The organism is Microbacterium sp. CH1 (assembly GCF_001595495.1).
Classification (GTDB): Bacteria; Actinomycetota; Actinomycetes; order Actinomycetales; family Microbacteriaceae; genus Microbacterium.
Genome location: NZ_LOSO01000024.1, coordinates 57,283 through 112,751, shown reverse-complemented (window position 1 = coordinate 112,751; position 55,469 = coordinate 57,283). Strand labels below are relative to the sequence as shown.

Sequence of the window (55,469 nt, the reverse complement as noted above, 5' to 3'; positions counted from 1 at the left end):
CCTGAAGGAGGTAGCGGGCCTGGGCGCCGATGTTCCGTTCGGCCTTGTCGACGGTCGGACCCGCCAGCACGACTCCGGCCACGAGGGACGGATGCCGGGCGGCGAGCTCCGCGGCGATCTGACTGCCCATGGAGTGCCCGATCACCACGACGGGGTCGGCGTCGACGTGCCGGAGGTAGGCGGCCACGAGGTCGGCGTGCCGCTGCATCGTCAGCGTCCGTGTGGGCTCCGGGGCCTCGCCGAAGCCGGGGAGGTCGAGCGCGATCACCCGCCCCTGCAGCCGCTGGGTGAGGTCGAGGTAGACGCTGCGCCCCATGCCGATGCCGTGGAGCAGAAGGAAGGTGGGCGGCCCGTCGCCGAAGGTCTCGGCGATGAGGGTCGCTCCTCCGTGCTCGAACTCGAGGAGGGTGGCCGGCGTCCCCTTCGGGGCGAGGTAGCTGGTGGGCACCCGACCACGCTAGCCGAGCAACCTCAGCCCCTTTCTCAGCCGGCAGGGGTGAGCGTCAGGGTGTCGACCGCGGCCGCCTTCACGGCCTTCGGCGTGAACGCCCAGTGACGCTGGACCCCCGTCGACCAGTCCTTCGTCTGATCGACGTAGTGCGCGTGGAAGGCGTGACCGGAGGCTCCGGTGAGGTGGATCCAGGTCGAGTCGTCGAAATCGGCGAGGTCGACGACCATGCGCATGGAGGGGACGGTGGTGGTGGCGTACGAGACGCCGAGCTGCCACCCCGTCGCATCGACCACGGAGGCCCCACCACCCACCGGATAGGGCCCACGGTTGAAGAGGGCCTCGATCGGGGCGATGCCGGAGGAGCCGAACGTGTCGCTGGTGAGGGTGAGGGCGTGCAGGTCGCCCCAGTTCCAGCGCGCCACGTCCGTGCCCTGGATCCCCGACAGCTCGTCGTACGCCTCCTCGGCCGACAGCGCGAGCATCTCGTCCCTGCTCTCGACATCGAGGTCGGGGTTGCTCCACAGCGGGTCATCGGGGTCCTCGAGCATCGCACCGACGACGGTGAACAGGCGACCCTGGCCGTCGATCGGCAGGGGCTGCTCGCCCTCGGCGAAGATGTTCTGCACGAGGTTCGACCACAGCACGTTCGCGTATGCGGCCCCGGCGGACGACGCGCTGTTCTGCGCGTCCCACCCGCGCAGCAGCTCGACCGCCCGCTGGGGCCCCGCTCCCTCGACCTCGACGTCGTCCATCGCGGCCACGAGCTGCGTGCCGATCCACATCTCGCCGTCCATCTGGATCTCGCGCATGTCGTCGGCCGTCAGTGGTCCGGCGGCGGCCCGGCGCTCGATGAGGTGCGCGATGCGGGCGGCGCGGTAGCCCTGGTCCCAGTCCCGCGAGAGGAAGTGCTCGTAGTCGTCGGTGACGATGGCATTGTTGGCCGTGACGATGTACCCGGAGCGGGGGTTGTAGGACACCGGCAGCTCCTCGAACGGGATGTACCCGGTCCAGTCGTAGCTGCTGTCCCATCCGGGCTGCGGCATCCAGCCGTCGCCGGCCCCGCGGATCGGCAGGCGGCCGGGGGTCTGGTAGCCGATGTTGCCGTCGACGTCGGCGTAGATGAGGTTCTGCGCCGGCACGTCGAACAGGGAGGCCGCGCGGCGGAAGTCCTCGAAGTCCTGGGCGGTCGACAGCGCGAAGATCGCCGTCGCGGTGGTGCCGGGATCGAGCGCCGTCCACCGCAGGCTCACGGCGTACTCGGCATCGTCGGACCCGGGGGCATCGGGCACGGTGCCCTCCGCCGTGAGCCCGGGCGTCGGATCGTCCGCGATCGCGGTGAAGTCGTCCGTGAGGCCGGAGATGATCGGTCCGTGCACGGTGGACCGGATGGTGAGCTCGATGTCGTCCCCGCCGGCGACCTCGATGGTCTCCGTGCTCTCCTCCAGCGGCACGAGCTCGCCGTCGCGCCAGTAGGAGTCGCCCTCGATGCGCTCGACGTACAGGTCGGTGACATCGGTGGTGAGGTTGGTGAAGCCCCACGCCACGCGCTGGTTGTGGCCGATGACGATGCCGGGCAGTCCGGAGAAGGAGAAGCCGCCCACGTCGAACGGGCAGTCCTCGTCCACCGTCGAGCACTTGAGCTGCACCTGGTACCAGACCGACGGGAGCGAGGCGCCGAGGTGTGGGTCGTTGGCGAGCAGCGGCATCCCGGACTCGGTGAGGTCGCCGGAGACGACCCAGGAGTTGGAGCCGATGCCCTCGCCGACGTCGCCGACGAGCATGCTCGCCGCCTCGATGATGGAGGACGTCTCCTCCCACTCCACCGTGGTGAGCGCCTGCTGCGCCTCGCCGTCTCCCTGAGGCGTGGGGAAGGCCGCAGGCTCGGCGCCGGGCTCCAGCGGCGGGACGGTGGAGATGGTGGGCACGATCACCGGGTTCCGGTCGAAGGGGTAGTCCGGGTAGAGCGTGCCGAGCAGGGCCTCCACGTCGGCGTCCGGGTCGTCGGCGAGCTGCCCCGCGAGCAGTGCGCGTTCGGTCTCGTCCTCGACGTTGGTGCGGAGATCCCAGGCCATCGCCTTCAGCCACGCCACCGAGTCCGCCGGCTCCCACGGCTCCGGCTCGTAGTCGGGGTTCTGCAGTCCGAGGACCGCGTACTCGAGCGACAGCTCCGCGCCCGAACGCGAGGACAGATAGGCGTTGACGCCGTCCGCGTAGGCCTCGTAGTAGCCGCGGGTGACGTCGTCCATCGCCTCGACCTCGGCCTCGGCGGTGGTGCGCCAGCCCAGGGTGCGCAGGAACGCGTCGGTGCCGGCCTGGGAGGCGCCGAACAGCTCGGCGACCCGCCCGGAGGTGACGTGGCGGCGGAAGTCCATCTCGAAGAACCGGTCCTGCGCGTGCACGAAGCCCTCGGCGAAGAAGAGGTCGTCCGAGGAGTCGGCGGTGATCGTGGGCACCCCGCTGGCGTCGCGCTGCACCGTGACCTCCGCCTTCAGGCCGTCGAGCGTCGTGGTGCCCGAGGTCTGCGGGAAGGAGCGCTGGATCGTCCACGTCACGAAGAACGCGGCGGCGACGGCCACGATCACGACAGCGGCGACCACGAGGAACGCGATGCGTCCGATGCGGGCACCCAGGGAGGGGCGCGGGGGAACGGCGGACGCCGGCGAATCGGTCATCATCGTCGAGAACTCTTTCGGGTAGCCAGGTGGGACTCAGTCCCACCGAGCCCCAGTACGCGTTTCACGGGTACGCGCTCTCGCATCATAGCCCTCCCGCGCTCGCCGCGGGACGGCCCGCGGCGAGCGGGAGGCTCAGCCGATGAGGCTGGGCTGCAGATCGCGTAGCGTGCGGCGATGCGTCATGCGGGTCACCCCGATCATCGCCAGCAGCAGGGCCCCCGCCAGCCAGGCGCCCAGCACCGCCAGATCCCAGCCGGCCCGGGCGTAGTCGCCGCCGTACATGAGCTGGCGCATGGCATCGACGACGTAGCCGAGCGGCAGCACATGGTGCAGCGCCGCCAGGGGAGCGGGCAGGGTCTGCCACGGGAACGTCCCGCCGGCCGTGACGAGCTGGAGCACCATGAGGACGAGCCCGAGGAACTGCCCCACGGAGCCGAGCCAGACGTTGAGGGCGAGGATGATCGCGGCGAACGTGGCCGAGGCGAACATCATCACCCCGAGGGTGCCCAGCGGATGATCGAACGTGAAGCCGAGCGTGAGCGCCAGGATGCCCATCAGCCCGAGCATCTGCACCGCGCCGAGCATCGCCGGCGTCAGCCAGCCTGCGAGCGTGATCCGGATCGGGGAGTGCAGCGCCGTGACGGCGCGGCGGGAGATCGGCTTCACGATGAGGAACAGCGCATAGATGCCGATCCATGCGGAGAGGGCGGCGAAGAACGGGGCGAGGCCCGCGCCGTAGTCCTCGGCGGAGGCGACCTTGTCGCTGGAGACCTTCACCGGATCGGCGATCGTGTCGGCCTGCAGTGAGCGCAGGTCGGGGGTGGAGGCGGGGATGGCCTGCACGCCGTCGGCGAGGCCGTCCCGCAGCTCCGCGGTCCCGGAGGACAGCGTCTGCAGACCGTCGCGGAGCTGGGCCGCGCCCGCGTTCGCCGCGGCCGCGCCCGTCGCGAGGGTGCCGGCACCGCCGGCGAGATCGCGCGCCCCCGCGGCCAGGGAGGCGGAACCGGCGGCGAGCTGGTCGACCTTGCCGACCGCGTCCTGCACCTGGGCGTTGCCCTCCTCGATCCGGGTGCCGAGAGGATCCAGGCGCGCGAGCACCGCGTCGATCTCCTCGGGCGCGAGTCCCTGCTCGGTGAGGACGTCGGTGATGTCCGCGCGCACCTGCGGCAGGGCATTCGTCGCCTCCTGCACTGCGGCCCCGGCCCGGTCGGCGACGTCGGCGAGCTGGCGGTTGCCTGCACTCACCTGCTGGGCGCCGTCGGCGAGGGTCTGCGCCCCGGAGGCGAGCTGCGCGGAGCCCTCGGCGAGCTGCGCTGTGCCGTCGGCGAGGGACGTGCTGCCGGAGGCCGCGGTGCTCGCGCCGTCGGCGAGCTGTGTGGCGCCGTCGGTCGCGGAGATCAGGTTGTCGCGCACGTCGCTGAGGCCGGTCAGCAGTCTCTCCGCGGCCTCGCTGCCGACCATCTCGGCGACGGAGCTGCGGATCTTCTCGACGGCCTGCGATCCCATCGACGAGGCGAGGTAGTTGTTCGCGTCGTTCGTCTCCAGCTCGATCCGGGCCTGGTGCGGGTCGTCGCCCGCCGCGGAGGTGAGGGCGGCGGAGAAGTCGGCCGGGATCGTCACAGTGAAGTCGACCACGCCATGGCGCAGGGCGTCGGCGGCCTCCTCCTCGGTCATGCGCTGCCAGTCGAAGGCGTTGCCCTCGATGAGGTTCTCCGCCACGTCCTCGCCGTAGTTGACGGTCTCGTCGGTCGCCGGTTCGGTACCGGTCGTGGGGGCGGGAGCGCCCTCGTCGTCGACCACGAGGGCCACGGGGACCTCGGAGAACTTGGCATACGGGTCCTGGTTCGCCCAGAGATAGAGGCCGCCGTAGAGGATCGGCACGCAGATGAGGGCCACGAGGGCCAGGATGCCCATCCGGCTCGCGGTCAGGCGGCGGAGCTCGGCGGCGATCATGGCGGGAACCTTCATCGCGCTTCTCCTTCCTCGTCGGTCGTGGGTTCGCCCTGGTCTGGGGCGTCATCGTCGGTCGCGGATCCGTCCGCCGCCCCGCTCTCCTCCGGCGTGTCCGCCGTGGGTTCCGGACGTTCGAGCACCAGGGGCTCGATCGGTCCGGACGCATTGATCGCGTCGAACTCGTGCATCCGCTCGAGGGCGACGGCGGCGGAACCGCCGACGATCACGAGCATCGCGTATCCGCGGTCCGCGAACTCTGCCGCGATGCGCCACCATCCGTCCGGGCTGCCGCCGTGACGGTCCGGCGCGACGAGGACGATGCCCTCGACGCCCTCGCGGAGCACCGCGAGCTCGCACAGGATGCGCACGCGCGCGGCCGGATCGACCGAGCCGATGGGGACGGAGGCGAGCTCCTGGTACCCCACCCGGCCGAGCCAGCGGCGGGCGTGGAGCGGAGTCGCGCCGCGTCCGGCGAACATCAGCTCCTCGCCCACCACCCCGGCGAGGGTGATGTCCGGGTGCGGGTCGCTCACGTCGGGGGCGTCCACGAGGGCAACCCGGCGGCGCAGCTCCTTCGGACTCGCCGCCGCATCGATGGTGACGCGGCCCGTGTCCGGACGCATCCGCCCGCTCGCGATGAGGCCGAGCACAGTCGGCCGCTGCTCGGTCTCCGCGAGGGCGTAGCGGACGGCGCCGGAGTGGAACTCGAGACTCATGGACGGAAGCGCCTGGCCGGCGCGACCCTTGCTGACCTCGTGCAACGTGATCCTCATGCACCGACCTCCTGGTCCTCGGCGGTGATGTCCTGGTGAGTGGAGAGCAGCTCGTCGGCCTCGCGCCAGGAGAGCCCGGCGATGCTGAGCACGGCCCGGACGGCGACGTCTCCCGCGCCGCGGCTCTGCGCGTCGGTGCGGGAGACGACCGTGCGCGCCATCTCCTCGATCAGTCGGGCGAGCGTCGGGGCGGCGAGGTCCGTGCGGAAGCTGCCGTCCTCCTGTCCCCGTCGTACGAGGGCGGCGACGCTCCGGCGCAACGGCGCGAGGGCTGCCGCGGTGTGCCCGACGTGCGCCTCGTCGAGGGCGAGCGCGGCGGCGACCTGGATGTGCCCCGCCTCCTCCCAGAGCCGGGCGGCCAGTCGGGCGAGAGCGAGGCGGGCGTCGGGGTCGTGGATCGAGGCGGCGATGGCGTTGAAACGCTGAGCGCCCGTGGAGACGAGTTCGCGGATCAGGGCGTCCCGGTCCTCGAAGTGCCCGTAGAGGGTGCGGCGGGACAGGCCGGCGGTGCGGGCGATCGCGTCGAGGGAGGCGTGCGGGTCGGTGGCAAGGGCGCTGCGAGCCGCGGACAGGATGCCGGCGCGGTTTTCCGCAGCGTCGCGACGAAGGGCGCGAGTGGTCATCCCTTCATGGTAATAACGTGCACAGCTCTGTGCAAGATAACTCAGCAACCTCGCAGCGTTCCGGTCCTGCGCCAGGACGCGGAGGTTCCTCCGGGGTGAGCTGTGTTATGTTACGCGTCGCGCTTCGGCGCATTTCTCAGCGGAGAGACCGGTCCGGACCGGCACTCCGGCGGGATCGGTCCAGGGAACGGCGGGGGGACGCCATGATCGAGAAGAAGGACGATGTGCGCGCGGGGAGTGCGACATCGGTGGCAGGGGATCGGCACCGCGGTCTGCAGGGCAGGCTAACGGACGCGATCGTCTCGGGGGCGCTCGCGCCGGGGACACGGCTGGACGAGCGCGACCTCGCTGTCGCACTCGACGCCCGGGCGGCAGAGGTGCTCCGCGCCCTCGACCGCCTCGCCACGGTCGGGCTCGTCGCGGTGCGCCGCGACGGTACGCGGTGGGTGACCGCGCTCGACGGCGACCGGGCGCGTGATGTGGTGGCCCTGTTCGGCGACGTCTGGATCGGCTCCGTCCGGCGCACGATGACGGTGCTCCACGCCGACGACCTCGCCTACCTGGACGAGCTCGTCGACGATGTGGCCCTGGCGGTCCGGTGGCGGGACGGAGCCGCGTTCGGCGGGGGCCTGCGTGCTCTCGCCGTCGCCTTCGCCCGGATCGAGGGCAACGCGGAGCGTGCCGAGCTGGTCCGGAATCTGGGCACGCTTCTCGCGTGCGTCGCCCGTCGCGCGGGAAGTGTCTTCGACTGGTCGGATGTGCGCGCCGCGGTCGCAGGGATCGCCGTCGTGCTCCCCGGTCGCGACGCCGCGGCGATGCGCGCCGCTCTCATGACGCTGTTCGATGACGTGCTGCCGGGGATCGTCGACCGCGCGGTGGCGCCGACGCGTCCGCTCGCCGCCGCGTCCTGATCGCGGCCCGAGGGGCGCCCGGTGACCCGCAGCGCCCCGTGCGCTCAGTCGGTGCCGGAGTCGAAGGCCGCGCGCTCGGAGGCGGTGTCGACCGCGTCCGCGAGGTTCTCGTCCGCCTCCGAGATCGAGCCGTGCACCGACTCGGTGATCTCCGCCGACTCGCCGGCGGTCACGCGTCCGACGAGCTCGCCCGTCGCGCCGCCGACGAGGCCGAGGCCCGCGTACTGCTCCAGGCGGGCGCGGGAGTCGGCGATGTCGAGGTTGCGCATCGTGAGCTGACCGATCCGGTCCACGGGGCCGAACGCGGCGTCGCCGACGCGCTCCATCGACAGCTTCTCCGGCCCGTACGACAGGTTCGGGGAGACGGTGTCGAGGATCGTCCAGTCGTCGCCGCGGCGCAGGCGGATCGTCACGGTGCCCGAGATCGTCGAGCCGACCCAGCGCTGGATGGACTCGCGGAGCATGAGCGACTGCGGCTCGAGCCAGCGGCCCTCGTACATGAGGCGGCCGAGGCGGCGACCCTGCTCGTGGTACGTGGCGAGGGTGTCCTCGTTGAGGATGCCGTTGACGAGGCGCTCGTACGCGATGAAGAGCAGCGCCATGGCCGGAGCCTCGTAGATGCCGCGTGACTTCGCCTCGATGATGCGGTTCTCGATCTGGTCGCTCATGCCGAGGCCGTGGCGCCCGCCGATCGCGTTCGCCTCCTGCACCAGGGCCACCGGGTCGCTGAACTCGACGCCGTTGATCGCGACGGGACGGCCGCCCTCGAACGTCACCGAGACGTCCTCGGTCTCGATGGCGACGGACGGGTCCCAGAACTTCACGCCCATGATCGGGTCGACGGTCTCCAGCGACACGTCGAGGTGCTCGAGCGTCTTCGCCTCGTGGGTCGCGCCCCAGATGTTCGCGTCCGTCGAGTACGCCTTCTCGGCCGAGTCGCGGTACGGGAAGCCGTGCGCGACGAGCCATTCGCTCATCTCCTGGCGACCGCCGAGCTCCGTGACGAAGTCCGCGTCGAGCCAGGGCTTGTAGATGCGCAGGCGGGGGTTGGCGAGCAGGCCGTAGCGGTAGAACCGCTCGATGTCGTTGCCCTTGTAGGTCGAGCCGTCGCCCCAGATGTCGACGCCGTCCTCGCGCATCGCGCGCACGAGCAGGGTGCCGGTGACCGCGCGGCCGAGCGGCGTGGTGTTGAAGTAGGTCTTCCCGCCGGAGCGGATGTGGAAGGCGCCGCAGGAGAGCGCGACGAAGCCCTCCTCGACGAGCGCCGTCTTGCAGTCGATCAGGCGCGAGGCCTCGGCGCCGTACTCCAGCGCGCGCCCGGGGATCGAGGCGATGTCGTCCTCGTCGTACTGTCCGAGGTCACCCGTGTAGGTGAAGGGGACGGCGCCCTTGTCGCGCATCCAGGCGACGGCGACGGAGGTGTCGAGTCCTCCGGAGAAGGCGATGCCGACGCGCTCGCCGACGGGCAGGGACTGGAGGACCTTGGACATGGCTCCCAGTCTATCGGCGGCGGCGTGTCGCCCCGTCTCGCCTCAGACGAGCCGCGTCATGACGCCCAGCGCCGCATAGGTGCCCAGCGCGCGGCGATCGCACGTGACGAGCGGGGCGCCGGCATCCCGTGCGGCGAGGCCCACGAGGCCGTCATAGACCGCCCCGCCGGAGATCCCCGCATCGGCGAGAACATCGACGGCGGTGCGAGCGGTGTGCTCCGAGAGTGACACCGAACGGGGAAAGGCGGTGCGGATGGCGAGCGCGGCGGCCGACGGGGTCAGCCGATCGGGGGGCGGCAGGCGGGTCAGGACGGAGTACGTCTCTGCCGAGGCGTGTCCGGCGAGGCCGAGGGTCGCGCCGGCGCAGAAGGTCTGCACCGCGCCGTGCGCCGTGTGGTCTTCCACGAGAAGAGCGACCGCCGCACTCGTGTCGAGCACGAAGTCAGCGCTGGTCGGCAAGGCGGAGCTCGCGAACGTCATCAGCTGTGAGGGTGGTGCCGGAAGAGCGGACGACCAGGCGGCCGTCCTTCTCGACGAGGTTGTCGGGGGCCTCGATCTCGATCCGGATGCCGTTGCCGTCGAGGACGAGGTCCACCGGCCCGGGAACCAATCCGACACGCTCGCGGAGTGCGGCGGGGATGACGATTCGTCCTGCCTTGTCCATGGTTGCCTTCATGCCGGGAGAATACCATTCGGATGGGTGGCACGGGTGTCGGCTGCGTGAAGTGAGAGAGTGGACGCACGGAGGTCGGACATGGGTGGAGCGATTCTGTGGGGAGCCGTCGCGGCGGCTCCGCTGTTCGTCGGCGCGGTGCTCGCGATGCTGCGCACCTGGCCGCCGCGGTGGCTGGGCATCGTGCTGGGTTTCGGCGCCGGAGCGCTGATGGCCTCCATCGCCTTCGAGCTGTGGGAGGAGGGGCTCGACCGGGGTGGCCCGATCCCGCTCGTCACCGGCGTCGCCCTCGGAGCCCTCAGCTACTACATCGCCGCCCGCATCCTCGACGCCAGGGCCGCGAGGAAGAAGGGCGAGGCCGGGGGAGGCCAGCTCGCGGTGGGCGCCCTCCTCGACGGGATCCCGGAGCAGCTCGTCCTCGGCATCGGTCTCGCCTCGGGGGAGCCGGTGAGCATCGCGCTCGTCGTCGCCATCCTCGTCTCGAACCTTCCGGAGTCCATCGGCTCCGCCGCCGACCTGCTCGACGGCGGCATGCGGCGGTCCAGAGTGCTGCTGCTGTGGGCCGGCGTCGCCGTGGTGTGCGCGCTCGCCACCGTCGCCGGCTTCGCGCTGGCCAGCGTGACCGGCGAGGTCTTCCGTTCGGGGGCGAGCGGTTTCGCCGCGGGCGCCCTGCTCGTCATGCTGGTGGACTCGATGGTCCCGGAGGCGCAGTCGAAGGCGAAGGAGTCCACGGGGCTGGCGACCGTCCTCGGATTCGCGCTCGCCGCCGGTCTCGCCTTCGCGTCCTGAGCCGCAGCCGTGACGCCGCGCGTCAGGCGCTGCCGCGGCGCACGCTGCGCCCGGTGATGCTCTGGATGCGGAATGACAGCGGAAGGTCGCGGTCGTCTCCGGCCCAGGGGTTCACCCGCGCCGCGGCGCCTGCGGCCCGGTCCTCCGGAACCCGCGACAGTGTGCCGTGCATCAGAACGCTCCACCCCATCCCGCCCAGCGGGTCGTGATAGTCCACCTCGAACGACACTTCGGCCGATGCGTCCGACAGCGCGGCCAGACGACCGTCCGGAGATGTCCGCAGGAGCAGCTCATGACCCGAGACAGCGAAGTTCACTGGATGGATCTTCACCCTGCCGTCGTCCAGGTAGCCGATGCGGCCCACCGTGGTGGTCGCCAGCAACTCGTAGGACTGCTGTTCGTCGAGTTCGTGGATCATGCGGACACTTCCTCCCCCTGTGCCGCCAGTGTAGCCACGGCGCGTCGGATCATCGAGGGCGCCCGTCCGGAATCACGACGACTCAGCGCGAGGGGAGCGCCACGACGTCGAACTGCACCTGGACGTCACCGGGGATGTCGGCGACGACGCTTCGGGTGCTGCTCGTCCCGGGAGTCAACAGGTTCGGGGCGAAGGCCGCCGTGATCGTGTACTCGCCCGGGTAGACGAGGTACAGCGACGGTGCGGTAGCCGCGTCGGAGGACAGAGGATCATCGATGCCTCCGATGCGGAACGGTGCCGGCTCGAAGGAGACCTTGCTCTGCACCGCGTCGATGAACAGCGAGAGGGTCAGGGACTGCGTGAGCACCCACTCCGACGACTCGTCGTCCCAGCGGACGTCCAGCGACGACTCGTGCGGTTGGCCGGCGAGCTCGTAGCGGAAGAACACGCGGCGCGCGTCATCATCACCGCTCACCGCGGGTGCCTCCTGCTCCACCGACACGTCCGTGATGCGGCCGTCCGCCGCTTGCAGGACCGCGTCGGAGCGGAGCGTCTCGAAGTCCCCGGTCTCTTCGGCCGTCGTGCCGTCATGCTGAGCGGCAACGGCGGCCTCGTCGAGGGCGGTCGCCGTGGTCGCGTCGCCCTGGGAGATCGCGGTGAGGTATTCGCTCACGATGGTCGATGGATCGGGCCGCTGGCTGCCTCCCGTACAGGCCGTCAGGACGATGGTCGACAGCACGATGAAACCCGTGGCCGCCAGGGCGGAGCGTCTACTCGATCTGCGCAAAGGACGGCTTCCTCCACTCGATGAGGTCAAGCTGAAGCGAATCGAGCTTGTTGGACGTGTTCTGCGTCGCACTCACGAAGAGCTGGACCGCGCCGATGGTCGAGGCGACGGCGCCGAACATTGCCGTGACCAGCGAGAGCGCGGCGGCGATGATGCCGAGGACCGCGCCGACGCCTGAAGGGGACGTCAGCACTGCCGCCGCGAGGCTGAGGATGGCGGACACGACGCCCATGATGGCGATCACGGCCCCGCCGACGAAAGCAGCCAACTCGAGATAGTAGTTCTCGATATCGTCCGCGTGCGTCCGGAGCACGTCCTTGAGCGCGCTTGCGGCGGGCTCGACGCGGGCAAGATCGACGATCTGGTTCTCGATCGCGATTCCGTACCGCTTCGTGGGCTCTCCGTCGTCCCACGTCATGTAGCCGTCGAGCTTGTCCTTGTTGATGTCGAGCTGCACAGCGGCGTCGCCGATGCCGTCGATCTCGGAGGCGACCGCACGCAGCTCATCGGGGCTTCCGAGGTATCCGGCCGCCTCACGGAGGACGGCGATACGCGCGAGGCAGTCGTCCAGTGCCGCCAGCGCGGCATCGGTGATCCGCCGTACCATCCAGTCGATCACCGGCCCGGGGATCGGAATCGCGACGGTTCCCAGGCGCGCGTTCATGCTGGCTTCGACGGCACTCCGGATCAACCCCGGTGCGATGCGGATGGTGTCGCGCACGCTCCGCTCCGCCTCGTCGAGCTGGCTGATGATCTGCCGCCGGAGGGCGTCCACATAGCTGCTCACAGCGATGCCATCTCCTGTTCGACGCGAGCGATCTCGTCCTGCGCGTAGCCTTCCATCTCCATGTACTCGATGGAGGAGTCGAGCAACGCGCGTGCGATGCCCTCGAAGACTTCCTCGCCGTCGCGCAGATAGGTCCGGACGGCGGTCAGCGCGCCGGTGAAGGCGGTGAACAGCTCCGCGGATCCGGGGGCGATGGAGAACGCCTGGCGGTTCAGATCAAGGGCGTCGATCGTCTCGCCCCATCCTCGGAGCGTGAGGCTCCACTGCTGCCACGACTCGTTCGCGTCGGTGCGAAGAGCTTCCTCGTCGTACTCGGACATGGCTTCTCCTACTCGAATCGGTGGAACGTGTCGGACGCCTTGGCCGCCTGCTGGGCGACACGGAGGATCTCCTCTGCGAGCACGCGGTCGGAGCACGAGCGCACCCATTGGTCCTCGAGGTGCACGCTGCGCACGCTCCCGAAGGACGCGGTGACCGCGAGCTGGCCGAAGTCGTCCGAGATCGTGAGGGAGGGTGGCTCCTCCCCGGAGGTGACGGCGGCGATGATCGCCCTGGAGGCTTCGATCGGCAGAGCCGCACCGGTCGCCTGTGTCACCAGGAAGGCGGTATTGACGGCGGCCGTGTATTCGGCGGCGGAGCGGTCCTTCGCGGGGCCGTGGATCTCCAGTTCTGCCGGGAAGCCGGTCTCTGTCAGCGAGACCGTGACCTGCACGGCCTCCGTACCCACGTACGCGGAGATCTCGCGCTCGACCTCCCTTCGGCTGGCGCGCAGCTGCTCCTGCAGAGCCACCCCCTGCTCCTGCAGGAGCTGCATCCTCTCGAGAAGGGTCGCCTGCTCGCCCATCATGCCCACCGTGCATCCAGGGCTTCGGCGATGCTGCGGTTCGCTCCTTCGACCGCCGCTGCCGCCCCCCGTATGCGCCCCGGGTCGTATGACTTCACGGGACTCATGCGCCCCAGTGTAATCAGCGCCCGGGAGAACGCCAGGGATCGGCCCGATCGAGGTGCTCGGTGCGGGTGATCACTCGAAGCCGGGGTACTCCTGCAGCCGCTCCTCGAACTCCGCGCGGTCGGCCTCGCTCAGCACCTTGCCGGCGATGACGACGAGCTGGAGCCCCTCGATCGGCTCTCCGGTGCGCGCACTCTGTGCCTCCCGCGAGGTGCGGAAGCCGCCGTCGGCGTCGTTCGACAGGTCGTAGATGTTCGCGTAGAAGCGCAAGGGGTCGGGGTAGTTCTCCGTGTAGTACTCCCACGTCGTCTGCGTGCGCGGGTCGTCGCTGCCGTAGAGCTTGGCGATCATGGACGGGTCGATGCCGGAGCCCGCGGGGTCGTTGAACGAGTACAGGTTCCACAGGCCGTGCTCCGCCACCACCTCGTCGATCGCGGCCATCACCTCGAGCTTGCGCGGGTAGCCCTGCACGGGCTGCTCGGTCGCCCAGGCCGCCGACGTGTACTCCGACAGCATCGACTCGCCGCCGTAGCCGTTCCGCTCCGGTCGCACGTCTTCCTCGCCGACCTGGACCCAGGTGAACCCGAAGTCCGCGGTGAGCCGCTCGCGGATGTCGGCGAAGAGAGCGTCGGCCTCGGCGCGGACCTCCTCCATGGACTGCTGGGTGAGCGCTTCCTGCGGGGCCGTGCCCTTGATCCCGGGGTAGGCCTCCGCATGCCGCTGCTCCGCGGTCTTCACGCCTTCGTAGTTGCCCGACGCCGAGGTGCGCAGTGCGCTGAGCGCCCCGACCGTTGCGACGTTGAACAGGATGGTGAGGACGAGCGCGATGATCCCGAGACGCCGTCCACCAGGGGTGAAGAGCGCGGCCACGATCACTCCCAGCACCACGAGTTGCAGCGTGATCATCGTCACGCCGTACAGCAGGTCGGTGCCGCCGACCACGAGCGTGCCGAACAGGATCAGGACGAAGAGGGTCGCGGCGACCAGCGCGATCCAGCCCAGGGCATTCGCCGAGGGCTTCTTCTCCTCGGGCGGCAGCGGGGAGAGGGCGGGCGGCGTGGGACCGACCTGCTGCTGCCGCCGGGCGCCGCGATAGCCCCCGGGTGGCGGGACCGGCGGGGCGCCCTCGGTGCCGCCCACATACCGGGCGCGCTGTCGCTCGTGATCGTTCACCATGGCTTGTCCGCCCCGGTGCCGCCGGGCTCATCGCCCTGCTGCTGATCGCGTTCCTGCGTCCCCTGCTCGAGCTTGTCCTGGAGATCCTGAAGCTTGTCCTCCGACGGCTGCGGCTCCTCCTGCTGTTCCTGCTCGTCCTGGGGCTGCTGTTCCTGCTCCTGCTGTTTCTGCTTGAGGCGGTCCTCGGTGCTGTCGAGGGTGTCCGTCATGTCGCGCTCGGGATCGGGAGACTGCTGCTGCGCCTCCTCGCTGTGGCACTCCTCCGGGGTCTCGACGGTGATCGTCAGCGCCTCGCCGTAGAGGGCGGTCGCCCCGGCACCGTCGCCCTCGGCCCTGGCGGCATCGCCCATCCGCTCGACCACGAGGGCGAGGTTGATCCGGACCGGGCAGACCTCGAGCCCGCTGGCGAGACCCAGGGCACGCTCCAGTTCTGCGCGGGAGGCGGGGAGTTCATCGGCCCCGGCCAGTGCGGTGCCGATGTTGTACGGCGCCTTGAACGGCTCGAACCAGTTCAGGACGTCCTGTCCTCGCGCCGAGGACTCGGAACCCGCGAAGTCGTCGACGACGTAAGCGGTGATGGCCTGATGGGCGAACGCGTACATGCTGAGCAGTTTGCCGACGAAGAGCAGCGCGGCGAGGGTGAGCGGGATCGTCCCGATCGCGACCCAGCGGCGGATGAGCCGGCGACGGCGGTTCGAGCGGAGGAGGTCTGTGGCGGCCTCGTCCCGGGCAGGCATCACGACGCACCTCCTCCCCTGTCGTCGCGTCTGAACATCCTATCCGCGGCCAGTGGACGGGAGGCTCCAGACGACGGACGCCGGCCCCGAGGCGATCGAGGCCGGCGTCCGTGCGTGGGCGGTCCGGTTACTCCGCCGCCCTGACGCGGAACGTGTCGAAGGACACGCCGAGCGGTGCGGTCGCGCTCGCCGAGCGGCTGCCGCTCAGGCCCACGCCACCCGCTGGCAGCGGGGCGGCGTCGGTCGCCCGCAGCTGCCAGTCGGCGGGCTCCGCGGTATCGGCCGCCCAGAGCTTCGCGACGAGGGAGGTCTTGTCCGTCCCCGTCACGGCGACCTTGAGCGTGTACGCGGTGCCCGGCGTGACCGCGACGCCGCTCAGAGCCCGGGTCGCGAGGACGGTGCCGTCGCGGTGGGCCACGAGCCAGACCGTGCCGTCCGGGCGGAGCCACGCGCGCACGAGGTACCGACCGGCGGACGAGTCCCGGGCGATGACCCCGATGTAGGAGCCTCCCGTGCTCGACGGCTGATCCACGCGGAAGGTCGTCTCCAGCGTCGGGTTCGGCACCGACGGGGCGTTCAGCGTCGCGTGGCGGGTGTTTCCCGCGGCCAGCTTCAGCTGCCCCGAGCCGTCGGCGACGCTGGCCGCCGCGGCGGATCCGCCGGTGATCTTCCAGGCGCCGCCGGCGAGGGCTTCGCCCCAGCCGGGACCGGCCGTGCGGTCGAACTCGTCGCTCGCGAGCGGCGCGGGCTCCGCCACCACGGCTTCCCGGGTGGTCGTCGCCGAGCCCCCGACGTCGTCCGTCACGGTGAGGGTGACCGTCCGCGTGCCGGCCGTCGCGTACGTGTGCGTCGCCGACGCGCCTTCGCCGGTCGTGCCGTCACCCCAGTCCCAGCGGTAGCTGCGGACGGTGCCGTCGGCGTCCGTCGACGCCGAGGCGTCCGCCGATACTGTCAGTCCCGACACCGAGAGCGTGAACGAGGCGGTGGGCAGCGCGTTCGCGCCCTGAACCACCACCGGCTTCGTGACCGATCCCACGAGGTTCTGACTGTCGGTGACCGTGAGCTTGACCGGGTACGTGCCGGGCTTCGCGTACGTGTGCGTCGGCGTCTTGCCGGTGCCCGTCGAACCGTCGCCGAAGTCCCAGCGATAGTCCGAGATCGTGGTGGACCCCGGGGGCACGGACGTGCTCGCGTCGAACGCGACATCGAGGCCGGTGGCCGTTGCGGTGAACGCGGCGACCGGGGCCGTGGAGCCCTTGCCCACCCAATAGTGCGTCTTGACCTGTGCGGCGCTCAGCCCGTACGGGTACACGGCGAACTCGTCGACGGCGCCCGTCAGCGAGAGCGAGTTCGGGGTGTTCGGCCAGTTGGCGAGCTTCCCTCTGCCGATCTTCCAGAAGCCCTCGTAGTCCTGCCCCTTGGTCACTCCGGTGATCTGATCGTTCAGTTCCCCGTCGACGAAGAGCTTCATCCCTTCGGGACTCACGGAGGCGACGACGTGGTGCCACCGGTTGTCGTTGTAGGCGGCCTTGGTCGTGATGACCTTCGTGCTGCCGTCGTAGACCCCGAAGTTGAGGCGGCCGTCGTTCGACAGGTAGACGTTCCGATCATGGTTCCTCGAGAAGCCCGCGGCGGAGCTCTCGAAGTCGAAGAGCAGCCCGCCGCTGGTCGTCGACGTCTGGAACCACATCTCGGCCGAGTACGACTCCGGCGCCCGCATCTTGGTGGTGGTGTCGACACGTCCCGTCTCGGTGCCGTCGAGCGCCGTGGCCCCCGCGAGCCCCTGCGGGACTCCCGACGACTGCGGCTTCGTTCCGGCCCGGAAGATCGGGCTGTTCGTGCCCGCGACGTCCTGGGCGACGGTTCCCAGCGGATAGTACAGCTGGGGCTCGTCGGCGAGGATGGCCGCGGAGTACGGCGGAGTCGTTCCCGCCGCCGTGACGGTCGCCGATGCACTCGTGACCGTGTTGCCGTCGCCGTCCGTCGCCGTGAACGTGTAGGTCTGCTGCGAGCCGGCCGGGGCTGTCGTGTCTTCGAAGGTGACGGCGGGCAGGTTCCACCACGTGGAGTCCACCTTCGTGGTGAGCAGCGGAGCGGGCGAACCGGCCCGGCGGAGCTCGTAGGTGAGCGTCAGGTCGTCTCGATCCCAGTTGGCCGGGATCGAGACCTTCACGGCGCCCGAGGCGAGCGAAGTCGCCGTCGGCGTCCACTTGTCTCCGGAGAGGCGGGGGCCGTCCTTCGCACCACCGGGCGGAGTCGTCGAGAAGCGCACGAGGCCCTCGAATCGACCGTTGTTGACCGAGCGGAACTCGCCGCCGACGGAGATCATGTTCCCCGTGCCGGTGATGGAGAGACCGGCCTGACCCAGACCGGTCGTCACGCCGACCGCCCAGTCGGGAGACCAGGCATACGGCGACGGCGCGGGGCTTCCGCCCCAGTCCTTGCGGCCCGGGGCGCCGGGCTGCGGGGCCAGCGTGCCGCGGGCGTCGGCGGTGTACGCCTCGGAGTACCTGTGCACGCGCGGCGCTTGCTCGGGGTGCAGACCCAGCGTCTCGCAGGTGTGGGTGTGGCTCGTCGTGTAGACGACCTTGCCGGTGGAGTAGACGCCGTAGTGGTCGCCGATGCAGTCCGCGATCCAGCGGACCTTTCCGGTGCCGGCCTCGGCGGCGAAGGTGCCCTCGAGGCTACCCGTCGCGGCGTCGGCGAAGCCCCACCCGGTGCCGTACACCCCGGTGGCATCGGCTGCGAGACCGAACGTCCCTGCCTTGCCGGCGTAGATGCCGGAGCCGGCGCCGTTCTTGACCGTCTTCGCCAGCTCCCACTCGGTGTTCAGCGCTCCGGTGGTCTTGTCGACGGAGGCGCTGCCGCGCATCTCGGTGTTGCCGTTGACCTGGGAGAAGCGTCCGCCCACGATCGTGTCGTTGCCCGCCGGGTCCATGACCATGGCATCGACCTGCAGGTCGGTCTGCGGAGCCCACGGACGGAGCGCGCCGTTCGTCGTGTCGAAGGCGGCCAGGTTCTTCCGCGGCGTGCCGTTGGCCTGGGTGAACAGGCCGCCCGCGTAGACCGTCGTGCCCGAGGTCGCCAGCGCGTAGACGCCGGATCCGCCGATGGAAGGCACGAAGCCCGGGACGAGCTCGCCGGTCTTCGCGTCGATCGCGGCGATGTTCCAGCGGTCCTTGCCGTTCACCTTGTTGAAGGAGCCGCCGATGTAGATGCGGGTGCCGTCGGGCGAAGCGGCGACGGCCTTGATCACGCCGTTGACCTGCGGAGCGAACGGCAGGAGCGCGCCCGTGTCGATGTCGTAGGCGAGCACGTTCGCGCGCGCCGTCAGCGCGGTCCCCGGTGCCGCCTTCGGCTCCCGGGCGTTGTCGAACTTGCCGACCGCGTACACGGTCGAGCCGATCGTCGTCTGCGCCCAGACGTACCCGTTGTCGATCTGCACGGTCGGGATCGGATCGGATGTCACGACGTTCTCATCCCGCTGCAGCAGCGGAGGCAGTCCGCCCTGATCGTCGGCCGCGGCGGCGGCACCGCCGCCGAGGGCGACCAGCCCCGCTGTGACCATCACCCCCACGATCAGCCCGGCCACGCCCGTGCGTGCGCGCTTCCAGACAGCACTGTTCCCCATGTGTGTTCCCCAGTCATTCGATAGCCGACCCCACGTCGGCACGTCATCGTCGGACGATCGACCGCGAGAGCTCCCCCAGAGATTCTCGGACCGCGGCGGTTCGTTCCGACGAACCCCCGCCGAAGGCATAGAAGCCTCCGGCGGGTAACACAATACCATCACCGGACGCGGAGTACACGCCGTACCCGCACGGATCCACGGGGTCTCGGGGCCTGTCAGGGGGTGTCGAGTGGAGCGGGCCGTGCCGAGCGGGGAGCCCGCAGCCCGCGGAGCCGGGCGACCAGGATCGTCGCGCGCGTGAGCTCCACGCCGAGCGCGGCGAGGACGACCAGCGCGGCGACCCAGTACAGCTCGATCACGCTCCCCACCTCGCCGGCGTCGGCGTAGGCGGTGGTGCTCGACGGTGCGGCGGGGAGGGAGGGAGCCACCCCCGCCTCCCGGTGCTCGTATCCGACGCCCAGCTGCCCGGCGATCGTCTCGAGGTTCCCCTCGTCGATGACGGACAGCGCATCCGCACCCTGGTACTGGATGTACTCGGAGTCGCTCTGATCGAGGCCGCCCGTCGTCACGCGCATGGGTCCGCCCTCCGCCGTCCCGTATCCGAAGACGGCTCCGGCGTCGGTGTAGCGCGCGCTGTCGGCGAAGGACTCCGGGGCGGAGCCCGTGGTCTGCTCGCCGTCGCCGCAGCAGAAGACCATGCGCGAACGGTCCGGCGATGACTCCGCCGCGGACGCGAGGGTCTCGCTCAGCAGCGGAGCGGCCACGCCGATCGAACTGCCGCGCGACTGGCTCGTGACCTCGGGGCGCAGCACGTCGAGGGAGCCGAGCAGGGCCGTGGTGTCGGTGGTCAGCGGGATCCGCAGCTCGGCGGCCGCATCCGAGGTGACGAGGGCGAAGCGGGCGCCGGGGTACTCCTCCACGAGCGCACGGACGTCGGCGCGCACACCGTCGAGCCGGGGGGCGCCGTCGTCCCAGTCCTCGGCGACGATGCTCGCGGTGGTGTCGACGACGAGCACGATGTCGGTGTCGGTCGCCAGGGTCTGCGTGGAGCCTCCGGGGAGCCCCGGCCGCAGCAGCATCACGGCGCAAGCGAGCACCATCACGAGGCGCAGCGCCCAGAGGGACCGATGCACGGCGAGAGCACGTCGGTCGGTCACGACCTCGCCCCCGGCACGCGGAGCGCGCACGAGCATCCAGACGGCCACGCCGGCGACACCGGCGCACAGCAGCAGGATGAGGAACACGGGGAGCACGGGCTGGAAGATCACAGGCGCACCCTCCAGACCAGCACGACGAAGCCGAGCGCGAGGACCGACAGGACGGCGATCCACAGGTTCGGGGTGTCCGTCCAGACCACCTGCGCCTCGCCGCGCAGTGCCGTGGCCTCCTGCTTCTGAACCTCGTCGATGATGTCCGCGACCGTGGTCGTGTCGCGGAGCCCGTAGGCGGCGCCTCCCGTGGCCTCGGCGGCGGCGGCCAGCTCGGCGCTGACGTCGGCGTCCTTGCCCTCGACCGGGTTGATCGCGAACACCCGCACGTCCTTCGAGGCCGCATACGCCGCGGCCTCATCGAGCGTCACGATCGAGGCGCCGTTGATCTCGTTGTCCGTCGCGAAGATCACCGACCGCGACCGGTCGTCGTCCGGGTGATCGAAGCCCATGGTGCAAGCCGCGAGTCCGTCGCCGATGAGCGAGGCGCCGTCGCCGTTGAGCGTGCCCAGCCAGTGCTCCGGAATCTCGTCCACGTAGTCGAAGCTCGACATCATGCTCGCGAGGTGCTCGCGGATGAAGTCGTAGTCGTCGGTGAGGGGGAAGATCTGCACGGGAGAGCTGTTGAAGATCGTCAGGCCGATGCGCTCGCCCTCGAAGCCGTCGAGCAGCTCGTCGAACACGGAGAGCACCTCGACGTCGACCTCCGACATCGACCCCGACACGTCCAGGCAGAGCATGATGTCGCGGCTCGTGTCGACGGGTTGGATCGTCTGGGCGGACATCGGACGCGCGGCCACGACGCCGGCGACCAGCGCGGCCCCCGCACCGAGGGCGAGCAGACCCGTCAGGGCGACGGCGCGACGGGACAGCGCCTGGCGGAAGGACGGCAGCGCTCGCAGCCGCTCCGCCCTGGCCACGCGAGCGGTTTCCGCCGCGCGCCGGTCCCGGTGACGGCGCAGGCCGACGGCGAGACCGATCGCCACCGCGGCGACGACGACCGCCGCGGCGAGGACCAGCATCCAGACGTTCGCTAGTGCCACGCGCGCACCACCGTCCTGGCGGCTTCGGCGCCGGCGACCGGATCGATGGCGGGTCCCTGCCGGAAGATGCTCGGATAGTAGTGGCGGCCCATCGCGTCGATGAGCGCCGGGTGCACGCCGCGGGAGACGAGGTCGTCGAGGGCGAGCACCGGTGCTTCCAGACCGCTGTACTCGTTGACGAACGTGCGCACGACGCGGCTCAATTCCAGGTTCGCCTGCCGCGCGGAGAGACGGCGGTCCCGGTAGTCGTGCTCGACGCGGTCGATGCGGTCGAGGTACTCCGAGCGCAGGGCGGACAGCACGTCGAGCGTGGACGGCTGCCCCGCATCCGCGGCCGCTCCGGAGGCGGCGGTGCGGGGGCGCGTGAGCCGGAACAGCAGCCACGTGCCGACGATCAGCAGGGCCAGGATGCCGAGCGCGAGCAGCATCCATCCCCACCCGTACTGCGCGGGCGGGTAGAGCTCGTCAGAACCGGGCATCGGACCTCCGGTTCAGCAGGTGCAGCAGCTGGGGAACGGCGTCGTCCTGACCGTCGAGCGCGGCGTGGCTGATCTCCATCCGCGTGAGCAGGTCGGCGAGCCGGGCGGCGTCGGCCGCACGCTGCGCACCGAGCTCGTTCACGATCGTGCGGTCGCCCTGGATGAAATCGGGGACCTCCCAGAGGCTGTCGACGTCGGCGCGCAGCCGGGCGGAACGGTGGTCGAGCACCGGTTCGGCGTCGCGCAGGGTGAGCCAGAGCACGTCGTGCTGCACACGCAGGCGGCGCAGCAGGCGCTCGGTCTCGGTGGTGACCGGGGCCTCGTCGGTGAGCACGACGACGATCATGCGCCGCGCGATCGTCCGCGTGACGAAGGACAGCAGGGCGTCGCGATCGCTGGGGGCCGCCGCGTCGTCGACCGCGCGGTCGATCGTCCGCAGCGCGTGTTCGAGGGCGCCCTCGCTGCGCCCCGGGGCCAGACGGCGGACGCGGGAGGCGTCGCCGTAGACGACCGTGAAGTCGTCGCCGTGCCTGAGCGTCAGCACCCCGAGGGCTCCGGTCGCCAGGATCGCCAGGTCCTTCTTCGAGCGCTCGTCCGCGGCGAGAGCGGTCATCGAGCGTCCCGTGTCGACGACGAACATCACCGTGTGCATGCGCGTGGCCCGCGACCGCTTGACCAACGGTGTGCCGAGGCGGGCGGTCGCGCGCCAGTCGATGTCGCGCACCTGGTCGCCGTACTCGTACTTGCGCAGGTCCTCGAAGTCGAGGCTCCGCCCGTGCAGCAACGACGCGTAGGCGCCGTCGAGCGCGTGCAGCGACTTGCGGTTCGAGTGGATGAAGAGCTTGCTCTTCACCTGCGTGATGAGGCTGGGCATCGGGCGCGGGATCCCTGAACGTGTCGGCGGGTCAGGGGGTGGGCACGGCGGCGAAGATCTGGTCGATGATCTCCTCGCTGCGGATGCCCTCGGCGTCGGCCTCGAACGTCAGCAGCACGCGGTGGCGCAGGACGAGGTGGCGCAGGGCGCGGATGTCCTCGGGGAGGACGTGGGTCCGGCCGCTGAGGAGGGCGAGGGCGCGGGAGGCCTGGAGGAACGCGATGCTGGCCCGAGGGCTCGCGCCGTACTTGATGAAGCGGGCGCGCTCCTCCCCGATGTAGGGCGCGGGGTTCCGGGTCACGTACGCGATCGACACGATGTAGTTGCGGATCGCGGGGTCGACGTAGATGCGGCTCGCGACGTCCTGCAGCAGGTGCACGTCGTCGAGCGTGACGGCGCTGTGCACGTGACGGTCGGGGTCGAGCACGCCCGAGTCGATGCGGCTGAGGATCTCGAACTCCTCCGCGGGGCTCGGGTACTCCACGATCTCCTTGAGGAGGAACCGGTCCATCTGCGCCTCGGGCAGCTCGTAGGTGCCCTCCTGCTCGATGGGGTTCTGCGTCGCGATCACGAGGAACGGCTTCGGCAGCGGGTGGATCTCGCCCCCGATGGTGGTCTGGTGCTCCTGCATCGCCTCGAGCATGGCGCTCTGGGTCTTGGCGCTGGAGCGGTTGATCTCGTCGAGCAGCACGAAGTTCGCGTGCACGGGACCGAGGACCGTCCGGAAGCTGCCCGTCGCGGCGTCGTAGATCTGGTTGCCCGTGATGTCGCTCGGCAGGAGGTCGGGCGTGCACTGGATGCGCTTGAACTTCGCCTTCACGGTGTCCGCGAGCGTGCTGGCGGCGGTGGTCTTGGCGAGGCCGGGCACGCTCTCCAGGAGGATGTGGCCGCCGGCGATGAGCGCCACGAGCAGGCTGGTGCGCAGGCGCTCCTGGCCCACCATCTTCGCGGAGTACGCGTCCGAGATCGTCTGCAGCACGGCGCGGGCTCGCGTCATCTCGGCGTCGGTCGGAGCGGCGGCGGGGGCCGCGGCGGCGATCGGCGCGGCGGACGCGGGCGGCGGCGGGGGCGCGGAGATCGTCGGCGGGGTCTGCGCGTCGGCGTCGGTCATCGGTCTTCGTCTCCCTCGGTCACACGCGGGCCCGCACGGCGCGCCCCTCCGCCGACCAGCGTAATCGCATCCGCGCGGACCGACCTCGACCCGCGCGGGGGGCGCGCTCAGCGCGAGCGCCGCCCGCGCATGCGCGTGATGAGCACGCCGAGCAGGCACAGCGCGCCGCCCACGAACATGAGCGGGGTGGGCACCTCCCCGAGGATCAGCCACGACAGCAGGATCGCGAGGGCTGGGACCACGTATGTCGTCGCGGAGGTCTTCCCCGCGGTGCTGCGCTGCAGCACGTACGCCCAGGTGGTGAAGGCGATGGCGGTGGGGAAGATGCCGAGGTAGACCACCCACAGCGTCGCGTCGAGGGGCGCCGTCTGCACGTCGGCGATCAACGCGCCGAGCCAGGGAAGCAGGGCGATCGTGCCGGCGGCCGCCCCGAGCCAGGTCAGCGTGGTGGCGTCGACCCCCGAGGTGAGCAGGTGTTTCTGCAGCAGGGTGCACCCGGCGTACATGACCGCGGCGAGAAGGGCCAGCAGGAGGCCCGTGAGGTCGGGGCCGGTGCTGCTGGTGGAGTTCATGCCGATGAGGACCACCCCGAGGAAGGCGATGGGGGCGCCGATCACGAGGGGGCGGGGGAATCCCTCCCGGAGGAAGAGACCGCTGAAGACGACGACCATGAGCGGCGCCAGGTTCACGACCATCGCGGCCGTCCCGGCGTCGAGGGTCCGTTCGGCACTGTTGAGAGCCAGGTTGTAGATGCAGAACCATCCGACTCCCCACGCGGCGATCATCAGCCAGTGGCGGCGCTCCGGGAGCCGGATGCCGTGCCGCAACGCGATGATCGTCAGCACGAGGGTGCCCACGGCCATGCGCAGCAGCGCCAAGGCCCCGGGGTCGTAGTGCGGCCCTGCGCCACGGATCCCGATGAAGGCCGAGGCCCAGAGCACCACCGTCACCGCTGCCGCGAGCAGGACCAGGGCGCCGCGCGATCGCGCCGGCGAGCCCTGCGGGTCAAGTCGCTCCGATGCCCTGATGTCCTGTCGCACCGTCCGATCCTGGCACCGGCCGCCGACATCGGCGATGCGCGGAAGCGACAGCCGTCGTCGCATTCCCGCCAGCGTCGCCGCGGGGCGCTGCTAACGTCGAAGAGCAGCCACTGTCCGGGCAGGTCGAGCGTTCCGCTCCCACCGGGGAAGAACTGTCCTCCTCTCCCGGATACGGCTGCGCCCGATACATGACGGAAGAGTTTGAGGACGATACGTGACGAACAGTGAACGAGTAGCGATCATCGGCGCCGGCCCCTCGGGGATGGCGCAGCTGCGGGCCTTCGAATCCGCAGCCCGTGCGGGGGCGGAGATCCCCGAACTGGTCTGCTTCGAGAAGCAGGCCGACTGGGGCGGCCAGTGGAACTACACCTGGCGCACCGGGCTGGACGAGTACGGCGAGCCCGTGCACTCCAGCATGTACCGCAACCTGTGGTCGAACGGCCCGAAGGAGGCCCTGGAGTTCGCCGACTACACCTTCGACGAGCACTTCGGACGGCCGATCTCGTCGTACCCGCCGCGTCCGGTGCTGTGGGACTACATCGCCGGGCGCCTCGCGAAGACGCAGGTGCGCGACCTCATCCGCTTCGAGACCGCGGTGCGCTGGGTGGAGTTCGACGAGGACCGCGAGGTGTTCCGTCTTACCAGCGAGCACCTGCCCACCGGGCGCACGACCACGGAGGAGTTCGACCGGGTCGTCGTGGCCAGCGGGCACTTCTCCTTCCCGAACGTGCCGCACTTCGACGGCATCGAGACCTTCCCGGGTTCCGTCGCCCACGCGCACGACTTTCGGGGCGCGGAGGCCCTCGCCGGGCGGGACGTGCTCGTGATCGGGTCGAGCTACTCGGCGGAGGACATCGGCAGCCAGGCCTTCAAGATGGGCGCCCGCTCGGTCACCGCGAGCTACCGGACCGCGCCGATGGGCTACGACTGGCCGGAGGGCTTCGAGGAGCGCCCGTGCGTCGAGCGCTTCGAGGGCCGTACCGTGCACTTCGCCGACGGCACCTCGAAGGAGGTCGACGCGGTCATCCTCTGCACCGGCTACCTGCACAAGTACCCGTTCCTGCCCGCGGAGCTCGCCCTGTCCTCGCCGAACAACGTCTACCCGGACGGGCTGTACCGGGGCGTGCTGTGGCAGGGCAACCCGCGCCTGGCCTACCTCGGCGCGCAGGACCAGTGGTTCACGTTCAACATGTTCGACGCGCAGGCGTGGTTCGTGCGCGACGTCATCCTCGGCCGCATCGCCCTGCCCGACGAGGGTGAGCGTGCCGCGTCCATCGCCACGTGGCGGAAGCGGTTCGCGGAGATCGACTCGGCGGCGACGGAGATCCGCTTCCAGGCGGACTACATCCGCGACCTGCTGGAGTGCACCGACTATCCGGAGTTCGACCTCGATCGCGTCGTGGAGATCTTCCTCGCCTGGAAGCACGACAAGAAGGCCGACATCATGGGCTACCGCGACCGCGTGTACCCCTCGGTCATGACCGGGACGCTCGCCGCCGCACACCATACCTCGTGGCTGGACGAGCTCGACGACTCCCTCGAGCGCTACCTCGAGGCCGACGCGCTCCTCGTCTGATCGCCGACCCACCCCCTTCCGGCCGTCCCACCCCTTTTCGTACGTTCGCAAGGGGGTGGGGCGCACGGGAAGGGGTGGGTCACGGCCCTCTCGGGGGCTGTCCGAGGCCTGCCGATAGGATGGGAGCGCCCGAAGAGGGCCAGCTCATCGGCCGGTGCAAACCCGGCGAAAGCCAAGGGGTTACCCATGCCAGGAATCGTTATCGTCGGCGTGCAGTGGGGCGACGAAGGAAAGGGCAAGGCCACCGATCTGCTCGGTGAGCGCACCGACTGGGTGGTGAAGTTCAACGGCGGCAACAACGCCGGGCACACCGTCGTCGTGGGCGACGAGAAGTACGCCCTGCACCTGCTGCCCTCCGGCATCCTGTCGCCCGGCGTGAATCCGGTCATCGGCAACGGCGTGGTCATCGATCTCGAGGTGCTCTTCTCCGAGCTGGAGGCCCTGTCCGCCCGCGGCATCGACGTCTCGCGGCTCAAGGTCAGCGCCAACGCGCACATCATCACCCAGTACCACCGCACGCTCGACAAGGTCACCGAGCGCTTCCTCGGCAAGCGCAACATCGGCACCACCGGCCGCGGCATCGGTCCGGCCTACGCCGACAAGATCAACCGCGTCGGCATCCGCGTGCAGGACCTCTTCGACGAGAACATCCTGCGCCAGAAGGTCGAGGGCGCCCTCGACCAGAAGAACCACCTCCTGGTGAAGGTCTTCAACCGCCGCGCCGTCACGTGCGATGAGATCGTCGACGACCTGCTCTCCTACGCCGAGCGTCTGCGCCCGATGGTCGCCGACACCGGCTACCTCATCGACCAGGCCCTGAGCCGCGGCGAGGTCGTCGTGTTCGAGGGCGGCCAGGCCACGATGCTCGACATCGACCACGGCACCTACCCGTTCGTCACCTCGTCCTCGGCCACGGCCGGCGGCGCCTCGACCGGCTCCGGGGTCGGCCCCGGCGCCCTCGACCGCATCGTGGGCATCGTCAAGGCCTACACGACCCGCGTCGGCTCCGGTCCGTTCCCGACCGAGCTGTTCGACGAGCAGGGCGAGTGGCTGCGCAAGCAGGGCTTCGAGTTCGGCACCACGACCGGGCGTCCGCGCCGCGTGGGCTGGTACGACGCCCCCATCACCCGGTACGCCACGCGCATCAACGGCATCACCGACCTCGTGCTCACGAAGCTCGACATCCTCACCGGGCTCGAGAAGATCCCGGTGTGCGTGGCCTACGACGTGGACGGGGAGCGGTTCGACGAGGTGCCGGTGAACCAGACCGACTTCCACCACGCGAAGCCGATCCTGGAGTACTTCCCCGGGTGGAGCGAGGACATCTCGACCGCGCGCACCTTCGAGGACCTTCCGCAGACGGCGCAGGACTACGTGCTCGCGCTGGAGGAGATGAGCAACACGCGCATCTCGGTGATCGGCGTCGGTCCGGAGCGCGATCAGGTGATCGTGCGCCACGACCTGCTCGACTGACCGGCATGACGCGGTTCTGGCTCGGGGGCTACGGCCCGGCGATGGAGGGCTCCGCCGAGGGGATCGGCGTGCTGGCAGGCGACGAGGGCCGTGAGGCCACGACGCTCGCCTACCGCGGACCCGTGACGCAGACGCCGTCGCCGTCGTGGCTCGCGGCGCATCCGTCCCTCGACGTCGTGTACGCGGCGTTGGAGGGCGATGCCGCCGTGCAGGCGTTCGCGCGCACCGGGGAGCTGGCGCTGACGCCGCTCGGCGATCCGGTGCCGACGGGGGACGGTGTCTGTCATCTCGCGGTGTCGCCGAACGGCCAGACGCTCGTCGCCAGCTGCTACGGCGACGGGCGGGTCGTCCGCTTCGCGCTCGCCGCGGATGGTCGTCTCGTGCCGGCGAAGGAGGACGCGGCGGCAGCCCTGCGCGCCGCCCTCTTCGGTGAGGGCGATCCGGATGCGGCTCCGGCCACGCCCGCCGGGGACGGCAGCGCGGCGGTCGACCCGTATGGCGACGCGGGCCGCGTATCTCACGCGCACGCCGCCGCCTTCCTGCCGGACGGCCGCGTGGCGACGACCGACCTCGGCTTCGATCTCGTCCGGTTCTGGCGCCTGCAGGGCCCCGGGCTCGTCCTCGACCAGGAGGTCGTGCTTCCGCGCGGCACCGGTCCGCGCCACATGGTCGTGCATCCGAGTGGTCACCTGCACGTCGTGACCGAGTACTCCTGCGAGGTCTTCACGCTCGTGTCCGCCGCCGACGGCACCTGGGGCGTCGTCTCCTCGGCTCCGGCCAGCCCCATCGCGCAGGTCGGCGTGGACTTCCCTGCCGAGCTCACCCGCTCGAAGGACGGCCAGTTCCTCTATACAGCCCTCCGCGGCAGCAACACCATCGCGGCGCTGCGGGTGCGCGGCAGCGGCGAGGCTCTGGAACCGGTCGCGCTCGCCGACTCCGGAGTCGACTGGCCGCGACACCACCTCGTCTACCAGGGCAAACTCCTCGTCGCCGGTCAGCGCTCCGACACCGTCACGCTGCTCGACCTCGATGAGCGGACGGGAGCACCGCTCGGAGTCCGGCACGAGGCGCAGGCTCCCGCGCCGACGAGCATCCTCCCGCTCCGCTGACTCCGTGCCGGACCCGCGTCCATCCGGGACTTGACCTCAACCATTCTTGAGGTTCTAGCGTCGTCCTCATGACGACCGAGACCGGGCCCGCCGCGCCGTCCGCGACCGCCCCGCCCCGCATCCTCGGCGGCGAGTACGTCTGGATCACGATCGGCGCGTGCGCCCTCGTGTTCCTCGGCGCCTTCGAATCGCTGGCCGTCACCACGGTGATGCCGGCGGTCAGCGCCGACCTCGACGGTGAGCGCCTGTACGCGCTGGCCTTCGCCGGCCCGCTCGCGACGAGCGTGATCGGCATGGTGGTCGCCGGCAACTGGTCCGATCGGCGGGGTCCCGTGGTGCCCCTGTACGCGTCCGTCGTCCTGTTCACCGCGGGACTGCTCGTCGCGGGGCTCGCGCCGAGCATGGAGGTCCTCGTCGCGGGACGCTTCGCGCAGGGGCTCGGCAACGGCGGACTCATGGTGGCTCTCTACGTCGTGGTCGCCCGGGTGTACCCGACGTCCCTGCATCCGGCGATCTTCGCGGGGTTCGCCGCCGCGTGGGTCATCCCCTCGCTGATCGGTCCGACGATCGCGGGTGCGGTCACGGAGGTGTGGAGCTGGCACTGGGTCTTCCTCGGGGTCGTGGTGCTCGTCGTGCTCGCGCTGCTGATGGTCGTCCCGGCCCTCCGCGGCCTCGCGCACAGCGGAGGCGCCACCACGCCGTGGGCCCTCGGGCGGCTGGGGTGGTCGGTGCTCGCCGCCTCCGCCGTGCTCGCCCTCGACCTCGTGGGCGAGGTCCCAATCGCCGGGCCGTTCCTGTCGGCAGCCGCGGTGGTGGTCGCGATCGGGGCGGTGCGCCCGCTCCTTCCGCGGGGCGCGCTCGTCGCCCGCCGGGGCCTGCCGTCGGTGATCCTGGTGCGCGGTCTGGGGGCGGCGGCGTTCTTCGGGGCGCAGATCTACCTGCCGTACCTGCTCACCGATCGGTACCTGCTGTCGCCGACCCTCGCCGGGCTCGCGCTGACCGGGGGTGCGCTCGCCTGGTCGGCGGCGGCGACCGTCCAGGGGCGGCTGGGTGAGCGCCTGTCGAGCGTGACCGCGGTGCGGGTGGGGACGGTCTTCGTGGTCATCGGGATCGCGCTGATCCTGGTGATCACGATCACGCAGGCCACCCCGCTGCTCGCCGCCCTCGCCTGGGTCGTCGCGGGTGCGGGCATGGGGTTGATGAGCCCGCGATCCAGTGCGCTCGTCCTCGCGATGTCCTCCCCGGCGGAACAGGGGTTCAACAGCGGGGCGATGACCGTGGCCGACTCCTTCGGAAGCGCGCTCGCCCTCGCCGTCACGGGCTCGCTCTTCGTCGCGCTCGGGGCCGTTGCCGGAGTGGATGCGTTCGCGGGAGTCTTCGCGCTCGCCGCGGCGATCGGTGCGGTGGCGGCCGTCCTCGCCCCGCGGACGAGGAGCGTGGCGCCCGGTGCGGAGTGATTTGCGCGGGCTGCGCGGGCACCTCTACCCTGGTGAACGGTGTTCAGGTGAACACCGTTCAGGAAGGAACACCCGATGGCATCCACCCCTCGCGACACCTCCGCGACCCTCGGCCGCGTCGCCGTCTTCGCCGCGCTCATCATCGTGCTCGGCACGGTCGTCGTCCCGCTGCCCGGCGGGGTGCCCATCACCGGACAGACGCTCGCCGTCATGCTGGCCGGTCTCGTCCTCGGCCCGCGGGTCGCTCCGTGGTCGGTCGCCCTCGTCCTCGTGCTCGCGGCGGTCGGCCTTCCGGTGCTCGCGGGTGGGCGCGGAGGTCTCGGGGTCTTCGTCGGCCCCACGGCCGGGTACCTGCTCGGCTGGATCGCGGGCGTCGTCGTCATCGGACTCCTCATGCGCACCGGCCGCCTGACCTGGTGGCGTACCGCGGTCGCGGCCTTCGTCGGCGGTGTGCTCGTCGTCTACGCCTTCGGCATCCCCGTCCAGGCACTGGTCACCGGCGTTCCCCTCGACCTCACGGCCCTCTCGACCCTGGCCTTCCTCCCGGGCGACCTCATCAAGGTGACCGCGGCGACCCTCATCGTCGTGGCCCTCCGTCGCGCCTATCCCCGGGCCTTCGCCGACCCCCGCCCCGTCCCCTCCGTCGCCTGACCCCCGGGCCGTCCCGGCCGGTCCCGTTCGACTCCGTCCGTCCCGTCGACTCCGTCCGTCCCGTTCGACTCCGTCCGTCCTGGTTCGAATGCACGACCAGGACACGTCTGCCGGCGAGTCGCCCCGTCCCGATCGTGCGGCCGTCCTCGGGTCGTGCATCCGGAACGTCGGACCCGACCCTTCTGACCCGACCTCTCTGACGGGACCTCTCTGACGGGACCACGAAGAACGACTCGGCTGGGATCGAACCACCCCCCGGGCTGGTCCGGGCAGTCCCGGTCGTTCAGGTTTCGGATGCACGACCGGGGCACGGCTGCCGGCGGATCGTCCCATCCGAGTCGTGCGGCCGTCCTCAGGTCGTGCATCCGGAACGTCGGAATCCGGAACGTCGGAACCCGGAACGTCGGAACCCGGAACGTCGGAATCCGGAACGTCGGAACCCGGAACGTCGGAGGAAGGGACGTCGTGCATCTGTCCCCGGGTCGTGCACCGGAACTTCGGGACCCCGAACCGAACTCGGGAAGGACGGGCATATCGGCGGACGGGAACAACTCACCCGTGACTCGACGTTCCTCATGAGCGAGACTGGGCCACGGACCGCCGCGGCCACGAGAGGGGCGAGCATGACTGCTGCCGACAAGACCGACGAATACGACCTCATCGTGCTGGGCGGTGGTCCGGTCGGGGAGAACGTGGCGGACCGTGCCGTGCAGGGCGGTCTCACCGCGATCATCGTGGAGAGCGAGCTCGTCGGCGGAGAGTGCTCGTACTGGGCGTGCATGCCGTCGAAGGCGCTGCTCCGCTCGGCCCAGGCGCTCCGTGCCGCGCAGCACGTCGCCGGCGCCGCGCAGGCCGTGACCGGGTCCCTCGACGTGCGCGCGGTGTTCGAGCGTCGCGACTCCTTCACGAGCAACTGGTCCGACGACGGGCAGGTGAAGTGGCTGGAATCCGCCCACATCGACCTCGCCCGGGGGCACGGCCGGCTGACCGGCGAGCGCGAGGTGACGGTGAGCGACCAGGACGGCGGCACCCGGGTGCTGCGCGCGCGTCACGCGGTCGCCATCAGCACCGGTTCGGATGCGGTCATCCCGCCGATCGAGGGTCTGCGGGAGGCCTCGCCCTGGACGAGCCGCGAGGCGACCAGCGCCGAGGAGCTGCCCGACAGTCTCGCGGTCATCGGCGGGGGCGTGGTCGCGGTCGAGATGGCCACCGCGTACGCCGCGCTCGGCTCGTCGGTGACGCTGCTCGCGCGCAGCGGGCTGCTGGGCGGGATGGAGCCCTTCGCCGGAGAGCGGGTGGCCGACGGCCTGCGTGAGCTCGGCGTGGACGTCCGCACCGACACCGGCACGACGGCGGTGCACCGCGACGGTGAGCGGGTCACGATCACCCTCGACAACGGCGAGACGGTGACCGCGGCGGAGGTGCTCGTCGCGACCGGACGCTCTCCCCGCAGCGCCGACATCGGGCTCGAGGCGGTCGGGCTCGAGCCGGGCCGCTGGATCGAGACGGACGACACCCTCCGCGTCCCCGGGCATGACTGGCTCTACGCCGTCGGCGACGTCAACGGCCGCGTGCTGCTGACCCACCAGGGCAAGTACCAGGCGCGCGCCGCGGGCGACGTCATCGTCGCACGGGCGAAGGGCGACGCGGTGGACGACGCACCCTGGGGCCGTCACGTCGCCACGGCCGACCACGCCGCGGTGCCCCAGGTCACCTTCTCGATCCCGGAGGTCGGGTCCGTCGGCCTTACCGAGGCGGCGGCGAAGGACGCCGGCACCGCCGTCCGCGTCGTCGACTACGACCTCGGGTGGGTGGCGGGCGCGAGCCTGTACGAGGACGGGTTCGCCGGGCAGGCGCGCCTGGTCGTCGACACCGACCGCGACGTCGTGATCGGTGCGACGTTCGTCGGCCCCGAGGTCGCCGAGCTCGTGCAGGCCGCGACCATCGCGATCGTCGGCGAGGTCCCAATCGCCCGACTCTGGCACGCCGTGCCCTCCTACCCCACGATCAGCGAGATCTGGCTGCGGCTGCTGGAGGGCTACGGCCGCGACTCGGCCTGATCCGGGCAATCCGATTCGGGTCGCGTGACGAACAGAACGCGCATTGTGTCCCAGATTGACGACCCCGCGCGCCACCCGGTGCCGGATGTCGCACCCGTCTTATACGCTCGAACCCACATCCGAGGAGGCAGGACCATGAAGGCTGTACTCGCAGGAAACGTCATCGCCGAGGCCGACCAGGACGACCTCATCCGCATCGAGGGGAACTGGTACTTCCCGCCGGCATCCGTCGCGCCGGACGTCCTCGTCGAGAGCCCCACCCCATACACGTGTCCGTGGAAGGGCGAGTGCCAGTACTACTCCGTCCAGGTCGGCGGAGAGCTGCACAAGGATCTCGCGTGGTCGTATCCGCATCCGTATCCGTCGGCGTTCGATCGCGTCGGCAAGGACTTCTCCGGTTACGTCGCCTTCGCCCCGGGCGTCGAGGTCTCGGCCTAGTCCCGCACCACCGCACGACCGCACGTCCGCATGACCGTCGGAGAGACATCCTCATGATCGAGTTCCGCAACGTCACGAAGCGCTTCCCCGACGGGACGCTCGCCGTCGACGACTTCAGCCTCGTGCTGCCCTCCCGCAAGACCACCGTGTTCGTCGGATCGTCCGGCTGCGGGAAGACCACCCTGCTCCGGATGATCAACCGCATGGTGGAGCCGACGTCGGGGGAGGTCGAGATCGACGGGGAGAGCGTGCTCTCGGGCGACCCGGTCGCCCTGCGCCGGCGCATCGGCTATGTGATGCAGAACTCCGGGCTCATGCCGCACTTCACCGTCATCGACAACGTGGCCACCGTGCTGCGGCTGAACGGGGTGAAGCGCACGCAGGCGCATGAGCGGGCCCGTGAGCTGCTCACGACCGTCGGCCTCGACCAGGCGCTCGCCGACCGGTACCCGAGTCAGTTGTCGGGTGGTCAGCAGCAGCGCGTCGGGGTGGCCCGCGGACTCGCCGCCGATCCGAACATCCTCCTCATGGACGAGCCGTTCGGTGCGGTCGACCCCATCGTCCGCGCCGACCTCCAGCAGGAGACCCTGCGGCTGCAGCACGAGCTCGACAAGACGGTCGTGTTCGTCACGCATGACATCGACGAGGCCTTCCTCCTCGGCGACCAGGTCGTCATCCTCGACAAGGGCGCAAGGATCGTGCAGGTGGGCAGTCCGAGCGAGATCATCGAGAATCCGGCCGACGACTTCGTCTCCTCGTTCATCGGGGCCGACCGCGGCCGCCGCGCGCTGCACCTCAAGCAGACCCCGCGGGGGACCGTGGTCGTCGACTCCGAGGGCCGCACCCAGGGGGCCATCGTCGATGCGCCGGAGGGCGTGGTCGACGGAGCCGACACGGTGAAGGCGGCCCCGTGAACTGGGTCGGCGACAACCTCGGGCTGATCCTCGAGCTCACCGCGGTGCACCTGCGCCAGAGCGTGATCCCGATCGTGCTCGGGTTCGTCCTTTCCCTTCCTCTCGGCTGGGTGGCATGGCGCTATCGGCTGGTGCGGGGACCGATCATCGCGCTGACCGGCCTGCTCTACACGATCCCGTCGCTCGCGCTGCTGATCCTCCTTCCCGCGGTGCTCGGCTACTCCGCGATCAACGAACCGAACCTCATCGTCGCCCTCACGATCTATGCGATCGCGATCCTCGTCCGGGCCGTCGCCGACGGCCTGGACTCGGTCGACGACGACGTGCGACAGGCGGCGACCGCGACGGGCTTCGCCGCTTTCCGACGGTTCTGGGCAGTGGAGTTCCCGCTCGCCGGACCGGTCATCCTCGCCGGGCTCCGGGTCACCGCGGTCAGCACGATCTCGCTGGCGACGGTCGGTGTGCTGATCGGCGTGCGGAACCTCGGCTATCTCTTCACCGACGGCCTTCAGCGCCGCATCATCGAGGAGGTCTTCGCCGGAGTCGTCGCCGTCGTCGTGATCGCTCTGATCGTCGATCTTCTTCTCGTGCTGGCGGGGCGCGCCCTGATGCCGTGGACGCGCACGGCGACGAAGACGGCGACCAAGGCCGCCGTGAGTCGTACGGCGGCGATGGGATCGGCCGCATGAACCTCTTCACCGACGCCTTCGTCTGGCTCTTCTCACCCGACCGCTGGACGGGCCCGTACGCGCTGCCGGTGCTGTTCGGTCAGCACATCTTCTACACCGTGATCTCGGTGGCGATCGCGGCGGTCATCGCCGTTCCGCTCGGGTGGCTCATCGGGCACACAGGCCGCGGACGCGAGGTCGCCGTAGCGATTTCCGGTGCCGCGCGCGCCATTCCGTCGTTCGGTCTCCTGATCCTTCTGGTGCTGCTGCTCGGGGTGCTCCGCACACCGGTCGCCGCCGTCATCACGTTCGTCCTCCTGGCGATCCCATCGCTCCTCGCGGGCGCCTACACCGGGCTGGAGGTGATCGACCGCCGAGTCCTCGATGCCGCCCGAGCCATGGGAATGACCGAGTGGCAGGTGTTCTGGAAGGTGGAGGTGCCGCTCGGTCTCTCGCTGCTCATCGGCGGGCTCCGCTCGGCGCTGCTGCAGGTCATCGCCACCGTCACCATCGCGGCCTACGTGAATCTGGGCGGCCTGGGGTGGCCGATCATCCAGGGCCTTCCCCTCCGCCGCTTCGATCAGGTGCTCGGTGGCGCGATCCTCGTCGCGGTGCTGGCGCTCCTCGTCGACCTCCTGCTCGCTCTCGCTCAGCACGCCGCAGTCCCCCGCGGCGTGCGCACGCGTCCACAAAGACGCCGAACTCGGTCGACCGCACCCGCGGTCGCGACCGCCTGACCCACAGCATCGTCCCCCAGAGAAGAGGAAGTCCCATGTTCACCGCACGCACATCTCGTTTCGCCCTTGCCGGCGGCGTCGCGCTCACCGCCGCGCTCGTGCTGGCCGGGTGCTCCAGCAGCAATCCCCTCGACACCCCGACCGAGGAGTCCGGCTCGGGCGGCGGCGAGACCATCGTCATCGGCTCCCAGGCGTACTACTCCAACGAGATCATCGCCGAGATCTACTCTCAGGCACTCACCGCAGCCGGGTTCGAGGTCGAGGAGAAGTTCAGCATCGGCCAGCGCGACGCCTACATGCCGGACGTCGAGTCCGGGGCGATCGACCTGTTCCCGGAGTACACGGGCAACCTGCTCGAGTACCTGGACAAGGATGCGACCGCCACCAGCCCGGACGACGTCTACGCGGCCCTGAAGGACGCGCTCCCGGACGGCCTCACCGCGCTCGACTACGCCGAGGCCTCCGACCAGGACACCTACACAGTGCTCAAGAGCTTCGCCGAGGAGAACGACCTCACCTCGATCGCGGACCTCGCGGACGTCACCACCCCGGTCACGATCGGCGCGGCTCCGGAGTTCGAGCAGCGTCCGTACGGTCCCGCCGCAGCCAAGGAGGTCTACGGCGTCGACCTGGCGTTCTCGGCCACCGGTCCCACGACGCTGGAGTCGCTGCTCGCCGGTGAGATCCAGGTCGCGGACATCTACTCGGCAGACCCGGCATTCCAGACCGAGGACATCGTGGCGCTGGAAGACCCGGAGAACATCATCCTGGCCTCGAACGTCGTCCCGATCGCGTCCAGCGACGTGGCCGACGAGATCGCCGACGTCATCAACGGCATCAGCGCCAAGCTGACCGCCGAGGAGCTCGTCGCCCTCAACGTGCAGAGCACGGTCGACCAGAAGTCGGCGGAGGACATCGCGAAGCAGTGGCTGACGGACAACGACCTCATCTGAGCCGTCTCCCCGCGAAGCGCCCGGCCCTCAGGGGTCGGGCGCTTCGTCGTTCTCGACCGCCGGCGTGCACAGCTTCGGAGATCTCGCCCGACACTCCGCGGAGGAGCCCCGGCTCACGGCGTGTCGCCCCGGATCTCCGAAGTTGTGCCCGGGGGGTCAGGTGCGGGAGTCCTGCTTCGGCACGACCACCTGCTTGACGATGATGAGGATCGAGGCGGTGACGGGCACGGCCACGAGGGCGCCGAGCAGACCGAGGAGCGTGCCGCCGGCGAGGGCGCCAATGACGACGAGCGAGCCCGGCACGGCCACCGCCTTGTTCATGACCCGGGGGGTGAGCACGTACGCCTCGATCTGCATGTAGACGAGGTAGACGGCGGCGAAGACCAGCGCGGCGATCGGGTTCGTGAACAGCGCGAGGATGGTGCCGATCATCCAGAACAGCACCGAGCCGACGAGCGGGATGAGGGTGACGCAGAAGGCGATCGCGGCCATGAGCGGCGGGAACGGCAGGCCCAGCACGGTGTAGAGGATGAGGGCGAGGGTCGCGTTGCAGAAGGCGAGGACGACCATCCCCATCACATAGCCGCCCACGGAGTCGGTGATCTGCTGGGAGATGTCGCCGGCGCGGTCGCGGTCGCGGGCCGGGACCAGACGCAGCATCCCCTGGCGCATGGCCGGGAGGGTCGCGAGGAAGTACAGCGTCAGCACGAGCACCACGATCGCGCCCGAGATCCCGCTCGCGATGGACGCGCCGACCTGGAGCGCCCCGCCGCCGATCGTCGCGAGGTTGCCGAAGTCGGAGAGGAACTTCTGCACCTCCGACACGAGGTCCTGGAACTGGTCGCCGAACTGGTCGTGGAGGGTGGCGTAGAGGTCAGACTTCGTGAAGTCCTGGATCATGCCGGGGACCGACTTCACGAACCCGGCGATCTGATCCACGACGATGGGCACGATCATCCAGAGGACGAGGGCGACCACGGCGATGAGGGCGAGGATCGTCACGACGACGGAGAGCGCGCGGGAGAGGCCGCGGCGCTCGAGGAAGCGGACGGCCGGGTCGAGGCCGAGGGCGCCGAACAGGGCGAGGGCGATGTAGATGAGGACCGTGGAGAGGTTCGACAGCGCGAGGCCGATCACGAGCGCCCCGAGGCCGCCGAGAGTCACGAGGAACCCGAAGACGAACGGCCGATCGATCCGCGTCCAGAACGAGCGGCTGGGCGTGGTCGGCTCGATCACCACGGGCACGGATGGCTTCGCGGCGGCGTCGGGCGCCTCCACCGCGGCGCCGACGAGCGCGGCGTCGACGGGGACGGCGTCCGGGGCGGGACCGCCCTGGCCGTCGTGCGGAGCGGAGGCCGGCGACTGGTCGTTGCTCATGAGCACACGATAGCGGTGCCCCTCGTCGGAGGCCGGGTGATCCGCGGCTCTAGAGTAGGGGCATGACTGCCGCTGAGGATCCGAAGGCCGAACTGCTCCGGCTGCGTGCGAGCATCGACAACATCGACGCGGCCCTGATCTTCCTGCTCGCGGAGCGGTTCCGCGCCACACAGCAGGTGGGGCACCTCAAGGCCGAGCACGCGATGCCGCCGTCCGACCCGAACCGCGAGGAGCAGCAGGTCGCCCGGCTCCGCGCGCTCGCGGAGGACGCCCACCTCGACCCGGAGTTCGCGGAGAAGTGGTTCAACTTCGTCGTGGCCGAGGTCATCCGCCACCACACCGAGGCCGCCGAGGGGCGCTGAGCCCGCGCGTCAGGCCCCGCGCTCGGCGAGCAGCCGGTCGCGCACCTCGCGCCGCAGCACCTTGCCGATGAGCGACCGGGGGAGGTCGTCGACGGCGGTGATCCGGCGCGGCACCTTGTAGGCGGTCAGGTGGGTGCGGCAGAAGTCGCGGAGCCCGTCCATGTCCGCCGCCGCGCCCTCGCGGAGCACCACTGCCGCGGCGACCTCCTCGCCGCCGCTCGCCCGAGGGAGCCCCACGACGGCGGCCGCGACGATGTCCGGGTGGGCTTCCAGCGCGCTCTCCACCTCGCTGGGCGCGACGTTGAAGCCGCCGGTGATGATGAGCTCCTTCCGGCGGTCGACGATGGTGACGAACCCGTCGGGAGAGACCTCGGCGATGTCGCCGGTGCGAAGCCAGCCGTCCGGCAACAGGGTCTCGGCCGTCTCGCCGGGGCGCCCCCAGTACCCCTGGAAGACCTGCGGTCCGCGCAGCAGCAGCTCACCGGGCTCGCCCGTGGGCACGTCGGCGTCGGGGTCGTCGGGGTCGACGACACGGATCTCCGTGCTCGGGAACGGGACGCCGACGGTGCCGGGGCGCCGCGTCGGACCCATCGGGTTGCCGAGCGCGACCGGGGAGGCCTCGGTCATCCCGTACCCCTCGACGAGCAGTCCCCCGGTGGCCTCCTCCCAGCGTCGCACCGTCGCCACGGGGAGGCTCATGGCCCCGGAGATCGCGAACCGCACCGTCGAGAGATCCACCGTGCCGCGGGCGGCCGCGCGGGCCAGCTGGTCGTAGATGGGCGGGACGGCGGGGAGGAAGGTCGGCGGGCTCGTGCGGGCGGCGTCCGTGACCAGGCTCACATCGAAGGCCGGGAACAGCACCACCTTCGCCCCGATGCTCAACGCGAACGTGAGGCACAGGGTGAGTCCGTAGGCGTGGAAGAGCGGCAGCACGGCGTAGAAGGTCTCTTCGCCGTCGCGGAGTCCGGGCACCCAGGCCCGCCCCTGCATCGCGTTGGCCCGCAGGTTCGCGTGGGTGAGGATGGCGCCCTTGGGGACCCCGGTCGTCCCGCTCGTGTACTGCAGGACGGCGGTGTCGCCGAGAGCCGGCGCGGGCGTGCGGCGGGGGAGCCGGCGGTGCGACACGAGCTTCTTCCACGGCGTCAGATGCCGTGCGCGCGGGGTGCCGGTCAGCTTCGCCCGGGACGCCCGGGCCTTCGGGACGGGGAGTCGCAGCAGGAGGCGCTTCGACAGGGGCATCGCCGCCGTGAGGTCGACGCTCACGATGTGGCCGACCCGGAGGTCGTCCGGGAACCCCGCGACGGTATCGGCGACCTTGTCCCACACGATCGCGACGCGGGCCCCGTGGTCCTCGAACTGGTGGCGCAGCTCCCGCGCGGTGTAGAGGGGGTTGTGCTCGACGACGATCGCCCCGAGACGCAGGACCGCGTAGAACGCCACGACGTGCTGCGGGCAGTTCGGCAGCACCAGTGCCACCCGGTCGCCCTTCGTGACCCCGAGATGGCGGAGTCCTTCCGCGGCGCGGTCGATCTGCTCGCCGAGCTCCCGGTAGGTCGTGATGGCGCCGAAGAACTCGAGGGCGGGGCGGCGCGCATACCGCCGGACACTGGCGGCCAGCATCTGCGGCAGGGTCTGCGTCGGCTCGTCGATGTCGGCCGGCACGCCCTCGGCATAGGAGCGGAGCCAGGGACGGGAAGACAGCGGCGCGTCGGTCATGCCCTCATCCTCCGTCACGGACCTGTGCTCCGCCTCCCCCTTGCGCTCCCGCCCGTCCGGCGTGCAGTCACTCGTCCGCGAGGACGCCCATGACGATGGCGTCGACCCATTCGCCGTCCCAGCGCAGCGCCTCCCGACGCCGGCCCTCGACGACGAAGCCTGCCTTCTCGTAGGCGCGCTGCGCCCGCGGGTTGAACGCGTACACCTCGAGCTCCACCCGGTGCAGTCCCACGGTGTCGAAGGCGTGACGGATGACCGCGCGCGTCGCCTCCGTCCCGAATCCGGCGCCGAACCACCGTGGGCCGGCGAGGGCGATGCGGAACCCTGCGGAGAGGTTCTCCTCGTCCAGGTCGCTGAGGACCACCTCGCCGATGTGCGCGCCGTCGTCGCGACGGAGGATCGCCCAATCCGCCCGGTCGTCCCGGTCGGCGAGCGACCGGAGCCAGGTCTCGACGCCCTCGCGGGTGAAGCGCGCGTGGGTGCCGGTCAGCCGCAGCACCTCGGGCTCCTGCAGGGCCGCCCAGGTGCCGTCGAGATGCTCCGGTCCGAGCGGCACGAGGTCCAGGCGCTCGGTGGTCAGGGTGGGGACGGGGGCGAGGGAGAGCGCCATCAGACGGGGAGCACCCGCCCCGTGACGATGCCCTCGACCGCGCGCACGAACGCCTGGCCGACCTCGTCGTCGGTGACGGGGCGGTGGCCGGGGAAGGTCGAGAAGTACCCGGGGGAGTTCGCCAGCACGTCGGGGGAGACCGCATTGATGCGGATCCCCCGCGGGGCCTCCGCCGCCGCCGTGATGACGAACGACTCCAGGGCGCCGTTGGCCATCGCCGCCGCCGCTCCCGTCGCGATCGGCTCCCGCGCGAGCACGCCGCTGGTGAGGGTGATGGAGCCGCCGTCGGTCACGTGGTCGAGGGCGACCCGCACGACGTCGAGCTGCGCGAGGGTCTTCCCGGTGAAGGCGGCCAGATAGTCGTCGCGGTCGAGATCGGTGAGCGGCTTGAAGGGTACGGAGCCCACGGCGACCACGACGGCGTCGACAGGGCCGACCCGCTCGAAGAGGCTGCGGATGGAGGCGGGGTCGGTCACGTCCACGCTCTGCTCGCCGGAGCGGGACGCCCGCACGACCTCGTGTCCGCGGACGTCGAGGGTGGCGGCGACCACCCCGCCGATGCTGCCGGTCGCGCCGATCACGAGTGCTTTCATGCGGATTCCCCTCCCAGGACGGATCGAGACGACGGACGGCCGCCTCGCGGGATCGAGTCTCCCATCCCTTCCGGGCGGGAGGGGATGGACGACGGGCGCGTCCGTCAGCGCGGGCTGAACTCGGCGGCCACCACGCGGGTCGCCGCGCCCAGCAGGACGGCGTCGTCGAGCGCGCTCGGCACCACGGTCGGTCCGAGCGAGGGGTGCGAGGCGGCACGGACCGCGGCGGCCGTCGCGTCCACGAACTCCGGGGAGACGATCCCGTCCGGACCGCTCAGGACGATCGTGGGCAGGTCGACGGCGGCGGCGATGACCGAGAGTGACGTGCCGAGCCGGGCGCCGGCGGCGGTGAGCACCGTCGCATGGTCTGCGCCCGGGGCCTTCAGGCGCCGGGCGATCGCGGGAGCCGCGGCCCACGCGTGAACGCAGCCGTCGCGGCCGCACAGGCACAACTCGCCGGGGTCGCCACCCGCACCGACGTGCGCGAGCTCGCGGGCCCCGATGGAGCGTTCGACCGGAGAGCCGTCGTCGCCGACGACGCGGATCGCGGTGCCGATGCGGGTGCCGATGCGGACGAGGAGGAAGTCGGTGCCGACGGAGCCGAACCGCTGCTCGGCGTCGGCCACGAGATCGGCGTCGTCGAAGAGGTGCACGGGCGCGTCGAGGATCTCCGCGAGTCGAGGCCCGAGACCGAGCAGCGCGGAGGAGCCGGTGGGCGCCCCGATGCCGATGCCGAGCGCGGGACCGTCGGCGAGCGCCCGCAGTTCGGCGACGAGACCGGCGATGGCGGCGGCGGCGTCCGGGGTGCGCGGCCGGTGGAGACGGTGTGTGATGCGGCCGTCCGGCGAGGCCAGTGCGCCGATGATGTCGTCGGGCGCGGAGAGGTCGAGCGCGATGACTTGGACAGCACGCTGGTCGAACTCGAGCATCACGGCGGGCTTTCCCGGCCGGGACTCCTGGCTCGGGCCGCTCTCCCGGATCACGCCGTCGGCGAGCAGGTCGCGCACGACCTCGGAGACGGTGGGGCGGGCGAGGCCGGTGAGCCGGGACAGATCCGCGCGACTGAGAGCCGCGTGCTCCATGAGGGTGCGGAGGACCAGGGCGCGGTTCCGCTCCCGGATGCCGCGGGCATGACCGTTGCTCGGTGTCTGCGCGGCTCGTGCCCGATCCGCGGGGCGCTCTAGGATCTGGGGGTAGCGCACGATGCTCCTCCCGATCGACGCTCGGGCTGACTAAGTTCAATGAATAAACTAACGGACCGAGCGTACGGAGCGGTACGCGCGCTGTCAATCGACGGACCTCGGCCCCGAGAAGGAACCCGCAGATGTTCACCCACGACGACGCGCTGGACACCCAGGCGGCGGTTCGGCGAGCGAACCTGCGACGGGCGCTCCAGCTGGTCTTCCAGGCCTCCGGTTCCCAGACCCGCGCCGGCATCGCGCGGACGACGGGCCTCACGGCGGCGACCGCGTCGTCCCTCGTCGCCGAGCTCATCGAGAACCGCTTGATCGCGGAGGGTGAGCAGGCGGTGAGCACGGGGGGCAAGCGCGCGACCACGCTCAGCATCGACGCGGAGCACCACCTGATCCTCGTGCTCGTCGTGCAGCCGACCAGCGCGTACCTGGCGCTCGTCGCGCTCGACGGCTCGGAGGTCGACCGCCGCAGCATCGCGTACACCGTGCAGACGCGCGACCGGGTCCTGGACGAGACCGTCGCGGAGGTGGTGGCGACCTCCGGGGAACGGCTGCTCGCGGTCGGTGTCCAGGTCCCGGGGACGACGGACGGCCGCACGGTGCTGGAGAGCGTGCAGCTGGAGTGGCACGAGGTGCCGCTGGCGGAGCGCTTCGAGAGCATCGCGGGCGTCCCGGTCCTCCTCGTCAACGACGTCGATGCCGAGGCCATCGCGGAGGCCGGGCTGGACGCCGCCCCCTCGGGCTACCGCCTGTTCATCCACAGCGGCGGGGGGATCGGCGCCGCGGTCACCCTCGACGGAGAGCTCGCACCGGGGCCCCGTGACCGTGCGGGGGAGATCGGGCACGTGCAGGTGGTGTTCGGCGATGCCGCCCGTCCGTGCCGCTGCGGGCGTCGCGGCTGCCTGGAGTCGGCGGCCGCGATGGGACCGATGCTCGGCGAGGAGTTCTCGGATGCCCTGGACGCATCGGCGGTCCGTGCCCTCGTCTCCCGGGCGGATCAGACGCTGATCGACGACGGGGCGCGGGCGCTGGCCCGAGCCATCAAGCTCATCGGGGCGCTGCTCGATCCGATCGAGGTCGTCATCGGCGGCCCCGCGACGGAGCTCGGCCCCCGGTTCCTGGAACGGGTGCGGGCCGAGAGCGGCTACCCCGCCCGCGGCACCGCCGACATCCCGATCCGGTACGCCGATCCGCGCGTCGCCCCCTCCGCCGGCCCCGCGCAGGCCGCCCTCACCTCCGTCCTCGGCGTGCGATGGAGTCCCGAGCAGCTCCGCGCCGGCGGCCCCCGCCCCTGATCCCGCCCCTGACCCGCCCCTGACCTCTCTCGTCGGATGTTCCGGCTGCACGATCCGCGTACGGGTGCACGACCGAATCCGCCCGGAACGCCTGCACGCGCGCCGCGGTCGTGCAGGGGCCCCGGACGGGAACCCGGGGGATGGACGGGAACGGGGACGGGCTACTTCACACTGCCGGCGGTGAGGCCGCCCACCAGACGCTTCTCGATGAGCATGAAGAGGATGATGACGGGCAGGATCGCGACGATCGAGACGCCGAACACGTACTGCCAGCTCGTCTCGTACTGACCGACGAACTTCGTGAGGGCGACCGACAGCGGCTGGTTCTTGTCCGTCGACAGGATCACCAGCGAGGCGGCGAACTCGTTCCAGCAGGCCACGAACGTGAACACGATCGCGGTGACGATGCCCGGCCAGACGAGCGGGAGGTTGATCCGGAACAGGACCGTGAGGCGCCCGGCACCGTCGATCTGCGCCGCCTCGTCGACCTCCTTGGGGATGCCGGCGAAGAACGAGTGCATGATCCACACGGCGAACGACAGGTTGAAGGCCGCGTTGATGAAGATCATGGCGGTCCAGGTGTCGCCGAGGCCGAGGACGGTGAACTGCCGGAACAGGCCCGACGTGAGCACCGCCGGCTGCAGCATCTGCGTCACGATCACGAGGAACAGGAACACCATGCGGCCGGGGAACCGGAACCGGGCCGTGTAGTACGCCGCCGGGAGCGACACGAGCAGCACCAGGAGCGTCGCGAACACGGAGATGACGATGGTCGAGACGAGGTTGTACGGCAGTGGCGTCTCGGGCGTCGACCACATCGTGAGGTAGTTCTCCCAGTGCCACTCCACCGGGAGGTAGGTCGGGTCGACCGAGCGGATCTGCGCCTTCGTCTTCACCGATCCGAAGAACATGATGAGGTACGGCAGCACGAAGATCGCGAGCACGAGGAACCCGGCGGCGGTGCGCAGGATCACCCGGGGCAGCGTCACCTGATCCGCGGTGTAGCGGCGCCGGCGCCCGGGGATCGGCGGGGTGCGTCGTCCGCGGGAGTCGGCGGTGGTCACGAGGGCGGTCTCGGTCACGGTCATGATCAGACCTCCTTCATGGGCTTGACGATCTTGACGTAGGCCGCGACGATCGCGATCACGATGAGGAAGGCCACGACGGACAGGGCGCTCGCGACGTCGACCTTCTTCTGCAGCTCGATGTACTTGAAGATGAGCGTCATGATCGTGTCGGCGCCGTAGCCCGGGATCGACCCGGTCATCACCTTGAGGATCGGCAGCGAGTTGAAGACGTTGATGATGTTGATGAGGATCGCCACGGCGAGGGCGCTCCGCAGCTGCGGCAGGACGATGGACCAGTAGGTGCGGGCCGCTCCGGCGCCGTCCATCTTGGCGGCCTCGATCGCATCGGCGGGGACGGACTGCAGCCCCGCGAGGATCGTGTACGTCGTGAAGGGCAGCGACACGAACACCGCGATGACGATGGACCAGGCGAACGCCGTCGTCGGGTTCTTCGTCCAGCCGTAGCCCACCGCGTCGTCGGAGAGCCCGATGTCGTAGAGGAACTTGTTGAAGACCCCGAAGTACGGCTCGAGGCTGTAGTAGAACACCATCGTGGTCATCACCACGGACGCGGCCCACGGCACGATGACCGCCATCCGCACGAGCTGGCGACCCGGGAACGCCTTGTTGAGGATCTGCGCGAGTCCGAGCGAGATGACGACCGTGAACAGCACGACCGACACGACCCAGACGATCGTGCGGACGAAGATCGGCCAGAACTCCGGGAACGTGAAGACGGTCACGAAGTTGTCGAAGCCGACCGAGCCCTTGTCCAGGCCCGAGAGCGAGATGTCGCGGGTGGAGTTGAAGAACATGACGCCGGCGGGGAACAGCACCACGCCGATGATGAGCACCAGCGCGGGGGCGATCCACGGCAGCGCCTGCAGGAGGTCCCGCCCGCCGGGGCGACCGCGCACGGCCGTCCCGGCGTCCGGGGTGCGGGGGCGGCCGATGGCCGCCCCCGCGAGGTTCGAGGATTCTGTCGTCTGGCTCATGGGGGGCTTCCCGAACCTCTCCGTTCCGCGGGTCAGCCCGCGTCCACCTGGTCCTGGATCTGCTTCAGCACATCGGCCGCCGGCTGATCCTGGATCTGTCCGAACAGCGACTTGAAGGCGCCGTCCGCGGCCGACCACTTCGGGTTGGTCGACGGGTAGAACTGCGCGTCGGGCAGCACGTCGAGGAACGGCTTGAGGGCCTCCTCGCCGGACAGCTCCTCGGCGCCGGACTTCGTGACGGGGAGGAAGCCCTCCGCCTGCACCCACGGCACGTAGACCTCGGGCGAGTAGAAGTAGTCGAGGAACTTGGTGATCGCCTCCTGCTTGTCGCCGTCGTTCTCGAACGCCATGAGCTGGTCCATGACGCCGAGGGTGAACGGCGAGCCGTCCTTGGTCGGGATCGGCACGATCGAGTAGTCGAGGTCCGGGTTGTTGTCGGCGATCTGGCCAACCGTCGGCGGCAGGCCGACCTGCATGCCGATCTTGCCCTGGATGAAGATGTCCATCAGCGGGGAGCGCTGTGTGGAGCCGGGGTCGGCCTGGGTCGCCCCGGCGTCGATCATCTTCTTGATCTGCTCGGCGCCGACGAGGTTCTCCGGGGTGTCGATGGTGATCTCCGACGCGTCGCCGAAGGATCCGCCGCCGCCCCAGAGCCAGACGGCGGCCTCGGCCTGGGCCTCCTCCGAGCCGAGCGGCATGCCGTAGCCCGCGACACCGCCGCCGAGCCCGGACACCTTGGTCGCCGCGTCGAGCAGGGAGTCCCAGTCGGTCGGCGCCTCGACGCCCGCCTGGGAGAGGAGGGCGTTGTTGACGAACAGGGCACGCGCGGAGGCGATCATCGGCAGGGCGTAGGCCGTGCCGTCGACCTCGGCGTTGGCGAGGAAGGAGTCCTGGAAGTCGGAGTAGACGTCGTCGGACACGACCTCCTCGACGGGGTAGAGCAGTTCGTCCTCGACGAAGCCCGCGAAGGGGCCGCCGTTGTAGATGTCGGGCGCCTCGCCGGCCTGGACCTTCGTGGAGATGACCTTCTCGAGGTTGTCCCACGACTGCACCTCGAGGTTGACGGTGATGTCGGGGTTCTCTTCGGTGAACCCATCGATGACGTCTTCCCAGAGACCCTTCGTGGCGTCGGAGTAGCTGGGGACGAGCAGGTCGAGCGTGCTGGCGTCGTCGCCGCCGCCGCTGTCTCCTCCCGATCCACCGAAACCGCAGGATGCGAGCGACAGCGTGGCGACGGCCGCGACCGCTGCGGCCCCGTATCGCCGTGACTTGTTCATGGGCATTGCATTCCTCACTGTGGGTGCTGCTCCAGCGGGCGGGATCCGCTCTCCGGAGAGGGGGGTGGTGCACAGTCGCAGAACACTCCACGCGACGGTGCGTGATGATCACGCCGCCGAGGTGGTCGCGATCGTCCGAGCGGGGGCTCGGGGGAACTGGTCCCGATTATTTGTCAGGCAAACAAACAAATCAAGATGTTGCTCTCTTGGGACGAAATACTATGATCGGATCACGCCCGAAACAATCACAAGTACGCAACAACTCGTCTGAAAGGCCTCACCATGACCGATTCGCTGCCCGGCGCGCACATGCGCGAAGAGCTCCGCTCCCAGCCGCAGATGTGGGCCACCGCCGCCGAGCTCACCGCAGAGCAGGCCCTCCTGCCGGCCCGCGGGGCACGGGTCGCGGTCGTCGGCTGCGGCACCTCGTGGTTCATGGCCCAGTCGTACGCCGCGCTGCGGGAATCGTCCGGCCACGGCGAGACCGATGCGTTCGCGGCGTCCGAGGCCTTCATCGACCGCGGCTACGACGCGGTCGTCGCCCTCACCCGTTCCGGCACCACGACCGAGGTGCTGGAACTCGTCGACCGCATCAAGGGGCGCACCCGCACGATCGGCGTGATCGGCGATCCCGACTCCCCGCTCGTCTCGCTCGTCGACGACGCCGTGCTGCTGCCCTTCGCCGACGAGCAGTCGGTGGTGCAGACGCGCTTCGCCACGACCGCGCTCGCCCTCTTCCGCGCGTCGCTGGGCGAAGACCTCTCCGGAGCCATCGCCGACGCCACGGCCGTGCTCGCCGAGGAGGGCGACGACACCGAGCTGCGCGACGCCGAGCAGTACACGTTCCTCGGGCGGGGCTGGACGATCGGCCTGGCCCACGAGGCCGCCCTGAAGCTGCGCGAGTCGTCGCAGTCGTGGACCGAGGCGTACCCGTCGATGGACTACCGTCACGGTCCGATCGCCATCGCCGCGCCGGGCCGGGTGACGTGGCAGTTCGGAGAGGCACCGGAAGGACTGGCCGCGGAGGTGCGCGCCACGGGCGCCCGTTTCGAGCACCGCGCTATCGACCCGCTCGCCGACCTCGTGCGCCTGCACCGGACGGCCCTCGACCGCGCCGTGGCCCGCGGGCTCGACCCCGACCAGCCGCGCAACCTCACACGATCCGTCATCCTGGATGCATGACGCCAGCGATCCCCGGAGCCGAGCGATGACCCCGAACGACGCCGCGGACGCGATCCCCGACGTCGCGAGGGACGAGGCCGGTGAGAAGCTCGCCGCAGTGCGCACGCTCGGCGCGGGGTCGCCCGTGCTGGCCTTCGATGTCGGCGGGACGGACATCAAGTCGGCGCTGTTCGACGCGGAAGGGCGGGCGCTCGGCCTCCGCCGCACGCCGACTCCCACGGCCGACGGCGACCGCACCCCTGCGCTGCTCGACCGACTGCAGGTGCTCGCCGCGCAGCTCCGTGACGAGCATCCCGACGTGACGCCGCGCGCCGCCGGGCTCGTGGTGCCGGGGATCGTCGACGCGGCCGCCGGGATCGGCGTGTTCGCGAGCAACATGGGCTGGCGGGACGCGCCGCTGCGCGCGCTCGCCGCGGAGCGTCTCGGCCTCCCGGTCGCGTTCGACCACGACGTGCGCGCCGCGAGCTGGGCAGAGCACGAGCTGGGGGGCGCACGAGCCTACGACGACGCGGTGATCCTCGTGATCGGCACCGGGATCGCGGGTGCCCTGCTCGTCGGCGGCCGCCCCTACACGGCCGGGGGCTACGCCGGCGAGATCGGGCACTCCCCGATCGCCGACGGACCGGTGTGCCCGTGCGGTGCCCGTGGCTGTCTGGAGGCCGTCGCCTCGGCGGGCGCCATCGCGCGCCGCTACCGGGAGGCCACGGGGACGACCCCGGACGGCGCCAAGGACGTCATCGCCCGGGCGGCCGCCGGGGATCAGGTCGCCGCCGACATCTGGGACTCGGCTCTGGACGCCCTCACCCTGTCGCTCGCGCAGCTGACCGCCGTGGTCGCCCCCGAGGCCGTGGTGATCGGCGGCGGACTGTCGCGGGCGGGCGGCGCGCTCTTCGACGAGCTGCGGTCCCGTCTCGCCGCCCGCCTCAGCTTCCACCGCCTCCCCGCGCTCGTCCCGGCCGAGCTGTCCGGCAACGCGGGCCTGATCGGCGCCGCCCTCCGCGCCAGGGAGCTCGCATGATCCTCACCGTCACCCCGAACCCCGCGCTCGACCTCACCTGGCAGGTCGATCGGCTCGTGGCCGGCGGGACCCACCGCGCCGAGACCGGGGCGTCCCGCGCCGGCGGCAAGGGCCTCAACGTCGCCAGGGTCGCACACGCCGAGGGGGCGTCCGTCCTCGCGCTGACCACGGCCGGCGGTCCGGTCGGCGCGGAGTTCGCCGCGGAGCTCACGGCCAGCGGGGTGCCCCATGTGCTCGTCCCCGTCGTCGCGGATACGCGCCGCAGCATCGCCCTCGTCGACGAGGCCGCGGGCGACACCACGATCGTCAACGAACGAGGGGTCAACCCGAGCGACGCCGAGTGGGGCGGGCTTCTCGCGGAGATCGTCGACCGGCTGCCCGGAGCCGCGGTCCTCGTCATCTCCGGCAGCATCCCGCCGGGGGCCCCGGAGTCGCTCGTGCCGATGCTCGTCGCGGTGGGTGCGGACGCCCGGGTCCCGGTGATCGTGGACACCTCCGGCCCGGCGTTGCTGCGCGCCGCCGACGCCGGCGCGACGGTGCAAACCCAATGCCGCCGAACTCGCCGAGGCCACCGGCATTGACGACCCCATCGAGGGAGCGCGGTCGCTGCTGGCCCGCGGCGCCGAACTCGTGCTCCTGTCGCTCGGGGCCGACGGCATGCTCGCCGTTACCGCGACCGATCTCCTGCACGCCCGACTCGACGAACCGCTGGCGGGCAACCCGACCGGGGCCGGAGACGCCGCGGTCGCGGCCTGCGCCGTGCTCACCGCGGAGGGCGAGCGCGACCCCGAGGTCATCCTCCGTCGCGCGACCGCGTGGTCGGCAGCCGCCGTCCTTATGCCGCTCGCCGGCGACATCTCCCCCCGCTGGCGCGCGCTCGAGGAGCAGCTCCGCGTCTCCCGCCCCGACCCCGCCTCCTTCCGGAAGGACCCTTCGTGACCCTCGTCTCCGCTCGGGAGCTCGTCTCCGCGGCTGCCACCGTCGGCACCGGCATCGGCGCGTTCAACGTCATCCATCTGGAGACCGCGGAGGGCCTCGTCCGGGCCTCCGCGCTCGCACAGCTCCCCGTGATCCTGCAGATCTCGCAGAACTGCGCGGACTACCACGGCGGTCTGGAGCCGATCGCCCTCGCGACGCTCGCCGCGGCACGACGCGCGGAGACCCCGGTGGCGGTGCACCTCGACCATGCGGAGCGACCGGAGCTCGTCGATGAGGCCGTGGCCCTCGGCTTCGGCTCGGTCATGTTCGACGGCGGCGCGCTGCCCTACGAGGAGAACGTGGCGGTCACCGCCGAGGTCGCCGCCCGGGCCCGCGCGGCGGGGGTGTACGTGGAGGGCGAGCTCGGCGAGGTGGGCGGGAAGGACGGCGCCCACGCCCCCGGTGTCCGCACCGATCCGGACGAGGCGCGGGCGTTCGTGGCCGCGACCGGCGTGGACGCGCTCGCGGTGGCCGTCGGGTCGTCGCACGCCATGACCGACCGCACGGCCTCCCTCGACCTCGACCTCATCGCCCGCCTGCGTGCGGCTCTGCGTGGCGCCGCCGCGGACGGGACCGACGTGCCCCTCGTGCTGCACGGCTCGTCCGGGGTGGCCGACGCCGTGATCGCCGATGCCGTGCGCGCCGGGATGACCAAGGTCAACGTCTCCACCCACCTCAACGGCTTCTTCACGCGGGCGGTCCGCGAGGTGCTCGCCGCCGACGAGCGTCTCGTCGACTCCCGCAAGTACCTCGCTCCCGCCCGCGCCGCCCTCGCGGACGAGGCTGCCCGGATGCTGCGACTGTTCGCCCTGCTGCCGTCGGAGAATCCCGCTCCGGTCGCAGAGGTTCCGGGCACGGCTGCGACCTCGACGCGAAACGACGACCGGTGAAGCGCGCGGCCCGACTGCACGCGATCCTCGACCTCCTCGCGGCGGACGGGGAGGTGACGGTGGAGGAGTTGGTGGAGCGGTTCGGGGCCTCCCCGGCCACCACCCGCCGCGACCTCGACTCCCTCGCCGAGCAGCGCCTGCTCACCCGCACGCACGGGGGTGCCGTGGCCCAGACCGTCGCCTACGAACTGCCGCTCCGCTACAAGAGCCATCTCCGCACGCACGAGAAGGAGAGCATCGCGCAGACCGCGGCGGCGCTCGTCACCCCCGGCATGGTGGTCGGCCTCTCCGGCGGCACGACGACCACCGCTATCGCGGCCGCGCTCGCCGCCCGCGAGGACCTGGCGGCGGAGGGCGGGATCACGGTGGTCACCAATGCTGTGAACATCGCCGCCCAGCTCGCGACCCGGCCGGAGATCAAGGTGGTCGTCACGGGCGGGGTCATCCACTCCCGCACCTACGAGCTCGTCGGCCCGTTCGTCGAACAGCTGCTCCGTGGCGTCCGGCTGGACCTCGCGTTCATCGGCGTGAACGGGATGGACGCGGCAGCCGGGGCGACCACGCAGGACGAGCGCGAGGCGGCGGTGAACCGGATGATGGCGGAGCGCGCGCGGCGGGCCGTCGTCGTGACCGACGGCAGCAAGCTCGGGGCCGAGGCCTTCTCCACCGTCGGCGGACCCGAGCTCTTCGCCACGGTCATCACGGATCGAGGGGCCGACGGGGCCGCCGTCGACGCGCTGCGCGCCGCGGGGTACTCCGTCCTCCTCGCCTGAGGCCCTCCGGCGAGGAGGACGCCCCGAGGGCCTCGGCGTCCCCAGATCGCCGAGGCCCTGCGGGAGCATCGCGGCTGCATACCGCGACGCTCCCGGAGCAGATGGTGTCCGTCTCGTCTTCCCGCTCCCCAGCGGCGTTTCCCCAGAACCGACGGCGCCTCCCTCGTGCCTCTCCCTTCGAGGCCTTTCGCTCGACACCTTCCGAAGAACAGGAGAAGGCGGGTGCGATTCTGATACCTCGATCCGGGAAAAAAGTCAGAATCCGTTGCCGTGACACTGGAACGGGGCGGAAACCCCCGTCGTGAGCGCGGCGCTCGCCAGGGCGTCGGCGGGGGACGCGCCGCCGGCGAGGCCCTCGTGGACCGCGGTCAGGAGCTCGCACGCGTCGTCGTCCGGCACCGTGACGGGAGCCGCGATCACCGCCTCCGCGCCGGCATGCAACCACACGCGCGTCATGCCCAGGGCCTCCTCGCCCCAGCGCACGGAGGATCGACCCAGCTCGCACGCCGAGAGGATCACGGTCCGCGGCACCCGGGCGATGAGGTCGACGTCGTAGCCGAAGAGCACGCCGTCGGCGAGTTCGAACCCGGAGAACAGCGGATTGTCGACCGCGTGACGCCCGTGCGCGGCGATGTGGAGCACGTCGACGGAGGCCGCCAGCGCGGTGACGGCGCTCACGGTCGCGGTGGTGTCCTGCAGCAGCCGGGTCGTTCCCCGTCCCGCCCACGAATCCGCCGCGCGCTGGACCTCTTCCGCCGCCCTCGGCACGCGCGGTCCCGCCGCGAACCCGACGCTCGGGGCTGCGGGAGCCGAGGCCTCCCCGTCAAGCCAGCGCGAGACCGAGGTCGCGAGGGTGAACGGCACGCCGTGCATGCCGGGGAGCATGGCCCACGGCACCCCGCCGAGGATTCCGGGAACGGTGATCACGAACCGCGTGGCGCCCGCGGCGGCCCGGCGCATCGGCCCGAGCAGCTCGTCGTCGAGGACAGCGAGACGCGCCGTCAGAGCGCGCGCGGTCACCGGCCCCATCGCGCCGTCCCGGGTGAGAGCGGCCATGTCGAGGTCGGCGCGCAGGCCGTCGAGAGCGGCCCGCACTCGCGACCAGGACAGGTCGACGAGGGTCGCGCCGTCCGCCTGCACCGCGACCCCGTGCAGTCCGGTGCCGGTGTAGACGTAGGCCAGGACTGCCGTGTCGGCCGGCAGGAGCGCGGAGGCCTCGGCCAGCGTCCGACGCTCCCGCGTCGCCCCGGAGCCGGTGGCCGACCACTGCCGCTCGCGCACCCGGTCGCGGAGCGCGCGGACGGTGGGGTCGGTCGTCCAGTCCGCCCCCGCGAGGTCGGCACGCAGCATCCGGAGCTCGGCGAGGTCGGCGGCGAGGGAGTCGTCGTGCGGGGGGCGGACCGGGGCGACCTGCTGACTGAGGTGCCGGGCGCGCTCGGACCACTCGAAGAGCGTCGCCGGGTCGCGACGGCGGACGGCTGCGGCGAGTCCCGTGAACACGAGGTCGCTGGCATGCATGGCGACGGAGGCCTGCAGGTCGAGGGCCCCGAACGAGCGCTGCCATGCCGACAGCAGGTCGAGCCCGGTGGCGGCGGCGCGCAGCGCGTCCCCGTCGCGACCGCGTCCGGCGGCGCGGGCGGCGCGGACCTCCTGCGCGCGGAGTCGGAGCGGCGTCGGGGCCGAAGCGGGGATGCGGGGGAGGCGGCCGGTGCCGTCGCGGCGGGCGCTCAACCGCAGGGCCGTGGCCTCGGTGCGGAAGCCGCTCCGGTCGAGCTCCTGCGCCACCTGCTCCCACGCGGCGGCGTCGAGCGGGCGATCGGGCCGGATCCGCTGTCGGGCTTCCAGCTCCACCGCCGCGGCGCGGGCCGCCCAGCCGCTGCTGCCGAGGGCGGTGAAGCGGCGGGCGGCCGTCCTCGCCGCCCGCGCCGCGGCTCGCGGATCGTGGCGGACGAGCGAGCGGGCGAGGTGGAACTCCGCCTCCCCACGGGCCTGGCGCATCCGCTGGGCACCGAACTGCACGGCCACGCGGGCGAGCAGCGCCTCCGCCTCGGTCGTCAGCCCGGCGTCGCGGAGCACCTCGGCGCGGTCGAGGTCGCTGATGGCGGTGGCGAGGGCGCTGGTCGCGGCGAACATCGGCCGGGATTCGGCCATCAGGCGCAGCGCCGACACGAGGTCGCCGCCGAGGAGTGCGGCATAGCCGAGGTTGTGCGTGGCCTCGGCGAGGGAGTCCCGTTCGTCGTGCGCCTCGTAGATCCCGATCGCACGGCGGAGGTCGGCCATGCAGGTGTCCAGCTGATGGCGCTGCATCCGCACCACCGCTCGGTTCATCAGGCAGTTGGCGAGGGCGGGGGTCTCGGTCCCGGTCGCGGCCAGGGTGTCGATCGCGGTGGTCAGGCTCGCCTCGGCCTCCTCCATCCGGCCCCCGTGCATGAGGAGGGCGCCGAGCTGCCCGCCGAGGAGGGCGACCGTCTCGGCCTGCAGGCCGTCCCGCGCCAGCGCCTCCCGGCACAGCGCCTCCGCGGCCGCGGGCTCGCCGGTCTGCGCGAGCACGTAGGCGGCCGTCCCGTCGATGCGGGCGCGGAGGTCGGCGTCGTCGGTGCGGGCGGCGGCCTTCTCCAGTTCCCGCCTGGCGCGGGTGAACTGCCGGGCGTTGGCCGCCTCGACGCCGCGTCGGTGCAGCGCGCTCGCGGACAGGGGCATCCGTCCAGGATGCCGTGCCGGAGCGGTCGTGCGGAAGGGTGCGAGGGGTCAGAGCCGCTCGTGCGGCGTCGGCAGGGACTTCAGCACGGCGGCGACGGCCTTCCCGGCGACGGCGGGCTTCACCCCCGCGGCCGGGACGGCGCCGAGCTGGGCCGCGACCCGACCGGCGATGTACGGAGCCGCGAAGGAAGTGCCGCTCCACACCGCGAAGCCGCCGCGGTAGTCGTCCGGGTCGAGCGTCTCGCGCGGCAGCCCGTCGATGTCCGCACGGGTCGCGGCCTGCGCGCCGCCGACGAAGGCGGGCGAGGTGCTGACCACGGCGGCGCCCGGGGCGTACACCTGCACCCAGGGGCCGACGTTCGAGAACAGGGCGACGGAGTGCGCCGACGGGTTCAGGGCGCCGACCGACACGTGCGGAGCGCCGTCGTCGGACGGCAGCCCGTTGTCGGCGCCGGGCCACGGCCACAGCGAGGCGGGGAACGACGGCCGATCGATCGCGTCGTTGCCGGCCGAGCAGACGACCACGCAGCCGAGCTCTCTGGCCTTCGCGAGCAGCTCATACAGGGTCTTGCTGAAGAGCCCGTCGGTCGGGGTCTCGTGGTAGTAGCTGAGGGAGAGGTTGAGCACGTCGATGGGGAAGCCCGTCGTCGGGTCCTCGCGGTGCCGCCGCAGCAGTTCCACGACCTGCGCCACGGTTTCCAGGAGCGTGCTCTCGTCGACCACCCCGAGCGCGCCGGCGACGCGGATGGAGAGGATGTCGGCGTCCGGTGCCGCCTGACGCACGAGGCCTGCGATGAAGGTGCCGTGCCCGGCCACCGCGTCGATCTCG

Annotated in this window: 54 protein-coding genes (2 of these 54 only partly in view); 22 read left to right on the top strand and 32 right to left on the bottom strand. The window is 71.1% G+C overall.

Features of this window, described 5'->3' with window-relative positions; all coding sequences use genetic code 11:
• The 5 genes from AUV07_RS15855 to AUV07_RS15835 form a co-directional block, all read right to left on the bottom strand.
• Window positions 1–448, bottom strand: partial view of an alpha/beta fold hydrolase gene (locus AUV07_RS15855; protein ID WP_062637622.1) — the 5' portion only. Its footprint begins 314 nt before the window's first position; 448 of the gene's 762 nt are visible here — the first part of the coding sequence; the start codon lies at window positions 446–448; the stop codon falls past the left edge of the window.
• Window positions 449–483: 35 nt separating this feature from the next.
• A complete protein-coding gene (locus tag AUV07_RS15850; RefSeq protein WP_157524118.1) occupies window positions 484–3,126 on the bottom strand; it encodes a penicillin acylase family protein in 2,643 nt (880 codons plus the stop codon).
• 132 nt (window positions 3,127–3,258) lie between these two features.
• The gene (locus tag AUV07_RS15845; RefSeq protein ID WP_062637620.1) at window positions 3,259–5,094 is read right to left on the bottom strand and encodes a YhgE/Pip family protein; all 1,836 of its coding nucleotides are present in this window, start codon (window positions 5,092–5,094) and stop codon (window positions 3,259–3,261) included.
• Entirely contained in the window at window positions 5,091–5,852 is a 762-nt protein-coding gene (locus tag AUV07_RS15840; protein WP_082803008.1) for a hypothetical protein, read from the bottom strand. Before AUV07_RS15840 ends, AUV07_RS15845 begins: the two co-directional genes overlap by 4 nt.
• Entirely contained in the window at window positions 5,849–6,475 is a 627-nt protein-coding gene (locus tag AUV07_RS15835) for a TetR/AcrR family transcriptional regulator (RefSeq protein ID WP_062637618.1), read from the bottom strand. Before AUV07_RS15835 ends, AUV07_RS15840 begins: the two co-directional genes overlap by 4 nt.
• Window positions 6,476–6,678: 203 nt before the next feature.
• Between AUV07_RS15835 and AUV07_RS15830 the strand changes: the two genes are divergently transcribed.
• Complete coding sequence (locus AUV07_RS15830) at window positions 6,679–7,386, top strand: GntR family transcriptional regulator (protein WP_062637616.1); 708 nt, start codon at window positions 6,679–6,681, stop codon at window positions 7,384–7,386.
• A 44-nt stretch (window positions 7,387–7,430) separates the two neighbouring features.
• Here AUV07_RS15830 and argG read toward each other — a convergent pair whose 3' ends face one another.
• The 3 genes from argG to AUV07_RS15815 are packed head-to-tail and all read right to left on the bottom strand — an operon-like array spanning window position 7,431 to window position 9,552.
• Window positions 7,431–8,876 carry an argininosuccinate synthase gene (argG, locus tag AUV07_RS15825; RefSeq protein WP_025105204.1) on the bottom strand — a complete coding sequence of 482 codons (1,446 nt, stop codon included), beginning with the start codon at window positions 8,874–8,876 and terminating at the stop codon, window positions 7,431–7,433.
• A gap of 42 nt (window positions 8,877–8,918) precedes the next feature.
• A complete protein-coding gene (locus tag AUV07_RS15820; protein WP_062637614.1) occupies window positions 8,919–9,356 on the bottom strand; it encodes a PIN domain-containing protein in 438 nt (145 codons plus the stop codon).
• Entirely contained in the window at window positions 9,319–9,552 is a 234-nt protein-coding gene (locus AUV07_RS15815) for an AbrB/MazE/SpoVT family DNA-binding domain-containing protein (RefSeq protein WP_231868294.1), read from the bottom strand. Before AUV07_RS15815 ends, AUV07_RS15820 begins: the two co-directional genes overlap by 38 nt.
• A gap of 78 nt (window positions 9,553–9,630) precedes the next feature.
• Between AUV07_RS15815 and AUV07_RS15810 the strand changes: the two genes are divergently transcribed.
• Window positions 9,631–10,338, top strand: a complete 708-nt coding sequence (locus AUV07_RS15810) for a ZIP family metal transporter (RefSeq protein WP_062637612.1) — start codon at window positions 9,631–9,633, stop codon at window positions 10,336–10,338.
• Between the two features lie 22 nt (window positions 10,339–10,360).
• On the opposite strand, the gene AUV07_RS15805 is transcribed toward AUV07_RS15810, so the two are convergent.
• The 14 genes from AUV07_RS15805 to AUV07_RS15740 form a co-directional block, all read right to left on the bottom strand.
• On the bottom strand, window positions 10,361–10,756 hold the full coding sequence (locus tag AUV07_RS15805) for a pyridoxamine 5'-phosphate oxidase family protein (RefSeq protein WP_062637610.1): 396 nt from the start codon (window positions 10,754–10,756) through the stop codon (window positions 10,361–10,363).
• Window positions 10,757–10,838: 82 nt separating this feature from the next.
• A complete protein-coding gene (locus AUV07_RS15800) occupies window positions 10,839–11,495 on the bottom strand; it encodes a hypothetical protein (RefSeq protein ID WP_062637608.1) in 657 nt (218 codons plus the stop codon).
• 31 nt (window positions 11,496–11,526) lie between these two features.
• Complete coding sequence (locus tag AUV07_RS15795) at window positions 11,527–12,330, bottom strand: hypothetical protein (protein WP_062637606.1); 804 nt, start codon at window positions 12,328–12,330, stop codon at window positions 11,527–11,529.
• Window positions 12,327–12,650: a hypothetical protein gene (locus AUV07_RS15790; protein ID WP_062637605.1), complete on the bottom strand. Its 324-nt coding sequence runs from the start codon at window positions 12,648–12,650 to the stop codon at window positions 12,327–12,329. Before AUV07_RS15790 ends, AUV07_RS15795 begins: the two co-directional genes overlap by 4 nt.
• A gap of 8 nt (window positions 12,651–12,658) precedes the next feature.
• Window positions 12,659–13,144, bottom strand: a complete 486-nt coding sequence (locus AUV07_RS15785) for a hypothetical protein (RefSeq protein WP_146008202.1) — start codon at window positions 13,142–13,144, stop codon at window positions 12,659–12,661.
• Between the two features lie 207 nt (window positions 13,145–13,351).
• Window positions 13,352–14,455 (bottom strand): DUF4118 domain-containing protein, encoded by a 1,104-nt coding sequence (locus AUV07_RS15780; RefSeq protein WP_062637600.1) that lies wholly within the window; start codon window positions 14,453–14,455, stop codon window positions 13,352–13,354.
• Complete coding sequence (locus AUV07_RS15775) at window positions 14,449–15,192, bottom strand: hypothetical protein (protein ID WP_062637598.1); 744 nt, start codon at window positions 15,190–15,192, stop codon at window positions 14,449–14,451. Before AUV07_RS15775 ends, AUV07_RS15780 begins: the two co-directional genes overlap by 7 nt.
• A 127-nt stretch (window positions 15,193–15,319) precedes the next feature.
• Window positions 15,320–18,823 (bottom strand): PKD domain-containing protein, encoded by a 3,504-nt coding sequence (locus AUV07_RS15770; RefSeq protein WP_062637596.1) that lies wholly within the window; start codon window positions 18,821–18,823, stop codon window positions 15,320–15,322.
• Between the two features lie 215 nt (window positions 18,824–19,038).
• Window positions 19,039–20,091 (bottom strand): VWA domain-containing protein, encoded by a 1,053-nt coding sequence (locus tag AUV07_RS15765; RefSeq protein ID WP_062637594.1) that lies wholly within the window; start codon window positions 20,089–20,091, stop codon window positions 19,039–19,041.
• The gene (locus AUV07_RS15760) at window positions 20,088–21,074 is read right to left on the bottom strand and encodes a VWA domain-containing protein (RefSeq protein ID WP_231868293.1); all 987 of its coding nucleotides are present in this window, start codon (window positions 21,072–21,074) and stop codon (window positions 20,088–20,090) included. The genes AUV07_RS15765 and AUV07_RS15760 overlap by 4 nt, the downstream gene beginning before the upstream one ends.
• Window positions 21,065–21,553: a hypothetical protein gene (locus tag AUV07_RS15755; protein ID WP_062637591.1), complete on the bottom strand. Its 489-nt coding sequence runs from the start codon at window positions 21,551–21,553 to the stop codon at window positions 21,065–21,067. Before AUV07_RS15755 ends, AUV07_RS15760 begins: the two co-directional genes overlap by 10 nt.
• Complete coding sequence (locus AUV07_RS15750; protein WP_062637589.1) at window positions 21,540–22,427, bottom strand: DUF58 domain-containing protein; 888 nt, start codon at window positions 22,425–22,427, stop codon at window positions 21,540–21,542. Before AUV07_RS15750 ends, AUV07_RS15755 begins: the two co-directional genes overlap by 14 nt.
• Before the next feature lie 31 nt (window positions 22,428–22,458).
• Window positions 22,459–23,538: an AAA family ATPase gene (locus AUV07_RS15745; protein WP_197462164.1), complete on the bottom strand. Its 1,080-nt coding sequence runs from the start codon at window positions 23,536–23,538 to the stop codon at window positions 22,459–22,461.
• A gap of 107 nt (window positions 23,539–23,645) precedes the next feature.
• On the bottom strand, window positions 23,646–24,578 hold the full coding sequence (locus AUV07_RS15740) for a DMT family transporter (protein WP_062638005.1): 933 nt from the start codon (window positions 24,576–24,578) through the stop codon (window positions 23,646–23,648).
• A gap of 214 nt (window positions 24,579–24,792) precedes the next feature.
• On the opposite strand from AUV07_RS15740, the gene AUV07_RS15735 reads away from it, so the two are divergent.
• The 12 genes from AUV07_RS15735 to AUV07_RS15685 all read left to right on the top strand — a co-directional run bounded on the left by AUV07_RS15735 (window position 24,793) and on the right by AUV07_RS15685 (window position 36,614).
• On the top strand, window positions 24,793–26,154 hold the full coding sequence (locus tag AUV07_RS15735) for an NAD(P)-binding domain-containing protein (RefSeq protein WP_082803005.1): 1,362 nt from the start codon (window positions 24,793–24,795) through the stop codon (window positions 26,152–26,154).
• A gap of 186 nt (window positions 26,155–26,340) precedes the next feature.
• Complete coding sequence (locus tag AUV07_RS15730; RefSeq protein WP_062637585.1) at window positions 26,341–27,627, top strand: adenylosuccinate synthase; 1,287 nt, start codon at window positions 26,341–26,343, stop codon at window positions 27,625–27,627.
• Window positions 27,628–27,632: 5 nt separating this feature from the next.
• Window positions 27,633–28,736, top strand: coding sequence for a lactonase family protein (locus AUV07_RS15725; protein WP_062637583.1), 1,104 nt, complete (start codon window positions 27,633–27,635; stop codon window positions 28,734–28,736).
• 68 nt (window positions 28,737–28,804) lie between these two features.
• Window positions 28,805–30,193, top strand: coding sequence for an MFS transporter (locus tag AUV07_RS15720; protein ID WP_062637581.1), 1,389 nt, complete (start codon window positions 28,805–28,807; stop codon window positions 30,191–30,193).
• Window positions 30,194–30,268: 75 nt separating this feature from the next.
• Entirely contained in the window at window positions 30,269–30,844 is a 576-nt protein-coding gene (locus AUV07_RS15715) for a biotin transporter BioY (protein WP_062637579.1), read from the top strand.
• 294 nt (window positions 30,845–31,138) lie between these two features.
• Entirely contained in the window at window positions 31,139–31,423 is a 285-nt protein-coding gene (locus AUV07_RS18245) for a hypothetical protein (RefSeq protein WP_082803004.1), read from the top strand.
• Between the two features lie 44 nt (window positions 31,424–31,467).
• Window positions 31,468–32,904 (top strand): dihydrolipoyl dehydrogenase family protein, encoded by a 1,437-nt coding sequence (locus tag AUV07_RS15710; RefSeq protein WP_062637577.1) that lies wholly within the window; start codon window positions 31,468–31,470, stop codon window positions 32,902–32,904.
• Window positions 32,905–33,039: 135 nt separating this feature from the next.
• On the top strand, window positions 33,040–33,342 hold the full coding sequence (locus AUV07_RS15705) for a DUF427 domain-containing protein (protein WP_062637575.1): 303 nt from the start codon (window positions 33,040–33,042) through the stop codon (window positions 33,340–33,342).
• 53 nt (window positions 33,343–33,395) lie between these two features.
• Entirely contained in the window at window positions 33,396–34,256 is an 861-nt protein-coding gene (locus AUV07_RS15700) for an ABC transporter ATP-binding protein (protein WP_062637573.1), read from the top strand.
• Window positions 34,253–34,945, top strand: a complete 693-nt coding sequence (locus tag AUV07_RS15695; RefSeq protein WP_062637571.1) for an ABC transporter permease — start codon at window positions 34,253–34,255, stop codon at window positions 34,943–34,945. The genes AUV07_RS15700 and AUV07_RS15695 overlap by 4 nt, the downstream gene beginning before the upstream one ends.
• Complete coding sequence (locus tag AUV07_RS15690) at window positions 34,942–35,661, top strand: ABC transporter permease (RefSeq protein ID WP_062637570.1); 720 nt, start codon at window positions 34,942–34,944, stop codon at window positions 35,659–35,661. The genes AUV07_RS15695 and AUV07_RS15690 overlap by 4 nt, the downstream gene beginning before the upstream one ends.
• A gap of 35 nt (window positions 35,662–35,696) precedes the next feature.
• Window positions 35,697–36,614 (top strand): ABC transporter substrate-binding protein, encoded by a 918-nt coding sequence (locus tag AUV07_RS15685; protein WP_062637568.1) that lies wholly within the window; start codon window positions 35,697–35,699, stop codon window positions 36,612–36,614.
• A 156-nt stretch (window positions 36,615–36,770) separates the two neighbouring features.
• Here AUV07_RS15685 and AUV07_RS15680 read toward each other — a convergent pair whose 3' ends face one another.
• Window positions 36,771–37,991, bottom strand: coding sequence for an AI-2E family transporter (locus tag AUV07_RS15680; protein WP_062638003.1), 1,221 nt, complete (start codon window positions 37,989–37,991; stop codon window positions 36,771–36,773).
• Window positions 37,992–38,053: 62 nt separating this feature from the next.
• Here AUV07_RS15680 and AUV07_RS15675 point away from each other — a divergent pair, with 62 nt between their 5' ends.
• The gene (locus AUV07_RS15675) at window positions 38,054–38,353 is read left to right on the top strand and encodes a chorismate mutase (protein WP_025104206.1); all 300 of its coding nucleotides are present in this window, start codon (window positions 38,054–38,056) and stop codon (window positions 38,351–38,353) included.
• Between the two features lie 9 nt (window positions 38,354–38,362).
• On the opposite strand, the gene AUV07_RS15670 is transcribed toward AUV07_RS15675, so the two are convergent.
• The 4 genes from AUV07_RS15670 to AUV07_RS15655 all read right to left on the bottom strand — a co-directional run bounded on the left by AUV07_RS15670 (window position 38,363) and on the right by AUV07_RS15655 (window position 42,474).
• Window positions 38,363–40,069 carry a long-chain-fatty-acid--CoA ligase gene (locus AUV07_RS15670; protein WP_062637566.1) on the bottom strand — a complete coding sequence of 569 codons (1,707 nt, stop codon included), beginning with the start codon at window positions 40,067–40,069 and terminating at the stop codon, window positions 38,363–38,365.
• Between the two features lie 67 nt (window positions 40,070–40,136).
• A complete protein-coding gene (locus tag AUV07_RS15665; RefSeq protein ID WP_062637564.1) occupies window positions 40,137–40,679 on the bottom strand; it encodes a GNAT family N-acetyltransferase in 543 nt (180 codons plus the stop codon).
• On the bottom strand, window positions 40,679–41,272 hold the full coding sequence (locus tag AUV07_RS15660) for a short chain dehydrogenase (protein WP_062637562.1): 594 nt from the start codon (window positions 41,270–41,272) through the stop codon (window positions 40,679–40,681). Before AUV07_RS15660 ends, AUV07_RS15665 begins: the two co-directional genes overlap by 1 nt.
• Window positions 41,273–41,376: 104 nt before the next feature.
• Window positions 41,377–42,474: an ROK family transcriptional regulator gene (locus AUV07_RS15655; RefSeq protein WP_062637560.1), complete on the bottom strand. Its 1,098-nt coding sequence runs from the start codon at window positions 42,472–42,474 to the stop codon at window positions 41,377–41,379.
• A gap of 122 nt (window positions 42,475–42,596) precedes the next feature.
• Here AUV07_RS15655 and AUV07_RS15650 point away from each other — a divergent pair, with 122 nt between their 5' ends.
• On the top strand, window positions 42,597–43,760 hold the full coding sequence (locus AUV07_RS15650; protein WP_062637558.1) for an ROK family protein: 1,164 nt from the start codon (window positions 42,597–42,599) through the stop codon (window positions 43,758–43,760).
• Between the two features lie 161 nt (window positions 43,761–43,921).
• Here the strand turns inward: AUV07_RS15650 and AUV07_RS15645 are convergent, their stop codons facing one another.
• Genes AUV07_RS15645 through AUV07_RS15635 form a run of 3 tightly spaced genes read right to left on the bottom strand, consistent with a single transcriptional unit; the run spans window position 43,922 to window position 47,099 of the window.
• Window positions 43,922–44,848, bottom strand: a complete 927-nt coding sequence (locus AUV07_RS15645; protein ID WP_025104200.1) for a carbohydrate ABC transporter permease — start codon at window positions 44,846–44,848, stop codon at window positions 43,922–43,924.
• A 2-nt stretch (window positions 44,849–44,850) separates the two neighbouring features.
• Entirely contained in the window at window positions 44,851–45,822 is a 972-nt protein-coding gene (locus AUV07_RS15640) for a carbohydrate ABC transporter permease (RefSeq protein WP_062637556.1), read from the bottom strand.
• A gap of 32 nt (window positions 45,823–45,854) precedes the next feature.
• Window positions 45,855–47,099, bottom strand: a complete 1,245-nt coding sequence (locus tag AUV07_RS15635) for an extracellular solute-binding protein (RefSeq protein WP_062637555.1) — start codon at window positions 47,097–47,099, stop codon at window positions 45,855–45,857.
• A gap of 282 nt (window positions 47,100–47,381) precedes the next feature.
• Here AUV07_RS15635 and AUV07_RS15630 point away from each other — a divergent pair, with 282 nt between their 5' ends.
• The 6 genes from AUV07_RS15630 to AUV07_RS15610 are packed head-to-tail and all read left to right on the top strand — an operon-like array spanning window position 47,382 to window position 51,940.
• Window positions 47,382–48,281 (top strand): SIS domain-containing protein, encoded by a 900-nt coding sequence (locus AUV07_RS15630; RefSeq protein ID WP_060923389.1) that lies wholly within the window; start codon window positions 47,382–47,384, stop codon window positions 48,279–48,281.
• Window positions 48,282–48,306: 25 nt separating this feature from the next.
• The gene (locus tag AUV07_RS15625; RefSeq protein ID WP_082803003.1) at window positions 48,307–49,299 is read left to right on the top strand and encodes an ROK family protein; all 993 of its coding nucleotides are present in this window, start codon (window positions 48,307–48,309) and stop codon (window positions 49,297–49,299) included.
• Window positions 49,296–49,880 carry a 1-phosphofructokinase family hexose kinase gene (locus AUV07_RS18155; protein ID WP_269454391.1) on the top strand — a complete coding sequence of 195 codons (585 nt, stop codon included), beginning with the start codon at window positions 49,296–49,298 and terminating at the stop codon, window positions 49,878–49,880. Before AUV07_RS15625 ends, AUV07_RS18155 begins: the two co-directional genes overlap by 4 nt.
• A complete protein-coding gene (locus tag AUV07_RS18150) occupies window positions 49,876–50,238 on the top strand; it encodes a PfkB family carbohydrate kinase (protein ID WP_331709285.1) in 363 nt (120 codons plus the stop codon). The genes AUV07_RS18155 and AUV07_RS18150 overlap by 5 nt, the downstream gene beginning before the upstream one ends.
• Window positions 50,235–51,167, top strand: a complete 933-nt coding sequence (locus AUV07_RS15615; RefSeq protein ID WP_062637552.1) for a class II fructose-bisphosphate aldolase — start codon at window positions 50,235–50,237, stop codon at window positions 51,165–51,167. Before AUV07_RS18150 ends, AUV07_RS15615 begins: the two co-directional genes overlap by 4 nt.
• Window positions 51,164–51,940 carry a DeoR/GlpR family DNA-binding transcription regulator gene (locus tag AUV07_RS15610; RefSeq protein ID WP_062637549.1) on the top strand — a complete coding sequence of 259 codons (777 nt, stop codon included), beginning with the start codon at window positions 51,164–51,166 and terminating at the stop codon, window positions 51,938–51,940. The genes AUV07_RS15615 and AUV07_RS15610 overlap by 4 nt, the downstream gene beginning before the upstream one ends.
• A gap of 255 nt (window positions 51,941–52,195) precedes the next feature.
• On the opposite strand, the gene AUV07_RS15605 is transcribed toward AUV07_RS15610, so the two are convergent.
• Together AUV07_RS15605 and AUV07_RS15600 are read right to left on the bottom strand one after the other, a co-directional pair.
• The gene (locus AUV07_RS15605) at window positions 52,196–54,640 is read right to left on the bottom strand and encodes a CHAT domain-containing protein (RefSeq protein ID WP_062637547.1); all 2,445 of its coding nucleotides are present in this window, start codon (window positions 54,638–54,640) and stop codon (window positions 52,196–52,198) included.
• Window positions 54,641–54,688: 48 nt separating this feature from the next.
• On the bottom strand, window positions 54,689–55,469 hold the 3' portion of the coding sequence (locus AUV07_RS15600) for a S8 family peptidase (protein ID WP_062637545.1). The gene runs 791 nt beyond the window's last position; only the last 781 of its 1,572 coding nucleotides appear in the window; its start codon lies off the right edge, out of view; the stop codon is at window positions 54,689–54,691.

What these genes read in the sequence shown, in the direction of transcription:
- AUV07_RS15850 (WP_157524118.1), bottom strand. Translation starts at nt 3,126, where the DNA reads ATGATGACCGATTCGCCGGCGTCCGCCGTTCCCCCGCGCCCCTCCCTG.
- AUV07_RS15845 (WP_062637620.1), bottom strand. Translation starts at nt 5,094, where the DNA reads ATGAAGGTTCCCGCCATGATCGCCGCCGAGCTCCGCCGCCTGACCGCG.
- AUV07_RS15840 (WP_082803008.1), bottom strand. Translation starts at nt 5,852, where the DNA reads ATGAGGATCACGTTGCACGAGGTCAGCAAGGGTCGCGCCGGCCAGGCG.
- AUV07_RS15835 (WP_062637618.1), bottom strand. Translation starts at nt 6,475, where the DNA reads ATGACCACTCGCGCCCTTCGTCGCGACGCTGCGGAAAACCGCGCCGGC.
- AUV07_RS15830 (WP_062637616.1), top strand. Translation starts at nt 6,679, where the DNA reads ATGATCGAGAAGAAGGACGATGTGCGCGCGGGGAGTGCGACATCGGTG.
- argG (WP_025105204.1), bottom strand. Translation starts at nt 8,876, where the DNA reads ATGTCCAAGGTCCTCCAGTCCCTGCCCGTCGGCGAGCGCGTCGGCATC.
- AUV07_RS15820 (WP_062637614.1), bottom strand. Translation starts at nt 9,356, where the DNA reads ATGACGTTCGCGAGCTCCGCCTTGCCGACCAGCGCTGACTTCGTGCTC.
- AUV07_RS15815 (WP_231868294.1), bottom strand. Translation starts at nt 9,552, where the DNA reads ATGAAGGCAACCATGGACAAGGCAGGACGAATCGTCATCCCCGCCGCA.
- AUV07_RS15810 (WP_062637612.1), top strand. Translation starts at nt 9,631, where the DNA reads ATGGGTGGAGCGATTCTGTGGGGAGCCGTCGCGGCGGCTCCGCTGTTC.
- AUV07_RS15805 (WP_062637610.1), bottom strand. Translation starts at nt 10,756, where the DNA reads ATGATCCACGAACTCGACGAACAGCAGTCCTACGAGTTGCTGGCGACC.
- AUV07_RS15790 (WP_062637605.1), bottom strand. Translation starts at nt 12,650, where the DNA reads ATGTCCGAGTACGACGAGGAAGCTCTTCGCACCGACGCGAACGAGTCG.
- AUV07_RS15785 (WP_146008202.1), bottom strand. Translation starts at nt 13,144, where the DNA reads ATGCAGCTCCTGCAGGAGCAGGGGGTGGCTCTGCAGGAGCAGCTGCGC.
- AUV07_RS15780 (WP_062637600.1), bottom strand. Translation starts at nt 14,455, where the DNA reads ATGGTGAACGATCACGAGCGACAGCGCGCCCGGTATGTGGGCGGCACC.
- AUV07_RS15775 (WP_062637598.1), bottom strand. Translation starts at nt 15,192, where the DNA reads ATGCCTGCCCGGGACGAGGCCGCCACAGACCTCCTCCGCTCGAACCGC.
- AUV07_RS15770 (WP_062637596.1), bottom strand. Translation starts at nt 18,823, where the DNA reads ATGGGGAACAGTGCTGTCTGGAAGCGCGCACGCACGGGCGTGGCCGGG.
- AUV07_RS15755 (WP_062637591.1), bottom strand. Translation starts at nt 21,553, where the DNA reads ATGCCCGGTTCTGACGAGCTCTACCCGCCCGCGCAGTACGGGTGGGGA.
- AUV07_RS15750 (WP_062637589.1), bottom strand. Translation starts at nt 22,427, where the DNA reads ATGCCCAGCCTCATCACGCAGGTGAAGAGCAAGCTCTTCATCCACTCG.
- AUV07_RS15745 (WP_197462164.1), bottom strand. Translation starts at nt 23,538, where the DNA reads ATGACCGACGCCGACGCGCAGACCCCGCCGACGATCTCCGCGCCCCCG.
- AUV07_RS15730 (WP_062637585.1), top strand. Translation starts at nt 26,341, where the DNA reads ATGCCAGGAATCGTTATCGTCGGCGTGCAGTGGGGCGACGAAGGAAAG.
- AUV07_RS15725 (WP_062637583.1), top strand. Translation starts at nt 27,633, where the DNA reads ATGACGCGGTTCTGGCTCGGGGGCTACGGCCCGGCGATGGAGGGCTCC.
- AUV07_RS15720 (WP_062637581.1), top strand. Translation starts at nt 28,805, where the DNA reads ATGACGACCGAGACCGGGCCCGCCGCGCCGTCCGCGACCGCCCCGCCC.
- AUV07_RS15715 (WP_062637579.1), top strand. Translation starts at nt 30,269, where the DNA reads ATGGCATCCACCCCTCGCGACACCTCCGCGACCCTCGGCCGCGTCGCC.
- AUV07_RS18245 (WP_082803004.1), top strand. Translation starts at nt 31,139, where the DNA reads ATGCACGACCGGGGCACGGCTGCCGGCGGATCGTCCCATCCGAGTCGT.
- AUV07_RS15710 (WP_062637577.1), top strand. Translation starts at nt 31,468, where the DNA reads ATGACTGCTGCCGACAAGACCGACGAATACGACCTCATCGTGCTGGGC.
- AUV07_RS15705 (WP_062637575.1), top strand. Translation starts at nt 33,040, where the DNA reads ATGAAGGCTGTACTCGCAGGAAACGTCATCGCCGAGGCCGACCAGGAC.
- AUV07_RS15700 (WP_062637573.1), top strand. Translation starts at nt 33,396, where the DNA reads ATGATCGAGTTCCGCAACGTCACGAAGCGCTTCCCCGACGGGACGCTC.
- AUV07_RS15690 (WP_062637570.1), top strand. Translation starts at nt 34,942, where the DNA reads ATGAACCTCTTCACCGACGCCTTCGTCTGGCTCTTCTCACCCGACCGC.
- AUV07_RS15685 (WP_062637568.1), top strand. Translation starts at nt 35,697, where the DNA reads ATGTTCACCGCACGCACATCTCGTTTCGCCCTTGCCGGCGGCGTCGCG.
- AUV07_RS15680 (WP_062638003.1), bottom strand. Translation starts at nt 37,991, where the DNA reads ATGAGCAACGACCAGTCGCCGGCCTCCGCTCCGCACGACGGCCAGGGC.
- AUV07_RS15675 (WP_025104206.1), top strand. Translation starts at nt 38,054, where the DNA reads ATGACTGCCGCTGAGGATCCGAAGGCCGAACTGCTCCGGCTGCGTGCG.
- AUV07_RS15670 (WP_062637566.1), bottom strand. Translation starts at nt 40,069, where the DNA reads ATGACCGACGCGCCGCTGTCTTCCCGTCCCTGGCTCCGCTCCTATGCC.
- AUV07_RS15665 (WP_062637564.1), bottom strand. Translation starts at nt 40,679, where the DNA reads ATGGCGCTCTCCCTCGCCCCCGTCCCCACCCTGACCACCGAGCGCCTG.
- AUV07_RS15660 (WP_062637562.1), bottom strand. Translation starts at nt 41,272, where the DNA reads ATGAAAGCACTCGTGATCGGCGCGACCGGCAGCATCGGCGGGGTGGTC.
- AUV07_RS15650 (WP_062637558.1), top strand. Translation starts at nt 42,597, where the DNA reads ATGTTCACCCACGACGACGCGCTGGACACCCAGGCGGCGGTTCGGCGA.
- AUV07_RS15645 (WP_025104200.1), bottom strand. Translation starts at nt 44,848, where the DNA reads ATGACCGTGACCGAGACCGCCCTCGTGACCACCGCCGACTCCCGCGGA.
- AUV07_RS15640 (WP_062637556.1), bottom strand. Translation starts at nt 45,822, where the DNA reads ATGAGCCAGACGACAGAATCCTCGAACCTCGCGGGGGCGGCCATCGGC.
- AUV07_RS15635 (WP_062637555.1), bottom strand. Translation starts at nt 47,099, where the DNA reads ATGAACAAGTCACGGCGATACGGGGCCGCAGCGGTCGCGGCCGTCGCC.
- AUV07_RS15630 (WP_060923389.1), top strand. Translation starts at nt 47,382, where the DNA reads ATGACCGATTCGCTGCCCGGCGCGCACATGCGCGAAGAGCTCCGCTCC.
- AUV07_RS15625 (WP_082803003.1), top strand. Translation starts at nt 48,307, where the DNA reads ATGACCCCGAACGACGCCGCGGACGCGATCCCCGACGTCGCGAGGGAC.
- AUV07_RS18155 (WP_269454391.1), top strand. Translation starts at nt 49,296, where the DNA reads ATGATCCTCACCGTCACCCCGAACCCCGCGCTCGACCTCACCTGGCAG.
- AUV07_RS15605 (WP_062637547.1), bottom strand. Translation starts at nt 54,640, where the DNA reads ATGCCCCTGTCCGCGAGCGCGCTGCACCGACGCGGCGTCGAGGCGGCC.